We start from the raw sequence: 54780 nt of genomic DNA on the forward strand, positions 1-54780 counted from the left end.
CACCTACGAAGACATCGCGATCCTCAACTACGACCCGCATCCGGCGATCAAGGCCCCCGTGGCCGTATGAGGCCTGCTCGCAGGGCCGAATCATGACCAAGAGGCTGGTCGGGCTGATCTGGGCTCAGTCGACCTCGGGGGTCATCGGCCGCGACGGCACCATCCCGTGGCGCCTGCCGGAGGACCAGGCCAGGTTCAAACAGATCACCATGGGCCACACCGTGGTGATGGGGCGGCTGACGTGGGAGTCGCTGCCGGGCAAGGTGCGTCCGCTGCCAAAGCGGCGAAACATCGTCCTGACCCGCCGCGCCGACTACGTGGCCGACGGCGCCGAGGTGGTCAGCGGACTCGACGATGCGCTCACCGACGACACGACCTGGGTGATCGGCGGCGCGGAGGTGTACGCGGCGGCGCTGGCCGTCGCGACGCACTGTGAGGTCACCGAGGTCGACATCGAGCTGCCGCGCCGAGACGGGGATGCGGTGGCGCCGATGCTCGACGAATCCTGGGTCGGCGAAGCGGGGGAGTGGCAGACCAGCAGTTCGGGGCTGCGCTACCGGTTCTACAGCTACCGGCGCGCATAACAGGTCGCCGTCGCGAGCGCTCAGCTAGGTACGCTTTCGACCGCGATTTGCGTACGTAACTGAGCGCTCGGCGAAGGGGATGTCGGTGGCGTGCGGCAGGATGGCTTCCCGTGGCGACCAGACTTTCGGCGGCCCAGGCGCGCCGGATCGCCGTCGCGGCCCAAGGCCTCGCCGAACCCCGGCCGACGGGCCCGGTAACCCGCGCCCACCTGCGGCGGCTGATTTCGCGGATCCAGGTGCTGCAGCTGGACTCTGTGTCGGTGGCGGTGCGGGCGCATTACGCGCCGGTGTTCAGCCGGCTCGGGCCCTACGACCGCGATGTGCTCGACCGGGCGGCGTGGAGCCACACCGCGCGCTCACCGCGGCTGCTCGTCGAGTACTGGGCGCACGAAGCCGCGTTGATGGCCGTGGACGACTGGCCGCTGCTGCGCTGGCGCATGCGCGAATACACCCATGGGCGGTGGGGCACCCACATCGTCAAGAAGAACCCGCGGCTGGCCGAGAAGATCCTCGCGGCAGTGCACGAACTCGGGCCCTCGACGGCCGGGCAGATCGAGGCGCATCTGGGCGCCGAACAACGTGGCCGCAAGGGCCCAGCCAAAAAGGGGATGTGGGACCGCAGCGACACCAAATGGGTGACCGAGGCGCTGTTCGCGTCCGGGCAGTTGACGACGGCCACCCGCGTCGGCTTCGCGCGTCACTACGACCTGACCGAGCGGGTGCTGCCTGCGGAGGTCGTCGGGCGGGAGGTGGCCGACGACGACGCGATCCGGCAGCTGACGTTGCGTGCCGCAGGTGCGCTGGGGGTGGCCACCGAGGCCGATATCCGCGACTATTTCCGGTTGTCGCCGCGCCAGTCCAAACCCGCCGTGGCCGACCTGGTGGCCGACGGCGAGCTGGAAGCCGTCGAGGTGGACGGTTGGCAGGCGCCCGCCTATCTGCGGGCTGGTCAGAAGGTGCCGCGCCGCGAGCGCGGGACGGCGCTGTTGTGCCCGTTTGATCCGCTGATCTTCTTCCGGCCGCGCGTCGAGCGGCTGTTCGGCGGGTTTCACTACCGTATCGAGATCTACACGCCCGCGGCCAAGCGCCGCTACGGGTACTACGTATGGCCGTTTCTGCTCGACGGCATGCTGGTCGGGCGCGTCGACCTGAAAGCCGACCGGGCCAACGACGCGCTGCACGTCGTGGGCGCCCTCGCCGAGCCGGAGCAGACGCCGTCGCGGATCGCCGGACCGCTGGCCCGAGAGCTGCGCACGATGGCGTCGTGGCTGAACCTGTCGCAGGTGACCGTGGGGACCCGAGGCGAGCTGGCGGTGCCGCTCGTCGCGGCCCTGCGGTGAACCTCAGGCGCAGTCGGCGCAGAGCGTCTGGCCGCCCGACTGGCGCGCGATCCGGCTTCGGTGCTGCACCAAAAAGCAACTCGAGCAGGTGAACTCGTCGGCCTGCTTCGGCACCACCCGCACGGTCAGCTCTTCACCGGAGAGGTCGGCGCCGGGCAGGTCGAGCGAATCGACGGCGTCGCCGTCGTCGACATCCAGTACTGCGACATCGACCTGACGGCGCCGTGCGGCGATTTCCTGAACCGACTCATCGGCGATGTCGTCGGTGTCTTTGACGCGAGGTGCGTCGTAATCGGTGGACATTCGTCACACTCCCTATTGCTAAGGCGAACAGTGCTTGTTAACACCTGCCGGGATCCGCTTTGTTCCCCGTCCGGCACGGACGCAAACCCACCACGGCATAACGGCCGCCCGAGCAGGTCAGCGTGGCCGCGTTAGGGTGAGCGCGTGGCCGAGACCGCGCCGCTGCGCGTGCAGTTGATCGCCAGGACGGAGTTCCTGGCGCCCGCCGACGTGCCCTGGGGCACCGACGCCGAGGGCGGACCGGCCCTCGTGGAGTTCGCCGGACGGGCCTGCTATCAGAGTTGGTCCAAGCCCAACCCGCGCACCGCGACCAACGCCGCCTACGTGCGGCACATCATCGACGTCGGGCACTTCTCGGTGCTCGAGCATGCGTCGGTGTCGTTCTACATCACCGGCATCTCCCGGTCGTGCACCCACGAGTTGATCCGACACCGGCACTTCTCCTATTCGCAGCTGTCTCAGCGTTTCGTTCCCGAGCACGACGCTCAGGTGGTGGTGCCGCCGGGTATGGAGGACGACGCCGAGTTGCAGAAGATCTTCACCGAGGCCGCCGACGCCAGCCGGGCGGCCTATGTGGAGCTGCTGACCAAGCTGGAGGCCAAGCTCATGGGCGGTAAGCCCGCAGACAAACTGGGCGTGCTGCGGCGCAAGCAGGCCCGGCAGGCGGCCCGCTCGGTGTTGCCGAACGCCACCGAGACGCGCATCGTCGTCACCGGCAACTACCGCGCCTGGCGGCATTTCATCGCGGCCCGGGCCAGCGAGCAGGCCGATCTGGAGATCCGGCAGTTGGCCATCGAATGCCTGCGCCAACTGACCGCAGCCGCCCCTGCGGTGTTCGCCGACTTCGAGATCGCGACGCTCGCGGACGGCACCGAGGTGGCCACCAGCCCACTCGCTACGGAATCGTGAGGTCGAGCGGGTAATCTAGGCGCCGTGACGACCAGTGGATTCGACGCATCTGCCCGCTTTGGCACGGTGCTGACTGCGATGGCGACGCCGTACGGATCCGACGGCTCTGTCGACACCGACGCTGCGGTACAACTGGCCACCCACCTCATCGATGCCGGCTGTGACGGGTTGGTGCTGTCGGGCACCACTGGTGAGTCGCCGACCACGGCCGACTACGAGAAGGTCACCATGCTGCGTGCGGTGGTTGACGCGGTGGGCGACCGGGCGCGCATCATCGCCGGGGCGGGCAGCAACGACACCGAGCACAGCGTGCGGCTGGCCGAGACGTGCGCGGGTGTGGGCGCCCACGGGTTGCTGGTGGTTACGCCGTATTACTCGCGGCCTTCGCAGGCCGGTCTCATTGCGCATTTCACCGCTGTCGCCGACGCCACCACGCTGCCGGTGTTGCTCTACGACATTCCGCCCCGGTCGGTGGTCCCGATCCACTCCGACACTTTGCGCACGCTTGCCGAGCATCCCAACATCGTCGGGGTCAAGGACGCCAAGGGGGACCTGCACGCCGGCGCGCAGGTGATGGCCGAGACGGGCTTGGCCTACTACTCCGGCGACGACGCGCTCAACTTGCCCTGGCTGGCGATGGGGGCTACCGGGTTCATCAGCGTGATCGCGCACTTCGCCGCGAGCCAGCTGCGCGAGTTGATCACCGCTTTTCACGCCGGCGACATCGCCACCGCCCGCAAGGTCAACGCCTCGATCGCGCCGCTCTGCAACGCGATGTCGCGGCTGGGTGGTGTGCCGATGGTCAAGGCCGGTCTGCGGTTACAGGGCATCGAGACCGGTGATCCACGCCTGCCGCTGGTGGCGCCGAGCCCCGACGAGGTCGACGCACTGGCCGCCGATATGCGGGCTGCTTCGGTGTTGCAATAGTGGACGAACAACTCAAGCCCCCGGGACCGCTGGCCCCAGGTGCTCTGCGGGTCACCGCGCTGGGCGGGATCAGCGAAATCGGCCGCAACATGACCGTTTTCGAGCACCTTGGTCGGCTGCTGATCATCGACTGCGGGGTGTTGTTTCCGACCCATGACGAACCGGGCGTCGACCTGATTCTGCCCGATCTGCGCCTCATCGAGAACCGCCTCGACGAGGTGGAGGCGCTGATTTTGACCCACGCGCACGAGGACCACATCGGCGCGATCCCGTTTCTGCTCAAGATGCGCCCCGACATCCCGGTCGTCGGGTCGAGGTTCACCCTTGCGCTGGTCGCCGAGAAGTGCCGTGAACACCGCATCAAACCGGTGTTCATCGAGGTCGACGCCGATCAGAGCTCAACGCACGGGGTGTTCGAATGTGAATACTTCGCGGTCAACCACTCGATCCCCGGCTGCCTGGCCGTCGCGGTCCACACCGGCGCGGGCACGGTGCTGCACACCGGTGACATCAAGCTCGACCAGTCTCCGCCCGACGGCCAACCGACCGATCTGCCGGGTATGTCGCGGCTCGGCGACGCCGGGGTGGATCTGTTCCTGTGCGATTCGACGAACGCCGAGCTGCCCGGCGTCGGCCCGTCGGAAAGTGAGATCGGGCCGAACATGCACCGGCTGATACGCAGTGCGCAGGGCCGGGTCATCGTGGCGTGCTTCGCTTCCAACGTCGGTCGTGTGCAACAGATCATCGATGCCTCGGTCGCGCTCGGTCGCAAGGTGTCGTTCGTCGGCCGGTCGATGGTGCGCAACATGGGGATCGCCAAGGAACTTGGCTATCTCAGAGTCGCCAACGACGACGACATCATCGATATCGGCGTAGCGGAGACGTTGCCGCCCGAGCAGGTGGTCCTGCTCACCACGGGGACACAGGGTGAGCCGATGGCCGCCCTCTCGCGGATGTCGCGCGGTGAGCACCGCAGCATCACGCTGACTTCGGGCGACCTCATCATCATGTCGTCCTCGCAGATACCCGGCAACGAGGAAGCGATCTTCGGCGTGCTGGATGCGCTGGCCAAGATCGGTGCGCGCGTCGTGACCAACCAGCAGGTGCGCGTGCATGTATCCGGTCATGCGTACGCCGGTGAACTGCTGTTCCTCTACAACGGAGTACGGCCGCGCAACGTCATGCCGGTGCACGGCACGTGGCGGATGATGCGCGCGAACGCGGCGCTGGCCGCGCGCACCGGAGTACCGGAGGAACACATCGTGCTGGCGGAGAACGGCGTCAGCGTTGATCTGGCGGCCGGCCGGGCGTCGATCGCCGGCGCGGTGCCGACCGGCAAGATGTTCGTCGACGGGTTGATCACCGGCGACGTCGGTGAAACGGTGGTCGGCGAACGCCTCACGCTCTCTTCGGGTTTCATCGCGGTGACGGTGGTGGTGCGGCGTGGAACCGGACGTGCGGCCGCACCCGCGCATCTGCACTCGCGCGGATTCTCCGAGGATCCGAAGTCGCTGGAACCCGCCACGCGCAAGGTCGAGGAAGCGTTGGAAGGCCTTGCCGCCGAGAACGTCACCGACGTCACGCGCATCGCCCAGGCGGTGCGCCGCGCGGTCGGCAAGTGGGTGGGGGAGACCTACCGTCGTCAGCCGATGATCGTGCCGACGGTCATCGAGGTCTGAGGCCCTTGCCGCGAAACGTATTCCCGCAGGGCTCTACTCGACCTTTCTCTGCGGATTTACAGTTTCGACGAATCGTGAGCCATCTCAGCGCTTGTTGACCGATCCGGCGTCCACCGGCAGCGCCACCCCGGTGATGTAGCGCGCCCCGTCGGACACCAGCCAGGCCACCGCGTCGGCGATGTCGTCGACTGAGAGCACCTGGACCGGCAACGCGTTGCCCATCTCCTGGGGTGTCTTTTCCTCGATACTGCCCAGCCATTGTCGGGTGGCGTCATTGTTGATCATCGGGGTGTCCACGCCGGCCGGATGGATGGAGTTGACTCGGACGCTGTGCTGGGCAAGCAGGTTGGCGTAGAGCCGCATCAAACCGACGATGCCGTGTTTGGCGGCGACGTACCCGATGGCGCCGGCGTCGTCGCTGCCGACACCGATCAACCCGGCCACCGAACTGGTGAGCACGATCGAACCACCCTGGCCCTGCTGCACCAGCGTCGGGATCGCGACCTCGACGGTGTGGTGCACACCGGTGAGGTTGACGTCGATGACGTCGCGCCAGCCGTCGGCGCCGGCCTGCATGGGCGCGATGCCGGCGTTGGCGATGACGATGTCGAGCCGTCCGAGCTCGTCGATCCCGGCCTGCAGCGCGGAGGCCAGCGCGCCCTGGTTGCGAACGTCGGCCTGGCGGGCCACGATTCGCGCGCCGGTGTCTTCGACGAGCTTGACGGTCGCCGCGAGATCGTCAGGGGTGGCCAGGGGATAGGGCACCGACGCGATCTGGGCGCAGATGTCGACCGCGATGATGTCGGCGCCTTCGGAGGCCAGTCTGACCGCCTCCGCGCGGCCCTGGCCGCGAGCGGCGCCCGTGATGAACGCAACCTTGCCGTCGAGGCCGCCCATCAGCTGCGCAGCTGACCCTTGCTCGGATCACCGGCGACCACCGGCTGCAGCATCTTGATGTCCGGCGCGCCGTCCAAATGCTCACCGACCGTGCCGAACAGGGTCGCGACCGCCGGTGCGGCGCTGTGGGCCTGCAGGGCGTCGGCATCGGCCCACTGTTCGACGAACACGAACGTGCCGTCGGCTTCGTGCAGCGCATACAGCTCGCAGCCGGGTTCCTGGTGCACCGCCTCGACGGCCTGCTGGCAGGCCTCCCGCACGGTGTCCACGGACTCGGGCTTGGCGGTCATGGTTGCGACGACGACGATCGGCATGGGCGATGAGCTCCTCGATGAGTGCCTGCTGGACGAGTGCACAGCCTACTGCCCGCCGTTCAGACCACGTACACCTACGTCGCGACCGGCGCGACCACCGCAATAGCGGCATACGCAGCGAAAACATGTTTCGGCACGGGTATGCCTGCTTGGAGCCGAAGTGATACCTTTCTGTGACCAGTGTGGCAGATGTTGTTTCTGGGGCTGTTGCGACTAGGCTGACAGGTATGGCTAGCAAGACCGTCGCGCGCTCTGGAACCCGTTCGAACAGGTCAAAGGCCGGTTCACGGGGCGGGTCGCGCTCGGCGCCACGGCGCAAGCCGGCGCCGCGGCGACACCCGTCGCCGGTCGCCACCGCCGGCGCCACCGTGGGCCGCGGCATGCGGGCAGGCTGGCTGATGCTCGCCAAGGGCGCGGGGTCGACGGCTCGTTCGGTCGGTCGCGCCCGCGACCTCGAACCGGGACACCGCCGCGATGGCATCGCGCTGGCGCTGCTGGGCATCGCGGTGGTGATCGTCGCGAGTTCCTGGTTCGACGCGGCCCGACCCGTCGGGGAGTGGATCGACACGTTCCTGCGGGTGCTCATCGGTTCCGCGGTGGTGCTGCTGCCGATCGTGCTGGTCGCCGTGGCGCTGGTGCTGATGCGCACCGAACCCGATCCCGACGCCCGGCCACGCCTGGTCCTCGGCGCGGCGATGATCGCGCTGCCGGCGCTGGGCCTGTGGCATCTGTGGGCCGGCTCGCCCGTCGATCCGGCCGCCCGCCAGCACGCCGCCGGGTTCCTCGGGTTCGCGATCGGCGGTCCGCTCTCTGACGGCCTCACCGCGTGGATCGCGGCGCCGCTGCTGTTCATGGGGGTGCTCTTCGGTGTTCTGCTGGTCACCGGGACGACGATTCGTGAGGTGCCGTCGACGCTGCAGATGATGTTTTCCACGCGCGGCTTCGGTGGCGAGCACGACGACGAGGACTACGACGACGAGGACGACGCCGTCGCCGCGCAGGCCGACGATTTCTCCGACGGCTACTACGACGATCCCGCCGGATACGGCGACGACGGGGCGCAGGCGTGGCCGACCGGCTCGCCGATGGACAACTACCCGATCGACGACGAGGCTCCCACCGTTCCGGAGCCGACCGCTCGGCCCCGAAAGAAGAAACCCACCAAGAAGCAGGCGCTCTCACTGGACCGCGTGGTCGAGGGTCCCTACACGCTGCCGCCGCTGGACCTGTTGATCGTGGGCGATCCGCCCAAGCTGCGCAGCGCGGCCAACGACCGGATGGTCGACGCCATCAACGAGGTGCTCCAGCAGTTCAAGGTCAACGCATCGGTCACCGGTTGCACCCGCGGCCCGACCGTCACCCGCTACGAAGTCGAGTTGGGCCCGGGCGTAAAGGTCGAGAAAATCACAGCGCTGCACCGCAATATCGCCTACGCGGTGGCCACCGAGAGCGTGCGGATGCTGGCGCCGATCCCCGGCAAGTCGGCGGTGGGTATCGAGGTACCCAACACCGACCGGGAGATGGTGCGCCTCGCCGACGTGCTGACCGATCCGTCCACCCGCGGCGACCACCACCCGTTGGTCATCGGGCTCGGCAAAGACATTGAGGGCGAATATATCTCGGCCAACCTCGCGAAGATGCCGCACCTGCTGGTGGCCGGCTCTACCGGCTCGGGTAAGTCGAGCTTCGTCAACTCGATGCTGATCTCGCTGCTGGCGCGGGCCACCCCGGAAGAGGTCAGGATGATCCTGATCGACCCGAAGATGGTGGAACTCACCCCGTACGAAGGCATTCCGCACCTGATCACGCCGATCATCACGCAGCCCAAGAAAGCGGCCGCCGCGCTGGCGTGGCTGGTCGAGGAGATGGAGCAGCGATACCAGGACATGCAGGCCTCCAAGGTGCGCCACATCGACGACTTCAACAAGAAGGTGCGCTCCGGAGAGATCACCACGCCGCTGGGCAGCCAGCGCGAGTACAGGCCGTACCCGTACGTGGTGGCGATCGTTGACGAGTTGGCCGACCTGATGATGACCGCTCCGCGCGACGTCGAAGACGCGATCGTGCGTATCACGCAGAAGGCCCGCGCCGCGGGGATCCACCTCGTGCTGGCGACCCAGCGGCCCTCGGTCGACGTGGTCACCGGCCTGATCAAGACCAACGTGCCGTCCCGGTTGGCGTTCGCGACGTCGTCGCTGACCGACAGCCGCGTGATCCTCGACCAGCAGGGCGCCGAAAAGCTGATCGGCATGGGCGACGGGCTGTTTCTGCCGATGGGCGCCAACAAGCCGATCCGCCTACAGGGCGCGTTCATCACCGACGACGAGATCCACGCCGTCGTCGAGGCCACCAAGGCCCAGGCCGAGCCCGAATACACCGAGGGCGTCACCACTGCGAAGACCACCAGCGAACGCACCGACGTCGACCCCGACATCGGCGACGATATGGACGTCTTCCTGCAGGCCGTGGAGCTGGTGGTGTCCAGCCAATTCGGCTCGACGTCGATGCTGCAGCGCAAACTGCGGGTGGGCTTCGCCAAGGCCGGCCGGTTGATGGACCTGATGGAGACCCGCAACATCGTCGGCCCCAGCGAAGGCTCCAAGGCGCGCGAGGTGCTGGTCAAGCCCGACGAGCTGGCGGCCACGCTGGCGTCGATCCGCGGTACCGGCGACAACGGTGACGACGACGAGGGCGCCGACGACACGGAGTGAGCATGTCTGGCGCTGAGATCGACGTATTGGCGGGTTTCACTCGCACTTTGGCGCCCGTTTGTCCCTTTCGGCGAGGGTGAGGAGCATGCGGGTGTTGCCGAGGATGTTGGGCTTGACGAAGGACAGGTCGAGGAACTCCGCGACACCGGTGTCATAAGAGCGGCACATCTCTTCGTAGACCTCCGCGGTCACCGGTGTGCCGTCGATCTCGACGAACCCGTGTGCGGTGAAAAACTCCACCTCGAAGGTGAGCACGAAGATGCGCTCCAGGCGCAGTTCCTCGGCCACCGCCAGCAGCTGGTCGACGATCGCGTGCCCGATGCCGCGGCTGCGAACCTTCGGATGCACCGCCACGGTGCGCACCTCGCCGAGGTCGGACCACAACACGTGCAGCGCGCCGCAGCCGATCAGCTCGCCGTCCAACTCGGCCACCCAGAATTCCTGGACCGCCTCGTAGAGGTTCACCAGGTTCTTCTCCAGCAGAATCTTGCCGGCGTAGATGTCCACCAACGCTTTTATCGCAGGCACGTCCGAGGTCCGGGCTCGCCGCACGACGACCCGATCGGGATCTGTGCTCACACGTGGAGGGTATCGGTTTGAGCAACCGATATTCTGTGGCGGTGCCGGGCCAACCTCATACTGATCCGCTGGTTCCGCGCGCCCGGGTGGCGAATATCGCGAACATGCTCACCGGCGTGCGGATGGCGTTGGTTCCGGTGTTCGTGGCTTTTTTGTTCGTCGGCGACGGACATGAAACCTTCTGGCGGATAGCCGCATTCGTGGTGTTCGCAGTCGCGGTCATCACCGACCGGTTCGATGGGGCGTTGGCGCGCAGCTACGGCATGGTCACCGAGTTCGGCGCCCTCGCCGATCCGATTGCCGACAAGGCGCTGATCGGGGCCGCGCTGATCGGGCTATCGGTCCTCGGCGATCTGCCGTGGTGGATTACCGCGGTGATCCTGGTGCGGGAGGTCGGGATCACCGTGCTGCGGTTCGCGGTGCTGCGCCACGGCGTCATCCCGGCCAGCCGCGGCGGCAAACTCAAAACGTTGGTGCAGGCCGTGGCGATCGGCCTGTTCATCCTGCCCCTCTCGGGCACCTGGCTGGCCGGCGCGTGGGTGGTCATGTGGGCTGCGATCGCGTTGACCGTGCTCACCGGCATCGACTACGTCATCTCGGCGGCCAGGGATTCCCGAGCCCGGGCCTGAGCGCCTTTTTGCAGTTGATCTGCGCCATCCGGGAACCATCGCCGTGGTGCACAGCGTTGCCTAGTAGGAACCCCTCGACCCGAGTTCGTAAGGAGAGCACGATGACGGCATTGCTGCGCGAGGTGATCGGCGACGTGCTGCGTCGTGCCCGTATCGAGCAGGGTCGTACGTTGCGCGAAGTGTCCGACTCCGCGCGCGTCAGCCTCGGCTATCTGTCCGAGGTGGAGCGCGGCCGCAAGGAAGCCTCAAGTGAGCTGCTCAACGCCATCTGCGGCGCGCTGGACGTCCCGTTGTCGCGGGTGCTGTCGCACGCCGGCGAGGAGATGGAGCGCGAGGAGCACGTCGCGTTCACCGGCGCGGGGGCGGCCAACATCGACGCCAGCACCAAAGTCGTCATTCCGCAGGCCGTGTCGATGGCTGTGGCCTGAACCGGTTCTGGGTGTGGCGATCGGTGCCGAACCGATAGATTGGGCAGGACGGTGACCCGGGGCGCCGGCGAGCCCGAGAAAACCTCAGACACGAAGGCGGAATGATCCATGGCCAATCCGTTCGTCAAGGCGTGGCGCTACCTGATGGCGCTGTTCAGCTCCAAGGTCGACGAGTACGCCGACCCGAAGGTGCAGATTCAGCAGGCCATCGAGGAGGCGCAGCGCCAGCACCAGACGCTGACCCAGCAGGCCGCCCAGGTCATCGGTAATCAGCGGCAGCTGGAGATGCGGCTCAACCGCCAGCTTGCCGATATCGAGAAGCTGCAGGTCAACGTCCGTCAGGCGCTGACCCTGGCCGATCAGGCTACCGAGGCCGGCGACGCCGCCAAGGCCACCGAATACAACAACGCCGCCGAGGCGTTCGCCGCGCAGCTGGTGACCGCCGAGCAGAGCGTCGAAGACCTCAAGGGCCTGCACGACCAGGCACTTCAGGCAGCCGGTCAGGCCAAGAAGGCCGTCGAGCAAAACGCGATGATGCTGCAGCAGAAGATCGGCGAGCGCACCAAGCTGCTCTCGCAGCTCGAGCAGGCCAAGATGCAGGAGCAGGTCAGCGCGTCGCTGCAGTCGATGAGCGAGCTCGCCGCGCCGGGCGCCACGCCGAGCCTCGACGAGGTGCGGCAGAAGATCGAGCGCCGCTACGCCAACGCGATGGGTTCGGCCGAGTTGGCCCAGAACTCGGTGCAGGGCCGGATGCTCGAAGTACAGCAGGCCAGCGTGCAGATGGCCGGCCATTCCCGGCTGGAGCAGATCCGGGCCTCGATGCGCGGCGAGCAGCTGCCGGCCGGTGGCACCGCGATGCCCGCTCCGGCCAAGCCGGCCACCGACCAGCAGGCGGCACCGGAAAACCCGTTGTCCCAATAGTTTTTGTTTGGAAGCGCGATGAACCCACGCTCGAGTCGACCGGAGGCCTGGCGGTCGTTGCTGCAGCGTGGGTTGCAAAGTGGTATTGACACCGCCGCCGAGTGGTCCGACGTGCTGGCCGAGAAGCTCAACGCCGCATCCGATCCGCGCGCCAAGCTGTTGCGAAAGCGACGCTGGGCGCTGCGGCTGACGCTGTTCTTTGCCGTGTCGTCGGTGTTCTGGATCGCAGTCACCGCGGTGGTGGCGTCCTGGAGCACCCCGGCGTGGGTGCTGTTCATCCCGATTCCCATCGCTGCGGGTGCGGCGTTCCTGGCGACCCTGACGTTCCTGCGGTACCGATGGCTACGACGCGAGCCCTTGCCGCCGCAACGTTCCCGCGCCGCGCGCCGGCTGCCGCCGTGGGGTTCGGCGGCGCGGCAACCCATGGCCGCGCTGGCGTCCTCGGAGCGGGGACTGTTCTCGCTGCTGGGCGTCATGGAGCGAGGCCGGATGCTGCCGCGCGATGAACTGCGCGAACTGACCGTCGCGGCCAATCAGACGGCCGCCACGATGGCGGCGACCGCGACCGAGGTGGTGTCGATGGAGCGCGCGGTCCGATCGGCGCCGCAGTCGCGGGTGCACCTGGGGCCCACCATCAACGCCTACACCGCCCAACTTCACCAGGGCGCGCGACAGTACAACGAAATGGTCGACGCCGCAGCGCAACTGGTTTCCGCGGTCAATGCCGGGCCGATGTCGCGTTCGCCGATGTCGCAGCAGCGCTACCGCGAGCAACTGTCCAACGCCACCGACCGGCTGTCCGGATGGGCGCAGGCGTTCGACGAGTTGGGTCAACTGCGCGGCGCGTAGCTTTAGATGTCGTGTGAGCTCGGCGGGCCCGAGCGCGGACCGTAGCGTTCGGCGTATGCCTGGTGCACATGGGCCTTTTTGCGGCGTGAGATCTCGTCGACCAGGGCCGGGTCCAGGCCGTGTTTGGCCAGCATGTGCCGGCGCCACACCTTGTTGAGGGCGTGCGAGAAGTAGACGAACGGGATCAGGATCGGCAGTGTCATCGTCAGGTGCACGTCCAGGGTCGTCGGGATGAACCAGAACGGTGCCATCACCAAGAACGCGGGAATGAAGACGCGGATCATCATTCTGCGCGTCGCGCCCTCGCCGGCCAGGTCGTTTCGCACCCAGTCGCGCATCGAGTCGGGCAGGCGACGGCCGTAGCTGTATCCGATGTACTCCCAGACGTTGGGTCGGGTGGGTGGTTTCTCGGTAGTCATATCGACTGTCTATGTTACCGACGCGCGGTTACATTCCCGGCCGCAGCGACGGGAACACCGTGGCGATCAGGCCGCGCGCCGTGCCCTTGAGGAAGTCCAGCGTGTCGAAGTAGTCGCGCCACAAGGTGATGCGCCCGCCGTGGACTTCGAACGTGCCGCACACCCAGAACTGGATCCGGACCGGGCCGAACACCAGCGCGTCGGTGCGCTCGGTCAGCACTGCGCTGCCTTCGCCGGCGATGCGGTGGATCTTGACCTCGAATCCCATGCGGCCTTGACCGCGCCGCATCAGGTCTACGATCCGCTGGCGGCCGTGGATGGTGGGAAGCCCGACGTTCTGCCACTCGATCCCGTCGGCGAGTGATTTGTCGACGGTGTCGAAGTCCTCGTCCTGCAGCGCGTAGAGGAAGGTCTCCACCGTGCGCACGTTGTCGAGGTTAGATCTCAGTGCGGCAGCCTGGTCGGTCATGGCAGTCAGCCTAGTGCGCTGGCCCTGTGGCACGGTAGGCCAATGCGCGTCGCGATAGTTGCCGGACCCGATCCCGGGCACACCTTTCCGGCGCTCGCGCTGTGCCTTCGATTTGTGGACGCCGGGGATGCACCGACGCTGGTGACCGGCAAGGAATGGCTGGCCACCGCCCGCGCTGTCGGGGTGGACGCCGTCGAACTCCTTGGGCTTGACGCGACCGATCTCGACGACGACGCGGACGCCGGCGCCAAGATCAACCAGCGCGCGGCCCGCATGGCCGTGCAGAACGCGCCGCAGCTGCGGGCGCTGGCGCCGGATCTGGTGGTGTCGGATGCGATCACGGTCGCCGGCGCGTTCTGCGCCGAGTTGCTGGGTCTGCCGTGGATCGAGTTGAACCCGCACCCGCTGTACCGGCCGTCGAAGGGGCTGCCGCCGGTGGGTAGCGGGCTGGCGCCGGGCCTCGGGATGCGGGGGCGGCTGCGTGACGCGGTGATGCGCGCGCTGAGCGCCCGGTCGTGGCGCGAAGGACTGCGGCAGCGCGCAGCGGCCCGCGTCGAAATCGGTTTGCCACCAACCGATCCGGGACCCCTGCGGCGGCTGATCGCGACGCTGCCCGCGTTGGAGGTGCCACGCCCCGACTGGCCTGCCGAGGCCGTGGTGGTTGGGCCGTTGCACTTCGAGCCGACGTCCTCGGTGCTGACGGTGCCGCCCGGTGCGGGCCCCCTGGTGATGGTCGCCCCGTCGACGGCGACGACGGGGACCGGCGGGCTGGCGGAGGTGGCGCTGGAGGGGTTGAGGCCGGGGGAGACGCTGCCCGAGGGCTCGCGCCTGGTGGTGTCGCGGCTGTCCGGCCCCGACGGACCGGCGCCGCCGTGGGCGGTCGTCGGCCTGGGCCGCCAGGATGACCTGCTAGCCCACGCCGACGTGGTGGTCTGCGGCGGCGGACACGGCATGGTGTCCAAGGCGCTGCTGGCCGGGGTGCCGCTGGTGGTGGTGCCCGGCGGCGGTGATCAGTGGGAGATCGCCAACCGCGTTGTGCGCCAAGGCAGCGGACAGCTGGTGCGGCCGTTGACCGCGGACGGGTTGGCGTCGGCGGTGAGCGAGGTGTTGTCGGCACCGCGCTACCGCGATGCCGCGTGCCGGGCCGGCGCGTCGGTGTCCGACGTCGAGGATCCGGTACGCGCGTGCCATAACGCGCTCACGTAAGTTTGAGTGGTGCGCTTGACCGAATTCCGTGAACTCGTCGAGGGACAGTTCGGCCCCGTCCGCGGCGCGTCGATCATCGTCGACCATGTGCTGACCGGATTAGGCGGTCGCACGGCGACGCAGGCCATCGAGGACGGCGTCGACCCGCGCGACGTCTGGCGCGCGCTGTGCGCAGACTTCGACGTCCCGCGCGATCAGTGGTGAGTCAACGCTTGTCTTCGCCGCCGGCCGGCTTCGCAGAGGCTTGCCGCCCTTCGTAGGGTGGGGTGGCGGACTCGACGTCCTTCGGCGGCTCATTCGTGAAGCTGGTTTCGAAATCGGGCTTTTCGTCACTTCCGTATGTGGGGACGGACTCGTCGCCCTGGTATTCACCCGACGGGCGATCCGCGGGTCCTCCGGATGGCACGTCCGAACCGGTGTCTCGGGTCTCGTTGTCTTCCGGCTCTGTCATGGCAACTCCTCTCGATGGGTTTCTCGCTATTCGCGGCGGCCGAGCACCAGCGCGGTTTCCCGGTGCAGCCGGCCGAAGTTGTAGTACGCGGCGCAGGCGCCCTCGGCGGACACCATGCACGTCCCGATCGGGGTCTCAGGAGTGCAGGCGGTGCCGAACACCTTGCATTCCCACGGTTTGATCACGCCCTTGAGGACCTCGCCGCACTGGCACGCCTTGGGGTCGGCGACCCGCAGGCCGGGCATGTCGAAGGTGGCCTCGGCGTCGAACTCGGCGTAGTCGCGGTGAACCTTGAGCGCGCTCTGCGAGATGAACCCCAGACCGCGCCATTCGAAGTGTGGACGCAGCTCGAACGTCTCGGCCATCAGCTTCAACGCCTGGGTGTTGCCTTCGGCGCGAACCACCCGGGTGTACTGGTTTTCGACCTCACAACGTCCCTGCCGGATCTGCGCCAGCAGCATGTGCACCGAGGCCAGGATGTCCAGTGGCTCGAATCCGGCCACCACCATCGGCTTGCCGTACACGTCGGGTACGAAGCGGTATGGGCGCAGGCCCACCACCGTCGACACGTGGCCGGGCCCGAGAAACCCCGCCAGTCGCAGATCGGGCGATTCGAGAATGGCCTTGATCGGCGGAACGATCGTGACGTGGTTGCAGAACACGCTGAAGTTCTTCACGCCCCGCGCGCGTGCGCGTACCAGCGTCACAGCGGTCGACGGGGCGGTGGTTTCGAAGCCGACGGCGAAGAACACCACGTGCCGGTCGGGATTGTCGACGGCCACCTTGAGCGCGTCGAGCGGGGAGTAGACGAACCGCACGTCGGCACCGCGCGCCTTGGCAGCGATCAGGGTGCCGTTGGATCCCGGCACGCGCATCATGTCGCCGAAGGTCGTGAAGATGATGCCGGGCTGTTCGGCCAGCCACATCGCGTCGTCGATCCGGCCCATCGGGATGACACACACCGGACATCCCGGTCCGTGCACCAGCTCTACGGACTCGGGCAGCAGGTGCTCGATGCCGTGCCGGTAGATGGTGTGGGTATGGCCGCCGCACACCTCCATGAACTTGAAGTCGTCGCCACCGGCAAGCTCGGTGATCGAGCGGACCAGAGTGCGCGCCGCCGCCGGGTCCCGAAATTCGTCGACGAACCTCATATCAAGCCTCCCAAGCGATTTCGGATGACGTGAACGCTTCCATCTCGGTCACGTAGTCGGCGCCCATCTTCTGCACCTGGTCGAGGGTCATCGCGGCCTCGCGTTCGTCGATCTTGGCCATCGCGAACCCGACGTGCACCAGTACCCAGTCGCCGACGCGCAGGTTGTCGTCAGCCAGCAGCCGCACGCTGATGTTGCGGCGCACGCCGTTGACGTCGACCTTGGCCAGGGACTGTTCGGCGTCGACGATGTCGACCACCTGACCGGGAATGCCCAAACACATGAGCTTCTCCCTTTCGTTGTCAATTCAGCAGATTCGTGGCAGTGGGTCGCCGACGAGCATGTCGACGATCCGGCTGCCGCCGAAAGATGTTCGCAGCGCCACGATTCCGGGCGGCTCGGGGATGATCTCGCCGACGACCGCAGCCTCGGCGCCCTGCGGGTGGGCGCGTAGTGCCGAGACGGCCGCCTCGGCTTCGCGAGCGGCGACGACAGCGACGAACTTGCCCTCGTTGGCCACGTACAGCGGGTCGATGCCGAGCATGTCGCACGCGCCGAGCACCTGCGGCGCAATGGGAATCCTGTCCTCGTCGAGGATCAGCGCGAACGGGCGGTCCTTGACCAGTTCGTTGGCCACCGTGCCGACACCGCCGCGGGTGGCGTCCCGCATCCAGCGCGTCGACGGCGCTGCCGCCAACAGGATCTCCACCAGCTCGTGTACGGGTGCGGTGTCGGAGGTGATGTCGGCGTCGATGGCCAGATCACCGCGCGCCAGCATGACCGCCATGCCGTGCTCGCCGATGGTTCCGGACAGCAGCACCTTGTCGCCGGGTTGCACGAGCTCGCGGGAGAGCCTTCTGTCCGCGGGGATCGCGCCGACACCGGCCGTGCACACGTACACGCCGTCGGCGGCGCCCCTGCCGACCACCTTGGTGTCGCCGGTGACGATCTGCACACCGGCCGCCGCCGCCGCAACGCTCATGTCGGCGACGATCTCGCGCAGTTCGGCGATCGCAAAGCCTTCCTCGATGACGAAGGCCGCGGACAGCCATTGCGGCTGCGCGCCCGACACGGCGAGGTCGTTGATTGTGCCGTGCACCGCGACGTGGCCGATGGAGCCGCCCGGAAAGCGCCGCGGCGAAACGACATACGAATCGGTGGAGAACGCCAACCGCTCACCGGAGGCGGTACGCAGGGTGGCCGCGTCACCGAGCTGTTCGAGTTCGTCATTGCGGAACGCCTCGAGGAACACCGCATCCACCAGTGCCGCCGAGGACTTGCCGCCTGCGCCGTGCGCGAGCGTCACCACATCGTCGAGCAGGCGCGGTCGGCGCTGCCGTTGTCTGTCGATGCGTTCGAGCGCCCGGTCTTCGCGCTCGGCCGCGCTCATTGCCCTGTCGACGGTGCCGGTCATCGTGTCTGCGCTCCATTGCGGGGACGGGACAGGTTTTCCTGGGCGACGGACCAGAGCCGGTAACCGAGCATGGCGTGGCTCTCCTGGATGCGGTGGATGCTCTGTGAATGCACGGTGAAGCAGTAGTCCAGGTCCTCGGCGCCGGCCATCCGCCCGCCGTCGTGGCCGGAGAACCCGATCGTCAACAGATCGCGCCGCTTGGCCTCGCTGATGGCCGTCATCAGGTCCTCCGAATTACCCGACGTCGACAACGCGATCGCGATGTCCCGCTCGCGGGCATGGGCGATGATCTGGCGCTTGAAGATCAGCTCGAACCCGACATCGTTGCCCAGCGCGGTGACCACGGCGTTGTCGGCGGCCAGCGACCACGCCGCCACCGGGCGCCCACGGGCAGGCCGGCTGAACAGCGACGCCAGCGTCGCGGCATCGGTGGAGCTGCCACCGTTTCCGAAGGTGTAGAGCCGTCCGCCGCGGCCAAATCGATCGGCCATCTCGGTGCCTGCCGCGGTCAACGCTGCGTCGTATTCGGCCAGCGATTCGCCTTGCAGCCGCGCGCTTTCGGCGGCCTTACCGCGCGCCGAGGAACTCAGATCGTCCAGAAGGCTGGTGGCGTCGGACTCTTCGGATTCGATGAACGGATACAGGAAGCCGGTGCTTTCAGGCTCGGTCATCGGGTCATCTCCCTTCCGATGTCGTCGAGGCGTGAAATAGCCGCGCCGGCGTGGACGAGCACCAGGTCGTTGGTCGCGACGCCGCCGAGCAGCGTGACGTCCACCCATTCCTCGCCCTCGGCGGTGCGCACAAGCGCCAGGTCGGTTGCGGCGGTGGGTTCCAGCAGCACCTCGGCCACCCGGCCCTGGTCACTGCAGGTGATACAGATGTCATCGGTGCGGTCGGCGGACTTAAGCAGGCCGGGATGTTCGAAACAGACGTGGGTGAGTTCCCAGAGCAGGTGGTACATCAACACAAACGTTCCGGTGGCCGGCAGCATCGGATCGTCGGAGTCGACCCACAGGATGTGGTTGGCACCACCAGTTTTCGGGCGCGGACCAGAACCGATCCACAGGGTCAGGACACCCCATGCCTGCGCGCGGCGCATCGCGTCGACGACGGCCGGCTCGTCGGCGGACGCGACCGCGATCAGCAGGTCGCCGGGTTGGCTGGCCACCCGAGCCTGCGCCACCGGATCGGGTTCGACGAGGGCGACCGACGGCAGCGCCCGCTTGCCCATGATCACTGGGTGGACGAACTCGACGGCGACGTGGTGGGCATGCGGTTCCCATTGCGGCGAGATGACCCACAGCGTGGCGCCGTCGTGAAATCGTCGAGCCATGTCCAGTGCGGCCGCGGCAAGGTCGGCTGACAGCGCGGCGTCGACGTATGACCCGCCCGGTCGCGTGGTGACGGTCATCGATCAACCCCCTTCTCCACGAGTGAATTGACAAGCTTCAGCGTGGCGCCGGTGGCGGCTTCCAGTGCTGCGCATTCGGTTTCGGTCAGGGTTGCGCACACCCAGTCCCAGTGCGCCGAGACGACGGTGCCCGGCATCGGCGCGGGGGTCAGCGACACGGCGCCCTTGGCCCAGTGCACGGTTTCGGTCTCCAGAGCGCCGAGCGCCAGGCTGCCGTTTTTGAACTGCAGTGGGTGCGACGAGATCACCGCGCGCTGGCCGTCGATGGATTCGACGGTGCCCCACCGGATGCGGCAGTTCTGCATGACGCGCACGGCGGTGGCCGCGTCGCGGCCGAGGAAGCGCACCCAGGGATAGACCACAAAGACGTGGAAGCTGTGATGGGCCAACACGTCGGAGCTGGGGGAGACCTCGTCGAGCAGGCCGGTGAGCTGGCCCGTGAACGCCGAACGCAGCCGGGCGAGCAGGTCGGCGGGATCCACCTTGGACAGCGCCGGACCGCCGACCCAGTAGCTGTCGACCACCTCCTCGTCAAGCGCATCGGAGCCGAGCGCTTCGGCGACGGCCCGCAAATACGGCCAGGAGCCGTCGAACTCCGCGGCGTGCGACGCGAGACCGGAGCTACCGCCAGCCTCTGCCGGACCGCAATAGCCCAATTCATTCGGCGGGTAGGCATACCGACCGAACAGTGTCTGACCCGTCGTCAACCCAGTCATCCGGAATTCCCCACCAGCAATTGGCCCAGCGCGATGCCACCATCATTCGACGGCACCCGGTGCGGCGTGATGACATCGAATCCGTTGTCTTGCAATCGCGTCAGCGCAAGTGTCAGCAGCATTGCGTTCTGGAACACCCCACCCGACAGCGCCACTGTCGAACACGTCTCCCGTTCGGCACACGCGATCCGCACGATCACCTCCGCGACGGCACGATGGAACCGGGCGCCGATGGTTCCGGTCGCTACCCCGGCGCGTCGGTCGGCAATCACCGCCCGAAGTACCGGCGCCGGATCGATCACGCCGTCATACACGGTGAACGCGTAAGCGCCTGTGTCGCCGTCGTCGCCGCGGGACAGGCCCTCCAGCTCGATCGCCGCTTGCGCCTCGTAGGCGACCACCTGGCGCACCCCGGCCAGCGCAGACACCGCGTCGAACAGGCGGCCCATGCTCGACGTGGAGGTGCAGCCGAAGCCCGTTTCGAGTTGGCGGCCCAGTACTTTTCGTTCGTCGGGCGGGCAGCTGGCGACGGACGCCAGGTCGGCATCCCACGCGATACCAGCGGCCCACAGGTGCGAGAGCGCCATTCGGTACGGGCGCAGCACGCTGACGTCGCCGCCGGCCATCGGCACGTACTTCAGGTGCGCCAGGCGCTGAAAGCCCTTGTATCCGGCGAGCAGTACCTCGCCGCCCCATACCGCGCGGTCGGTGCCGTAACCCGTTCCGTCGAACGCGAAGCCGAGCACCTGCGCGGAGTCACCCAGACCGTGTTCGGCCATCACCGCGGCGATATGCGCGTGGTGGTGTTGGACTGTGCGGACCGGTCGGTGTGCGGCGTTGCGGTTGGCCCACTGCGTCGACCGGTACATCGGGTGGGCGTCGGCGACCAACACCTGTGGGGTGACCGCGGTGAGAGCCTGTAGGTGCTGCTGGGCCGAATCGAACGCGCACAACGTCGCCAAATCGTCCATGTCGCCGATGTGCTGGCTGAGCCACGCGTATTTGCCGTCGGCGACCGCCATCGTGTTCTTCAGGTCGGCGCCGACGGCCAGGGTCGGCGGTACCGGCACGGGCAATGCGATCGGTAGCGGCGCATATCCGCGCGAACGCCGGATCGGCACCTCGCGGCCGGCCACCGCGCGGATGACAGAATCGTCGCACGGCACCAGGATCGCGCGGTCGTGCATCAGCCAACCGTCGGCGAGGTGCGAAAGTCGCTCGAGGGCATCATCGTCGGCGAAACAGATCGGCTCGCCGGCCAGGTTCCCTGAGGTCATCACCAGTACCGCCGGCCCCGGCACGTCGCCGGGCAGACCGAACAACAACGGGTGCAACGGCGCATAGGCGAGCAGCACGCCCAGGTCCGGGTTGTGTGGTGCGACAGCCTCGGCCACGGGCGCTTCGGGCCGTCGCGGCATCAGCACGATCGGGCGCTGGGGACCCGACAGCATCCGCGCCGACGCGTCGTCCACCTCGGCGATGTCCCGGGCGGTGGCCAGGTCGGGCACCATGACGGCGAACGGCTTGTCGCCGCGATGTTTTCGCAACCGCAGCTCGGCCACGGCGCGGGCGTTTCCCGCGTCGCAGGCGAGGTGGTAGCCGCCGATGCCCTTGACCGCCAGCACGCCGCCGTCGCGCAGCACTTCCCGGGCCGCCCGCAGCCCGTTTTCGCCGGTCGACGACCGGCCGGAGCCGGCCCGGTAGGTCAGCGCGGGTCCGCAGTCCGGGCAGCAGATCGGTTGGGCGTGGAACCTGCGGTCGCCGGGATCGTGGTATTCGCGGGCACATTCCGGACACATTTCGAACGCCGCCATCGTGGTGGACGCGCGGTCGTACGGCAGCGAGCCGATGATCGTGAAACGGGGGCCGCAGTTGGTGCAGTTGATGAACGGGTGCCGGTAGCGCCGGTCGCAAGGGTCGGCCTGCTCGGCGGCGCACTGTGCGCACATGGCGACGTCGGGCGACGTCAAGGTGCGGGCCCCGTCGGTGCGCAACGTATCGGCGATGACGAACCCGGTGCCACCGACCAGCGGAACCGGCTGGATTTCAACGGATTCGATCACCGCCAGCGGCGGAGGTTGGTCGCACAGTCGGCTCAGGAATGCTTCGACGTCGCCGGCGTCGCCCTCGACTTCGATGACGGCACCGGAACTGTCGTTGCGCACACAGCCGGCCAGGCTCAGCGCTGCCGCGCACGAGTACACGAACGGCCGAAAGCCCACACCCTGCACCACGCCGTGCACGTCGACACGCAACCTGACCCTGCCGGTCATGGCGGATCCTCGACGTCCTGACCCCTGCCCATCAGCTCCAGGCCCGACATCGCCGCGTCGGCGCCGGCCTTGTCGGTCTTCTCGACGACAAAACCCATGTGAATGATCACCCAATCCCCAGGGCCGAAGGTTACTTCCGGCAGCATTCCGACGTTGACCTTGCGCTGCTCGCCTGCGACGTCGACGAGGGCCAGTTGATCGCCGTAGCCGTCCAGCATGTGCACCACCTGCCCCGGTATTCCCAGGCACATCGGTTCAGCCTCCCCTCACGACGCAGCGCGCGGAGAGCTCGGCGACGGCGTCGACGACGGCCTGTACCGCACCAGGAACGGCTGCCTCCACCATTGCGGACAGGCCGATGCCCTCGTCGACATTGGCGGCCTCGCAGCCGATCACCACGGTCTCGGGCGGGGTGCCGCCAAGCGCGGTCAGGCTGGCGAATACCGCTTGCGGATCCATCGCGTGCCCGTCCAGACCCGTAGCGGCGGTAACGGTTTCGTGGTCGGCCTTCAAGACGTGCAACGTCCCCGGCGCGCCCTGGTTCGGGATGGCGTCGACGAGCACCAGCGCCTGGCATCCGTCCAGTAGGTCATAGGCCAGGTGCACGCCGCGGATCCCGTAGTCCACGATCCGGACCCGCGGCGCGGCGAGGCTCTCGGGAAGGCGGCGGATCACCTCGGAGCCGAACCCGTCGTCGCCGAGGAAGATGTTGCCGATCCCGGCAACCAGAATCCCCAGGGGTGTCGGCACCTGGCTACATCCGGCGCATCTTGAGGTAACGCTTCGCATCCGGGACCGACCTCAGGCCGAGCACCGCCGCGGCGAGCACGACGGCGGCGGCAATACCGACGGCGACCCAACCCACTACTTCCATTTCGAACTCCCTTCCAGCGGTTCGACTTCATCGGGGGCGAAGTACAGGTACCTGCCGTACCAGTCGTGCATGTCGGCAGCCGGGTCGTCCTCGAGCACCACGCCGATGTGGTGATCGCCGTCGACGTCTTCATGCACCGAGGTGACGTGCGCGATCCGGTTGGCATAGAAGAGATCCTGGGCATCTGCCCGACGTGACGGGCGCAGCCGCACCCGGCTACCCCGCGCCACTGCTACGCCGTTCACCAGCACCGCATCAGTTTCCGGGCGCACCGCGGTGTCTGCGGTCGGGTCCCACCAGTCGACACCCGCGGGCACCTCGGGAACCAAGTCGGCATGCGGATTGCGCAGCACGCCATGCAGGTTGAGCATCGCCTCGGGGGACATCGAATCGCAGCGGTCGATGAGCTGGGCGGCCAGGGGATCGGTGGCGCGGGCCTGTGCCTTTTCCTCGTCGGTCATCGTCATGACCCGAAGCGTGAGGATCTCGTCGATCTCGGTGGAGTCGTAGAGCGCCCCCGTGCTCTGTTCGGCGATCTGCGGGTGGTCGTAGAGGATGATCGGCGACGCGAGCACGAGTTCGCCGCTGCCCGGGGGACCGGCAAGGACAGGGAAGCACCGGTGCTGGCGCAGCCGCGCCACCGCGTCGGCGGCCGCATCCGGTGGATCCAGCAGCGATACGAACTCGCCGTCGGTGACTTCGATGAGCAGGTGCGTGCCGATCAGCGAGGTAGCGATCGCCTGGTTCTTGTCGGCGGCGGGAGATGCGGTGTTGCGCACCTCGAAAGTGAGCCCCAGCAGGTCGCCGTAGGGTTCTGCGGATATCGAGAGCAGACCGTGCAGCTGCTGTCGGGTGCGGACCAGCCTGCCGCCGTCGACGGATTCCACCTCACGTCCTGCGGGTACCGCTATGTCGATCGTGCGGGGCAGGCTGGGGACCGGGAAGCGTTCGACGGTGATCTCGCGCTCGACGGCCTCGTCCCAGCGCAGCCACGTCTGCGTGCCAGCGACGAGTTCCTCGACCGGCGCGAAACGGCCGTCACCGAGAGCGCGTTCGGTGCCGCGGTGTTGCAGTTGCAGGAAGCGGACCGCCCCCGAGATCCACGGGACGCCGTGCGGATGCAACAGCACCTGGGCGGACAGCGAACTGTCCTCGCCGATGCCGGCGTCGGCGGCACCTGTTGGTCCGAGCACGCCGAACTGCCAGCGCGACTGGTTCTTTCGCGAATTGGCCCGATACGGGTAGAGCAGGTAGCCCTCGTAGAGCACCGCCTCGGCGACGGCGCGGGCGTGATCCCAGTCGACCGTCATGGGAGCTCCCCGGTGGCGGGCACTGTCAGCAGCGACATGATCGCGTCGTCGAACCCGAGCAGGCCCCGCGCGTTACGGTACGCGATCAGTGCGTCGATGGTGTCGCGGTCGAGGCGTAGCCAGTCGGTGTTCGGAAAGTGCTGCCGGATCAGGTTCCGCCACACGGTCGCCGGCATGTCGTAGCGTTCGTCGCGGTCCCAGGGCACCTGCTGGACGGTGAAACCGCGAGCGCCGGCGGCGAAAACAGTGCCACTGAACAGGAACTGCAGCGGGATGGCGCCCTCGCGCAGCGCGTGTAGGTACTTGGCGGCCGCCACCTCGAAGTCATACGTGCACTCGAGCGGCATCTGTATCTGGGTGGTGCCGGTGAATCCCGGCACCATCGCGACGGCGTGCTGCCACAGGAAGGAATGCTGGGTGGCGGCCCAACGCTCCCGCGGTCCGAACAGATCGGTCAGCCCGGCGGCCTCATCGTCGGTATACGCTCTACGCGACGGCTCGATGCGCACCTGGCATTTCAGTGCAATGGCATGTACCGGTTCCTCGGACCCCGAGGCGATGCCGATGCGCGCCATGAGGATCGGTGTTACTGCGTAGCGTTCCGGTGCGACGTCGAGGACGGCGAACGTGACGTCATTCATGCCGGGTCCACCATTTTGCTCCGGGCGTCGAGCAAATCGAAGTACTGCTCGATGTAGGCGCGGACGTCTTGACCGCCGTCGAAGCCTCGCCACATTATGCGCAGCCGGCCGACGAACTCATAGCAGGCGTCGATCGGTACCAGATATGCCAGTGGCGGGCTGCTTTCGTCGTCGGGCACCCGGACGAGAAGCGCCTCGGTGTCGGCGACGAGTGTGTCCACCCGAGGATCGGTGATCCGAATGTCATCCCACGCCTGCAGATCGAGCTCGGATTCGGTGGCGCCTGCCGGCCCGGGGTAGAACGCGACCGTGCGGTCGAGCGCCGAGTTGTGGAAGAAGAATGCCAGCCCGACGGGAACCTGCAAGGCATCCCACCCCCGGCGGTCGAGCGCGAAATCGCCGAATGCAAGGTAGCGGTCGGGAACAGCCCGGTAACGCAGGTCGGCATCGGAATCGGTGAACAGCAGATAGCAGCCGCGACAGACACACATGAGTTGGCGACCTTCCAGGTTCACCACATGCTGGTGTTCGTCGGCGATGGCCTCCGCGCACATCTCACACCGCTCGCCCGCCGGCTGTGGCGTAGCTCGGCTGGCGCGGATGCGAGCCAGTACATCTGTGACGTTGCCGATGCTGTCCATCTACGCCACCTCTTGCGGGATGGCCATCGCCAGCACGCCGTCGCGCACCAGCACGGGAATCGGCTCAAGGTGACCGTCTCCGCCGACACCGGCGCCGGCGCGGACGACGTCGAAGCCGGCGCCACATCCCGCGCACTTCAGCAGGGTGCCGAACAGTTGCGCACCCGCCAACGTGTCTGTGCAACTTGGACATCGGTCCAGGTACGCGTAAAAGGTGTCACCCAGCCGGCAGACCAGTGCGGTCGCACCCATTACCCGGAACCCACCGACTTCCCCGTCGGACAACTCGGCCAGTTCGGGAACCGGCTGCCATGCAGTCGGTTGGTGCAGACGGGCCAGCAACGTTTCGGCGGGAATGACATGCCGGTCGGAGTCGTCCTCGGCGGCAATGACTTCGATCGAGGCGATCTCCGGCGCCGCCGCCCGCACGGCATCCTCAACAGCCAACTCCAGCGTGACCGCGGAGGAGGGACAACTCTTGCAGCTGCCTTGAAACCGCAGCCGGACCACCCCGTCATCGACGCCGACCAAAGCCACGTCGCCGCCGTGCGATCCGAGGTAGGGCCGCACGCTGTCCAAGGCTTGGCCCACGCGGCGCTCGACGTCGTGCGGGTGTAGTCCGTGCACCAGCAAGAGGCTGGCGACGAGGTCGTCGGCTGCCAACCGGCCAGCGAGCTCGGGCTGTGCGGCCATCACCACGTCCATCATCCGTTCGAGCGCGGCCCCGTAGAGGTCGGTCACCTCACGGACCAACTGCTCGGCGCGTGCTCGCGCAGCCGCACCACCCGAAGACGATGCATCGAGCAAGTTCTGGATACGATCGCCCGCCGTGCGCCACTGCGTGTCGTCCTGGATTTCGTCTGGGCCTGGCAGTGTCGGCGGGGCCATATCCTATTCCCCGGTGACGGACTGGGTGGGGGAGTGCAGCAGGTCCAGGCTCTTCCCTCCGCCCAGATACATGTGCACGCCGCACGGCAGACACGGGTCGAAACTGCGGACCGTGCGCATGATGTCGATGCCCTTGAAGTGCTCCCTGTCGTTCTCCTCGAAGATGGGCTGGCCCTGCACCGCATCCTCATACGGTCCCGGCGTGCCGTAGGTGTCGCGTGGGCTGGCGTTCCACGGGGTGGGCGGATACGGGTGGTAGTTGGCGATCTTCCCGTCCCGAATAACCATGTGATGGCTCAGCACGCCGCGCACCGCTTCGGTGAATCCGCAGCCGATGCCTTCCTCGGGGACCTCGAACTTCTCCCATGTCTTGGTTCGCCCGGCGCGGATCTCCACCAACGCCTTTTCGGCGAAATGCAGTGCGCACGCGGCCGCATAGGCCTGGAAGTAGGTTCTGGCACGGTTGCGCTCAATGGTGTTGCTGCCGTATTGGGGCACTTTCCACTCGAGTTCGACCGGGCCCTTCAGTGCGGTCTTCGGCAGGTTGATCTGGACGCTGTTACCCGTCGATTTCACATAGCCGATGTCGACGAAGCCGGCCAGTGCCGTCGCCCACAGCCTGGCCAATGGACCTCCGCCAGTATCGAGTGCCAGGTGATCCGTGCCGTCAAACCAGCGGGGCGACATCACCCAGGTGTACTTGTCCTCGAAATCTCGCTTCTGTGGCTTGGGGTTGGTGTGCTGATTCCATGGGTGGCGTCGGTCCACCGGGTTTCCCAGCGGGTCGTTCTTGACGAACATCTCCTGATCGGTCCAGTCGTCGTAATACGAACTGCCCAACAGGATCCGGATGCCGAGGTTGATGTCGACCAGCGACGTCGTCACGAGCTTCCCATCGACCACGACGCCGGGGGTGACGAACATCTTGCGGCCCCAGGCCTCCATATCCCGGTAGGCGAAGTTGCAGACCTCGGGATCCTGGAACGAGCCCCAGCAGCCAAGTAAGGTGCGTCGCAGTCCCACCTGGTCGTAACCTGGCAATGCCTCGTAGAAGAAGTCGAAGAGGTCGTCGTGCATTGGCACGACCTTCTTCATGAATTCCACGTAACGCATCAGCCGGGTCATGTAGTCGGTCATCAGCTGAACCGTTGCGGTCGTGCCGATCCCGCCGGGATACAGGGTTGACGGATGGACATGCCGGCCCTCCATGAGGCAGAACATTTCCCGTGTCGTTCGGCTCACCTGCAACGCTTCGCGATAGAACTCGCCGGTGAACGGGTTGAGCGTCCGCATGATGTCGGCGATCGTGCGGTACCCGTGCATGTCGGCGTGCGGCGCTTGGGTGTTCTCGGCTTTGGCCAGCACGCTCGGGTTGGTCTCGGCGACCATCTTCTCGCAGTAGTCCACGCCGACCAGATTTTCTTGGAAGATGTTGTGGTCGAACATGTATTCCGCGGCTTCGCCCAAATTGATCAGCCATTCGCCGAGATGCGGTGGCTGGACACCGTAGGCCATGTTTTGCGCGTAGCACGAGCATGTGGCGTGGTTGTCGCCGCAGATCCCGCAGATGCGGCTCGTGATGAAATGCGCATCACGAGGGTCCTTGCCCTTCATGAAGATCGAATAGCCGCGAAAGATCGACGAAGTGCTGTGGCACTCGACGACTTCCCTGTTGTCAAAATCGATCTTGGTATAGATGCCGAGGCTGCCCACGATTCGGGTGATGGGATCCCACGCCATCTCCACGAGTTGGCCGGGATCGCGCTTCACGTGTGACGGTTCGGGGGTGATCGTTGTCATCGAACTCTTCTCTTTCGTCTAATGAGCTGACCCGCTGTGCTTTTCGACGCGAATAAGGGGCACGCCGGTTACCCGGCATGCCCCGCATCTACCAGGTGCGGGTTGCCCCGGTCGTGAGTTTCGTGCCCGGATGCCGCCACTTCGGTTCCTTGTCGACCGTGCGGCCGGTGATTTGGCGCAGGTTCTTGATCACGGAGCCGTACAGGCCCGATGCCGCTGTGGACACCTTGCCGCCCGGCGGTTCGTCCATGAAGGGCATGAACTTGTCCGGGAAGCCGGGCATTGTGCAGGCGATGCAAATGCCGCCGACGTTTGGACAGCCGCCGACACCGTTGATCCAGCCCCGCTTGGGCACGTTGCACTTGACGACCGGTCCCCAACAGCCGAGTTTGACAATGCATTTCGGCGAGCCGTACTCGGTCGCGAAATCACCCTGTTCGTAGTAGCCGCCGCGGTCGCACCCCTCGTGCACGGTGGCCCCGAACAGCCACTTGGGCCGAAGCGCATCATCCAGTGGGATCATCGGCGCCTGGTCGGTGGCCATGTAGAGGAGATACGTGAGTGTCTCGGCGAAATTGTCCGGATGAATCGGGCAACCCGGTACACAGACGATCGGGATGTCGGCCTTGCTCTTCCAGTCCCACCCGAGATAGTCGGGTACGCCCATGGCTCCGGTCGGGTTACCCGCCATCGCATGGATGCCTCCGTAGGTGGCGCAGGTTCCCGCCGCCACGATCGCCGTCGCTTTCGGGGCGAGCCGGTCCAGCCATTCGCTTGTCGTCATCGGCTGTCCGGTCGCCGGGTCGTTGCCGAACCCGCACCAATAACCTTCGTTCTTGATTTTCTCGTTCGGGATCGATCCTTCGACGACGAGGACGAACGGTTCCAACTCACCTCTGTCGGCCTTGAAGAACCACTCGAGAAAATCGTCGGCGCCCCCGTTCGGTCCGCACTCGAAATCGATCAGGGGCCAGTGAACGGCGACTCTGGGTAGACCGGGGAGGGCGCCGAGAGCGATCTCCTCGATGGTCGGTTGTGTGGCGGCAGTCAGCGCCACGGAATCGCCGTCACAACTCAAACCGGCATTGATCCACAGGATATGAATTAATGCCTCTTCGGCTTTGACTGCTGCCTCGATTGGCATGTGTCACAGCTTCCTGGGGGCCGGGCTGGGGCCCTCACGACCGGGAGCCAGGCTGTGGCTCCCTACGTCACCGGGACGTAGCGCCCGCTTCTTGACCGCTGATTCTGGGTCTACTCCCGGGGATATGTCTTGTCAACGGGTCGGCGGGACTTCGCGGAGTTTGCGCGATTATCGATCCATTCGTACCACCGTGCGCTACCATCACCGGTCGTAGCCGAAATCGGCAATATTTCCGCGCCCCGGTTCACGGATCGCACGTAGGCGCAACAATTTTCAAGATCAAAGTCGACGTACGGCATCAGATCGATCTTGTTGATCACCACGAGTCCGGCCGCGGCGAACATGTGCGGATACTTCAGCGGCTTGTCGGTGCCTTCGGTCACGGAGATGACGACGACTTTGCTGTGCTCACCCAGATCGAACAGTGCCGGGCAAACGAGGTTGCCGACGTTTTCGATGAAGAGGATCGACTCGGGCTCGGGGTCGAGGGTATGCAGAGCCCGGCGCACCATCGCGGCATCGAGGTGACAGCCGGCGCCGGTGTTCACCTGAACGGCGCGCGCCCCTGCCGCTCTGATGCGCTCGGCGTCGAGCAGTGTCTCTTGGTCACCTTCGATGACGGCCACCGGGCGATCGCGGCTGAGATCTCGGATGGTGCGCTCGAGTAGCGTCGTCTTGCCCGCGCCCGGCGAGCTGGTCAGGTTGAGCGCAAGGATGTTGCGTTCGGCCATCCAGTTGCGGTTGTCCTCGGCCAGCAGGTCGTTCTTCGCGAGCACCTTCTCCGCCAGGGAGACCGTCTCGGTGTGAACGTGACCGTCGTGGTCGTGGTCGTGCTGATGGGGGTGCTCGTGCGGGTGGGGGTGACCTGCCAAGGTGATGGTCGGACCGTCATCGCCGCAGCCACATGTTGCGCACATGCTCAGCTCACTTCCATCGACAGGATCTTCAGGTCACGGCCCGCGACCACCTCGACATCCGCACTGCCGCAAGGGCACAGCAGGATCAAGTCGGGCAGCACGAAGTTCTCACCGCACGCGCGACAGCGCGCCGAGCCAGGTGCGACGTCGAGGTCCAGTCGGGCGCCGTCGGCGACGGTGCCCTCGGTGGCCAGTTCGAAGCAGAACTGCATCGAGTCGGGTACCACCGCACACAGCGCGCCGACTTCCAACCGGACGCTGTGCACTCGGCGACCCGCGGCGTGTTCACACACCGCGTCGACGACACTCTGTGTTATCGCCATTTCGTGCATGCGGGCCCCGTCCGGCCGGGATGACCCCACGATAGGCCGCGGGTACCGCCCGGGGCGAGTCGTTGACCACGGGGGCCCCTCTTGCGGCACGGAGTCAACGCGCACGGCGTGTCACGCTTGAGTCGAACAGGTGTTCGTCTATCGTGGGCTGTGTTCGACGGCTAGATGCTGGTCAGGCCGACTTGTCGGTGGCCGCCTCTAACGTCATGGCCAACTGATCGAAACCGATCATCGAACACCGACCAGGATGGAGACCACCATGGCACCGCAGGCCCCTGACCGCGAAAAAGCCCTCGAACTCGCGCTGGCCCAGATCGAGAAGAACCACGGCAAAGGCTCGGTGATGCGCCTCGGCGACGAGGTGCGTCAGCCGATCTCCGTCATTCCCACCGGGTCGATCGCCCTGGACGTGGCGCTCGGCATCGGCGGACTACCGCGTGGCCGGGTCATTGAGATCTACGGTCCGGAATCCTCGGGTAAGACCACGGTCGCGCTGCACGCCGTGGCCAATGCCCAGGCGGCCGGCGGCATCGCGGCCTTCATCGACGCCGAGCATGCGCTGGACCCGGAGTACGCCAAGAAACTCGGCGTGGATACCGATTCGCTGCTGGTATCTCAGCCCGACACCGGTGAGCAGGCGCTGGAAATCGCCGACATGCTGATCCGATCGGGCGCGCTGGACATCCTGGTCATTGACTCGGTGGCCGCGTTGGTGCCGCGTGCCGAGATCGAGGGCGAGATGGGCGATAGCCACGTCGGTCTGCAGGCTCGTCTGATGAGCCAGGCGCTGCGGAAAATCACTGGCGCTATGAATAATTCGGGTACCACGGCGATCTTCATCAACCAGCTACGCGAAAAAATCGGCGTGATGTTTGGGTGCATGAATTACACCACTCGGGTGACGCTTGCTGACGGCACCACCGAGAAGATCGGCAAGATAGTCAACCAGAAGATGGACGTCGAGGTGCTGTCCTACGACCCGAATACTGACCAGATCGTTCCCCGCAAGGTGGTCAACTGGTTCAACAACGGCCCGGCCGAGCAATTTCTGCAATTCACGGTGGAGAAGTCGTGCGGTAGCGGCAAGTCACAGTTCGCCGCTACTCCCAACCATATGATTCGCACGCCCTCGGGGTGGACCGAGGCCGGTGATCTCATCGCCGGTGATCGAGTGATGGCCAGTGAGCCGCATCTACTCAGCGAGCAGCAGTTTCAAGTGGTGCTCGGCTCGCTGATGGGTGATGGGAACCTGTCGCCTAACCTCCGGGATCGCAACGGTGTCCGGTTCCGGCTCGGTCACGGCGCCAAACAGGTCGACTACCTGGAGTGGAAAACCGCACTGCTGGGCAACATCAAGCACTCGACGCGTACAAGCGAGGCGGGTGCGCGGTTCGTGGACTTCACGCCCCTCCCCGAATTGGCGGAGCTGCAGCGTGCGGTGTACCTCGGTGACGGCAAGAAGTTCCTGTCGGAGGAGTATCTCAAGGCGCTCACCCCGCTGGCGTTGGCCATTTGGTACATGGACGACGGCTCCTTCTCATTGCGCTCCAAGGGGCTGCAGCAGCGCACGGCCGGCGGCAGCGGCCGAATCGAGATCTGTGTGCAGGCGATGAGCGAAGGCGCTCGGATTCGAGTGCGAGACTATCTCCGCGATACTCACGGTCTGAACGTGCGGCTGCGCCAGGTTGGTACGACCGGCCAGTCGGTGCTGGTGTTCTCAACCGACGCAACGGCGAAGTTCCAGGAATTGGTGGCGCCGTACATGGCACCATCGATGGAGTACAAACTGCTGCCGCGATTCCGCGGACAGAGCACGGTGACACCGCAGTTCGTTGAGCCGACCCAGCGGCTAGTGCCCGCGCGGGTCCTCGACGTTCACGTCAAGCCGCACACGCGGTCGATGAACCGCTTCGATATTGAGGTTGAGGGCAACCACAACTACTTCGTTGACGGTGTGATGGTGCACAATTCTCCTGAAACGACAACGGGCGGAAAGGCTTTGAAGTTCTACGCCTCAGTTCGGTTGGATGTCAGGAGGATCGAGACCCTCAAGGACGGTACCGATGCGGTGGGCAACCGCACTCGTGTCAAGGTCGTCAAGAACAAAGTGGCTAGCCCCTTCAAACAAGCCGAGTTCGACATCCTTTACGGCAAGGGCATCAGCCGCGAAGGTTCGCTCATCGACATGGGTGTGGAACAGGGCTTCATCCGCAAGTCCGGCTCCTGGTTCACCTACGAGGGCGAGCAGCTGGGCCAGGGCAAGGAGAACGCCCGCAACTTCCTGCTGGAGAACGTCGACGTGGCCAACGAGATCGAGAAGAAGATCAAGGAAAAACTGGGCATTGGTGCCGTGATGACCGATGACTTGAACGATGACGTCCTGCCCGCCCCCGTCGACTTCTGAGGCCTCCCGCGAGGAGCAGGCGCACAACGTATGTCTGCGCCTGCTCACCGTGCGGGCCCGCACCCGCGCCGAGCTGGCGGAACAGCTGACCAAGCGGGGTTATCCCGAGGATGTCAGTGACCGGGTGCTGGACCGGCTCGCCGACGTCGGTCTTGTCGACGACGCCGACTTCGCCGACCAGTGGGTCCGGTCGCGGCAGCGCAACGCCGGAAAAGGCAAGCGCGCGTTGGCCGCCGAACTGCGCAACAAGGGTGTGGACAACGAGGTGATTACCGCCGCGTTGGCCGACATCGACGCCGGAGCGGAACGGACGCGGGCCGAGGAATTGGTGCGGGCCAAGCTGCGCCGGGAAAGGCTCGCCGACGGCGATGACATCAAGGTGGCGCGCAGGCTCGTCGGCATGCTGGCGCGGCGCGGCTATCACCAGACCATGGCCCTTGACGTCGTCAACGCGGAGCTGGCCGCCGAACACGAACGACGCCGGGTCTAGCCAGCTCTATTCGTCTCGCTGTACATCCTTGCGCCCCATCGATCGGTAGATAGTCAATCTCGACTGCCGCCGACGGGTCTCCGGGCTGTAGGTATGGTGCCAAACAGCCACGAAACGAAATGGGGTCGGTGAGGAATGGGTTTGCGGTGGTGCGCGCTGACGGCGGTCTTCATTTGCGTCTCCCTGTTGGGCATCGCGCCCAACGTCGTCCCACACGCTTCAGCACAACCTGAACCGCAACCTGAGGAACAGTCGGTCACCGTCGCGATTCACCCGCTCGAGCCGTTCGTCATGCCAACCAGTAGCGGCGAGCTGACAGGTTTCAGCGTCGACCTGTGGAACGAGATCACCAAAGACTTGGGCTGGTCTACCGAGTACCTCGATACTGGCGACGTGCGGGGACAGCTGGCCGCCGTCGCCGAAGGACGTGCCGACCTGGCGATCGGCGGCATCTCGTTGACGGCCGAGCGCGAGCAGGCATTCGACTTCACCCAACCGACGCTCGGTTCCGGGTTGCAGATCATCGTGCCCGTGCACAACACCCGCCCCTCCGTACCCGGCTTGGGTGGCTATCTTGATTTGTTGTTCTCGCGAACCATGCTGATCTGGTTGGCCGCCGCCGTGGTAGTCAGCGTCATTCCGGCTCATATCTTTTGGCTCATAGAGCGGCGCAGCGCCAAGCCGGTTGTAGCGCGATCCTATTTCCCCGGCATCATTCAATCTTTCGGATGGGGCATCGGATCACTGGTCGGTAGAAACAGCACCTCCGCAACCAAAGCGCTGACGAAATCCTTGGCCATTCTGTGGGGATTTGCCGGTATCGTGTTCATCGCGTTTTACTCAGCGAACCTGAGCGCCACTTTGACCGTGGCCAAACTCGACGCCAAGATCAACGGACCGGCGGATCTCTACGGCAAGTCGGTGGCCACCGTCGAGGGCACCACCGCAGCCAACTTCCTTCGCGGCATGGGAATTGATGCCACTGAGACGAAAACGATCGACGATTCATACCATCTGTTGCGCGAAGAGGGATACGAGGCGGTGGTCTTCGATGCGCCCGTCCTGCGCTACTACGTCGCCCACCGGGGCGAGGGAGTAGCGGTCACGGCGGGACCGGTGTTCCAAGAAGAAGACCAGGGTTTTGTGCTCGATATCCACAGTCCGCTTCGCAAGCCAGTGAACCAAGCGCTCTATCGCCTGCGCGAAAACGGCACCTACAACCTCATCAGGGAAAAGTGGTTCGGCGACGACGCAGCCACCAGCGCCGAAGATCTCAACTGAACACATGGGCTCGCTCCTCGCTATGCGACCGTCGTGCCAGGTCCGCCTGCGGCAACAGCATTAAGGTTGCGGCCATGCACGTATCGGTAAAGCTCGCGCCGACGTTCGACTACGCCACGCTCGAGCAGTTCTGGCGTGCCGCAGATGACCTCGGATTCCCGGCAGTGTGGAACTACGACCACTTCTACGGTCTGGTCGACCATGCCGACCCCACGCTGGAAGGCTGGACCACGCTGGCGGCGATGGCGGTGGTGGTCCGGCGCGCCCGGGTGGGCTGTCTGGTCAGCGGCGTCACGTACCGCCACCCCGCGGTGCTGGCCAAGATGGCGGCGACGGTCGACCACATCGCTGGCGGGCGAATGGATTTCGGTCTCGGTGCAGGTTGGCATGAGGGCGAACACCGCGGCTACGGAATTGACTTTCCGTCCCCGGGCGCGCGGGTGGCGATGCTCGACGAAGCGCTCACCGTCATCCGGCGGCTCTGGACCGAGGAGTCGGTCACCTTCGCGGGGCGGTTCTACACGCTCACCGACGCATTGTGCGAACCGAAGCCGGTGCAGCGCCCCGGTCCGCCCATCATCGTGGGCGCCGCGCAGCCGAAGATGCTGCGCGTGGCCGCACGCCACGCCGACGAATGGAACATGCCGTCGACCTCATTGCAGGAGTGGCGTACGGCCAGCGGCCATCTCGACGCCGCCTGCGCCGAGCTGGACCGTGACCCGTCGTCGATCCGTCGAGGCGTGCAGTTGTTCTTGCACCCGGCCCGTCCCGATCAGGTCGACGCTCAACTGGACAGCATCGCCGAGTACGTCGACGCCGGCTGCGAGCATGTGGTGCTGTCGTTCTATCAGCCGCCGGGCGATGCGTTGTTGCGCCGCTGCGCCGAGTTGCTGTAGCCGCGCTTCGGCGCCGCGCGCTGGAAACCGTTCGGGCTAACCGATCTTCGCGCCGGGCGCGCCTTCCTCCTCGACGGCCTCGGCCTCCATGGGCACCGGCCCGCGCCGCGAGCGCCGCATCCGGGCCTCCACCCACGTCGCGAACCACGACAGCGTGAAGTTGACGGTGATCATGATCACCGCGACGACCATCAACGCGGGGATGTAGTTGCCGTACGCCGCGCCGACCTGGGTGCCCTGGCGCACCAACTCGACGAAGGTGATCACGAACCCGATCGAGGAGTCCTTGAGCACCACCACCAACTGCGAGATCAACACCGGCAGCATCGACGTGATCGCCTGGGGCAACAACACCGAGCGCATCGTCTGACCCCAGCTCAGCCCCAGCGCCCACGCGGCTTCCGTCTGCCCGCGCGGCAACGCCGCGACACCGGCCCGCACGATTTCGGCGATCACCGCGGCGTTGTACAGCGTCAGACCGGTGATCACACCGGCCAGTGCCAGGTATTCGCCAGGGAACACGCCGTAGAGCGCATACAGGAAGTACGCGAAGATCATCATGATCAGCACCGGCACTGCACGGAAGAACTCCACGACCACCGAGCACAGCCACCGCACCGGGAGTACCCGTGACAACCGGCCCACACCGAGCACTAGGCCAAGGGCCAGCGCAAGCACGATCGAGACGCCGGCAGCGGTCAGCGTGCCTTCGACGCCGGGCATGATGTAGGTGGTCCACAGATTCGCCGTCAGGAACGGCTCCCACTTCTCCGCGGTCAGCTGACCCTTGGCCTGCAACTGCGAATACACCACCCACAGCGCCAACAGCGCGATCACGACGGTGATCACCGTGATGATGTGGTTGCGTATCCGCGCCCGCGGGCCGGGGGCGTCGAACAGCACCGATCCGCTCATAGTGCCCCGTTCTTCGCGCAAGCGCTCATCGGGGCCTTCTGTTCTTCGCGCAAGCGCTCATCGGGGCCTTCTGTTCTTCGCGCAAGCGCTCATCGGGGCCTTCTGTTCTTCGCGCAAGCGCTCATCACCGCGCCACCGCCATTCGCTTACCAAGCCACCCGAACAACAGCCCCAGCGGCAACGTCAAGATGACGAACCCTGCGGCGAAAATGCTGCCGATCACCAGCAGCGCGGCCTCGTTCTCGATCATCTCCTTCATCAACAGCGCCGCTTCGGCCACACCGATCGCCGAAGCGATGGTGGTGTTCTTGGTCAACGCGATCAGCACCGAACCCAACGGGATGATCACGGCCCGAAACGCCTGTGGCAGCAGGATGATCCGCAGGTTCTGGCCGAATGACAGCCCAAGCGACCGGGCCGCCTCGGCCTGGCCGAGCGGCACGGTGTTGACGCCCGAACGCAACGTCTCGCAGACGAAAGAGGCGGTGTAGACGGTCAATCCGAGCACCGCCAGCCGAAAGTTACTGTCTTCGATCGACGTGAGCGATTGGGGATCCACCAGGGTGATGCCCAACGTCTGGGCTATCCCGAACGAACAGAACAGGATGATCAGCGTCAGCGGGGTGTTGCGCACCACGTTGACATAGGCCGCACCCAACCATTTGAGCACCGGCACCGGCGCCAGCCGCATCGCGGCCAACACCGTGCCGAGCACCAGCGCCCCGACGGCGGAGTAGATCGTCAGCTGGATCGTGGTCCAGAACGCCTCGAAGATCTGGGCCTGGTATCTGGTGAAGATCTCCACGTGCGGCGGTCGGCCCTAGGTCTGGTCGATCGTCGGCGGGTTGGGAGCCGGCAGTCCCGATGCGCCAAGGTTGTTGTCCCAGGCCGCCTTCCAGGCGCCGTCCTGCTCCATCTTCACCAGCGCGTCGTTGATCTGCGTCTGCAGTTCAGTGTCGTCCTTCTTCAGGCCGATGCCGTAACGCTCCTCAGAGAAGGTGTCTCCGACGATCTTGAACACCCCGGGGCTCTGGGCGGCGTAGCCCGCCAGAATGACCTCGTCGGTGGTCACGGCGTCGACCGCGCCGTTCTTGAGTGCCTCGATACACGCCGAATACGTGTCATACTGCTGCAACTGCACACCGGGGTACTGGTCCTTGATGCGTTGCGCCGGTGTCGAACCCGTCACCGAGCACAGCTTTTTGTTGTTCTCCAGCGACTCCGCGCCGACGATGTCGGTGTTGTCGCTGCGCACCAGCAGGCTCTGACCCGTGATGAGGTACGGCCCCGCGAACGACACCCGCTCCTTGCGCGAGTCGGTGATCGAATACGTCGCGACGATGAAATCGACCTGACCGTTGGCGATCAGCGTCTCGCGTTGCGCCGACGGCGCTTCCTTCCACTCGATCTGGTCCTCGGTGTAGCCGAGTTGCTGGGCCACATACCTGGCCACGTCCACGTCGAATCCGGTCATCGTGCCGTCGGGGTTCTTCAGACCGAGACCGGGCTGGTCGAACTTCGTCCCGATGACGACCTTCTCCCCGTCGCCACCACCGCCGCCACAAGCCGCCAGCGGTAACGCCACGGCGAGCGCGAGAGCGGCGACTACACGCCTCGGAATGGATCGCATTGGGGGTTCCTTTCCACTAGTGGTGCAGGATCTTGCCTAGGAAGTCTTTGGCCCGGTCGGTGGTGGGGTTGGTGAAGAACTCCGACGGCGGGGCCGACTCGACGATGGCCCCGTCGCACATGAATACCACTTTGTCGGCCGCGCCCCTGGCGAACCCCATCTCGTGGGTGACCACCAACATCGTCATGCCGTCGGCAGCCAGCGACGTCATCACGTTGAGCACCTCGGTGATCATCTCGGGGTCCAACGCGCTGGTCGGCTCGTCGAACAGCATCACCTTCGGGTTCATCGCCAACGAACGGGCGATCGCCACCCGCTGTTGCTGGCCGCCGGAGAGCTGAGCCGGAAACTTGTCGGCCTGGTTGGCCACGCCGACGCGCTCGAGCAGCGCCATCGCCTTCTCGCGCGCCGCATCCTTGGATGCCTTGCGCACTTTGCGGGGCGCCAGAGTCACGTTCTCCAGGATCGTCTTGTGCGCGAACAGGTTGAACGACTGGAAGACCATGCCGACATCGGAGCGCAGCTGGGCCAGCTTGCGGCCCTCCTCCGGGAGCACCTCACCGTCGATCGCGATGGTCCCCGAATCGATCGACTCCAGCCGGTTGATGGTGCGGCACAACGTCGACTTGCCCGAGCCCGACGGGCCGAGCACGATGATCACCTGGCCGCGCGCGACCTCGAGGTCGATATCCCTGAGCACGTGCAGGCTGCCGAAGTACTTGTTGACCGCCTGCATCGAGATCATCGGCACGTCGGATCGGGCCGGATCGACGTCTTTGACCTCCGACCCGGTGGTTTCCATGGGTGCAGACCTTACCGAGGGAAGGTCCAGCGTGCCCGGAAGTCGTTAATCCGCCCATGTCGCCAGAACGGCCGGTCCGTACCATGGGGCCGTGACTTCGGTGGTAACGCAACAGGCGCAGGCAGCCGCGTCGACGCGCACGCGCACGTCGACCACCGGCCGCGACGTGCGCACCTACCAGGTCCGCACCTACGGCTGTCAGATGAACGTGCACGACTCAGAGCGGTTGGCCGGGCTGTTGGAAGCTGCGGGTTACCGCAGGGTCGACGACGGTCAGGACGCCGATGTTGTGGTGTTCAACACCTGTGCGGTGCGCGAAAACGCCGACAACAAGCTGTATGGAAACCTCAGCCACCTGGCCCCGCGTAAACGGTCCGACCCGAACATGCAGATCGCCGTCGGGGGATGTCTGGCGCAGAAGGACCGTGACACGGTGCTGCAGCGGGCGCCGTGGGTCGACGTGGTGTTCGGCACCCACAACATCGGGTCGCTGCCTGTGCTGCTCGAGAGTGCCCGCCACAACAAGGCCGCGCAGATCGAAATCGTCGATGCGTTAGAGGAGTTCCCCTCCGCGCTGCCTGCTGCACGTGAATCCGCCTACGCCGCGTGGGTTTCGGTGAGCGTCGGCTGCAACAACACCTGCACGTTCTGCATCGTGCCCGCGTTGCGCGGTAAGGAGGTCGACCGCCGACCCGGCGACGTGCTCGCCGAGGTGCAGTCGCTGGTGGACCAGGGCGTGCTGGAGGTGACGCTGCTCGGGCAGAACGTCAACGCCTACGGTGTGTCGTTTGTTGACCCGGAACAACCGCGTGACCGCGGCGCATTCGCCAAGTTGCTGCGGGCGTGCGGACGCATCGACGGCCTGGAACGGGTGCGGTTCACCTCGCCGCACCCCGCCGAGTTCACCGACGACGTCATCGAGGCGATGGCGGAGACGCCCAACGTGTGCCCCACCTTGCACATGCCGTTGCAGTCCGGTTCGGACCGCGTGCTGCGCGCGATGCGCCGGTCCTACCGCGCCGAGCGGTATCTGGGCATCATCGACCGGGTCCGCGCGGCCATCCCGCACGCCGCGATCACCACCGACCTCATCGTCGGCTTCCCCGGCGAGACCGAGGACGACTTCCAGGCCACCCTCGACGTGGTGACGCAGGCCAGGTTCGCCAGCGCGTTCACCTTCCAGTACTCCAAACGACCCGGTACGCCCGCGGCGCAGTTCGACGATCAGATCCCGAAAGCCGTTGTCGGCGAACGCTATCAGCGGCTGATCGACCTTCAGGAGAAGATCTCACTCGAGGCGAACCGGGCGCAGGTGGGCCGTACCGTCGAGTTGCTGGTCGCCACCGGAGAGGGGCGCAAGGACGCCAGCACAGCGCGCATGTCCGGGCGGGCCCGCGACGGCCGGTTGGTGCACTTCAACCCGTCCGGCCGCGAGATTCGCCCCGGCGACGTCATCACCACGACGGTCACCGGCGCCGCGCCGCATCATCTGATCGCCGATGCGCCCGTCGGCACCCATCGGCGTACCAGGGCCGGCGACGCCCACGCCGCCGGGCAACGGCCCCGCACCGGCGTCGGCCTCGGGATGCCGGGGATCGGCGCGCCAACACAGCACGAAACGTCGACCGGGTGCGATCGATGAACGCCCCCGGCAACGGCAACTTCGACCAGTTCAAGGAAGAACTCGAAGCCGCCGAACGCCGCGTCGCCGGTGAAATCGATCCCGGCGCACGAGCTTTGATCATCGCCATCGGCGTTTTCGTGTTGTTGTTGTCCTTCTTGTTGCCGCACACCGGCGCCGCCAACGGCTGGGATGTGCTCGTCCACAGCCAGGACGCCACCGGCGCCGCCGTGTCGCTGCCGTCGCGGTTGTTCATCTGGCTCGCGCTCGTGTTCACCGTCGGGGTCTCGATGTTGGCGCTGTTGACGCGGCGCTGGGCGCTGGCCTGGATCGCGCTGGCAGGTTCCTCGGTAACGTGCGTGCTGGGGCTGCTGGCGGTGTGGTCCCGGCAGACGGCGGCCGAGCCGTACCCGGGACCCGGGATCGGGCTCATCCTCGCGTGGCTGACGGTGATCGTGGTGACCTACCACTGGGCGCGCGCGGTGTGGGCGCGCACCGCTGTGCAGCTCGCCGCCGAGGAGGCGCGTCGCCAGGAGGCCGCCAAGCGCCAGCGGCGGGGTTTGTTGGAGCGGTTCGACGACGACGATCCCGACAAGCCGACGGACTAGCCGCTCAGGACTGGGTCGGACACGCTTCAACCGGGACTTTCATCGTCAGATCGCCCTGCTTTTCGAAGCGGAAAGTGACATCCACCGATGTGCCCGGGCGTGCGGATTCGCGGAGCCCCTCGACACGCACCGATGTCGGTTCGTCGGGGCCGGCGTATCGGCCGACGTCCTCGATCGGTTGGCCCGCGGCGATCGACGTGCGGGGCGGAATCTCCAGCGTTGCGTTCGGAGCGATGCGGATGGCCTCGGCCGCGTCGGATTCGATGGCGAGCAGTGTCTCCGACTCGCCGGACCGGTTGTTGGTCGCGGTGAACGTGAGCGCTGCGTCCTCGCCGACCTGTATGGCACAGGATCCAGGTAGGAAACGCGGCACGATGTAGGCGTTCTCGACCGACGTCTGCGCTGTCTGCGTGTTGGCGCCGCGGTTGGACGAACCGATCTCCGAGCCGCCCCCGCAGCCCGCCGCCAGCAGCGCCAACACCGCTCCGGCCGTCACGCCGCGGTGGCGTATGGAAGCGAGTCGTTGCATATTGCGGGAGTTCCCAGTCGCCGTCGCGTTACACGCCGTAGTCCTGCTGACATCACTGCGAGTGTTCACGGCGCTTTATCAGGAGCAGCTCAGGTAATCGTCCGCGCGCGTCGATAACGTGAATGACAGACCGGTCTGCAGCCCTTGGACATGGGGGATTGCCGACCGGTCTTTGTCATAAGCGATACAGGGAGGTGGCTGTTTTGTCCGCCCTGCTGCAAACAGGCGAACGGATCGACCCCGCACAGCGCGACGACGACTACGCCGACGTGAGCCCCATGTGCAACGAACTGCGCAACACCTCAGACCACGCGAAGCGACGGCGGTTGCGCGCCCGCATCATTTCCCGATGTCTGCCCTTGGCCGACCATATTGCGCTGCGCTTTGCAGGACGCGGTGAATCGGCCGAGGACCTGGCACAAGTGGCCCGGCTGGGTCTGATCAAAGCTGTCGACCGCTACGAACCCGACCGCGGGCCGTTCCTGCCCTATGCCGTGCCGACCATCATGGGCGAGGTTCGACGCCACTTTCGCGACCACACCTGGGGCGTGCACGTTCCCCGCTCGATCAAGGATTTGCACCAGCGCGTGTCTGCCTCCATCGGCTTGCTCTCACAGCGGCTGGGTCGCGCGCCGACGGCCAGCGAGGTCGCTGCCGACCTCGACGTGGACCGCGAAGACGTCGTGCGGGCCGTGGACATGTCCGACGCGTATCGGCCACAGTCGCTGGATGCCGCACCGTCGGGCAGCCGCAAAGACCGACCGGCCGGGGCGGCTCACGGCGCCACCGACCCCCGCTACGACAGCGTGGAAGACGCGCTCACCGTCGCCGACCTAGTGGGCCGGCTGACTGAGCGGCAACGGTTGATTCTGAGGTTGCGGTTCTGTGATGATCTGCCGCAGAGCAAAATCGGAGAACGTCTCGGCGTCTCCCAGGTACAGGTCTCTCGACTGCTTGCCGCGACGTTGGAGCGGCTGCGCGAGTACATCCACGAGGACGACGCGGTGCCCCCTGCGCGCTGATCGCCGTTCGGGCCTGCACAACATGTATGAGTGCCCGCCGAGCCGGGTAGATTGCCGGATGTGAAACGCATCGGTGTCGCTGCGGCATTCGCAACTGTGCTCATCGCCGCATCCGGATGTTCCAATCAGGCCGATCAACCGTCGGAGGCGTCACCGCCGCCTGCGAGCCCCACCACCACAGCCGCACCGGCCAACGCTCCCAACGCGACACCTGACGTCGGCGCCGGCTTCGCCGATCTGGTCGAACGCGTCAGCCCCAGCGTGGTGACCGTTCAGCGCGACGGCGGCGCGGGCAGCGGGGTGGTGCTGCGGCCCGACGTCGTGGTGACGAACGCACATGTGGTCGGTGAATCCCGCGATGTGACAATACTTTTCGCTGACGGTGAGAGTTCTCCCGGCCAGGTGGTCGGCACCGACACGGTGACCGATCTGGCGGTGGTGCGCACCGAACGCCAAGACCTTCCGGTGCCCGAGTTCCGCACGGATCTGCCGCGCGCGGGGGAGATCGCGATGGCCATCGGCAGCCCGCTGGGGTTCCAGAACTCCGTCACCGCCGGCATCATCTCCGGGCTGCACCGCGACATCCCCGGCTCGGCGGCGCAGACCCAGTCGTTGGTCGATCTGATCCAGACCGACGCGCCGATCTCACCGGGCAACTCCGGCGGGGCCCTGCTCGACGCCAGCGGCCGCGTCGTCGGCATCAACGAGGCCTACATCCCACCCGCGGTGGGGGCGGTGTCGCTGGGCTTTGCGATCCCGGCGGCCACCGTGCTCGATGTCACCGAGCAGCTGCTCGCCGACGGCCAGGCCACCCACCCGTACCTGGGCATCTCCACCGGTCAGGTCACCGCCGCCATTCAGCGCATGCTCGGCGTCGATGCCGAACAGGGAGCGTTGGTCGTCGGCGTCGACCCCGGCGCGCCCGCGGCCACCGCCGGGTTACGGCCCGGCGACGTGATCGTCGAACTCGGCGGCGAGCCGGTCGAGACCGTGGAGGACCTGCTGAGCGTGCTGCGTCAGACCCAACCGGGCGCCGAGGAGAAGGTGGTATTTGTGCGCGGCAGCGACCGCCAGGAGACGACCGTGACGATCGGATCCCGCACCGGCTGAGCGACGTTCAGCAGGCCGTCAGCAGGCTATGGCGATCCGGAACCCCGTGGTCGTTGGTTCGTTCGGGGACTCGGCGAAATACCCGTAGGCCGTGCCGGTGAAGTTGAGCACCGAACCGTCGCGGCTGACATCCAGTTTCCCGCTGCCGCCTTGCCAGGCGCTGCCGGTGAACCCGCCCAAGTTGGCGATCTTGACGAACTTGGCCTCGGGGGTACCGCCCTTGCCGACCATCGCGGTGAAACCGCTCGCCTCGTCACCGCCGTCGATGGTCAGCAGCCACTGAATCTGGTTGCACCGCACGTACAGGCGCCCGCCGGTGTCTTTTCCGTCGATGGCGGCCGTCGCGGTGTTGGGCGGCATTGCCGGTGGCTCCGACGGCGGCGACCCTGTTGAGCAGCCCGAGACCACGCCCCCCAGTAATGCGGCGATTACGACGAGTCGAATCATGATCTGTCCTGCGCGGTCGGTGGGCCACGAGATACCCCTGACGTCTCGAGGTCATACCTGCAGCCGCGTATAGCGCCCGGCGTTCAGGGGAAACCCGCTACCAGGATCCATCGAGGTGGCAAAAATGCACAACCGAACCGCTATCACCGCAGCAGCCGTCCTGATGATCTGCACCGGCTGCTCATCGGGCGCCAATGCGCTCGGCGAGCATCTGCTGCATCTGCGCGTCAACGGAAACGACGTAGGCGCTTACCCCGTTCACTGCTCCCAGGTGCAGTGGCTGTGGCGCCTCGAGACCATGGAGCAGTCGCCCGGCGTGGTCGCGCAGGTGAACACGGAAGACTCCATCGAGGCGCGTTCGGTGCAGATCAACAACTTAGGTGGATTCACAGGTACCTACTGGGAAGGCACCACCGGCGAGGCCGACGCCAGCCTGGTGGACGGCAAGTTCACGATCACCGGCACGGCGGTCGGGTTCTTTCACGACGATCCCGGCGAGCGCACCAGCGCGCCGTTCGAGATCAACACCGAATGCTGAACCGCCGGTAGGTCCTAACGTCCCTTGCCCAGGGCCTCGACGGCCGCGTCAGCCCACTGGCGCCACTGCTCGGCGTTCGCGCGCGCCTCGGCGGCGTCCTTGTCCCGGCCCGCTGCCGCCGCCTTCTCCGCTTGACGCTCGAATTGCTCTGCGCGGACACGGAACTGGTCGGCGCGCGCCTGCGCCTCGGGGTCCACACCGCGCGTCGGCGCATCGCGGACCTTCTTCTCCACCGCGCGCAGTCGACGTTCCAGTTCAGCCGCGCGCTCACGCGGCACCTTGCCGATCGCCTCCCACTTGTCGCCGATCACACGCAACGCGGCCCTGGCCGCGTCGAGGTCGGAGGTGTCGAGCTTCTCCGCCTCGGCCAAAAGCGCCTCCTTGGCTTGCGCGTTGGCGCGGAACTCCGCGTCCCGCTCGGCGCTGGCGGCGTTGCGCGCCGCGAAGAAGACGTCCTGGGCAGCCTTGAACCGCTGCCACAGCGCGTCGTCGACGTCCTTGGCCGCCCGGCCCGCGGCCTTCCACTCGGCGAGCAGCTCACGGAACGCGGCGCTCGTCGGACCCCAGTCGGTGGAGCCCGACAGCGCCTCGGCGCGTTCGCACAGCGCTTCCTTGGCTTGGCGCGCGCCGGCCCGTTCGCGGTCGAGTTCGGCGAAATGCGATCCGCGCCTGCGGTTGAACGTCTCGCGGGCCGCCGAGTAGCGCTTCCACAGCATGTCGTCGGTCTTGCGGTCCAGCCCGGTGATCGTGCGCCATTCGTCGAGGATTTCGCGCAACCTGTCGCCGGCGACCTTCCACTGCGTCGAGTTGGCGGCCAGTTCCTCGGCCTCGGCGGCCAGCGCCTCCTTGCGGGCGGTCTGCGCGGCGCGGTACTCCTCACGCCTGGCCTTCTCGGCCTGGGCGGCCTGGTCTGCGTGGTCGATGATCGCGGTCAACCGGGCGGCCAGCGCGTCCACGTCGCCGAGCACATGAGCGGTCGGCAGTGACTCGGCCAAGGTGGCCGCGGCGGCCTTGATCTTGCGGGCGTCGCCGCTGCCGGACTCCAGCCGCGTCTCCATCAACGCGACCTCGGTGTGCAGGTCATCGAAGCGACGACCGAAATGTTCGAAGGCCGCCTCGGGGTCGCCCGCCTGCCATGAGCCGATCACCCGTTCGCCTGACCCGGTGATCAGCCACACCGTGCCGTCGGGGTCGACGCGGCCGAACCGGTGCGGATCACTGGCCGGTGGTGCGATGACCGCCGGGGCGGGTCGGCCGGGACGCGGAACGGGACGCGGTGCGCCGGGGCGTGGGGTGGGTTTGGGCGGGAGAGCACCCTGGGTGGGTTTGGGCGGGAGAGCACCCTGTGTGGGTTTGGGCGGGAGAGCACCCTGTGCGGGCTTGGGCGAGGGGCTCGGGCCCCCGGGCTGGCTGGTCGTCATGTCCGTTTCCTCGTACCTCCGCGCGTAACCGCGCACCTGCCGCGCAACGCGGCGCCTGTTCGCTGTTCAACGCTATTCAAACAGGTTGCCGCGCCGCATGCGCACGGCTTCGGGATGCACGCTCTAGCCTCTTCTGGACACATACGACAAGGAGGCCGATGGGCGGCGTCAACGAGGCGACAGATCTCGCCGCCCTGCTGGCCATCGGCGCTGCCGTGTTCGTCGCGATCGGCGACGTCATCCACCAGCGGCAAGCACATCAGGTCACCGACGAACCGGTCGGCCACGCCGCGTTGTTCATGCGGTTGCTGCGTGATCGCCGGTGGTGGCTGGGCAGCCTCGTGGCCGCCGCCGGGTTCGGGTTGCAGGCCGCCGCGCTCGGCCTGGGGTCAGTGCTTCTGGTGCAGGCGCTGCTGGTCACGTCGTTGTTGTTCGCGCTGCCGCTCTCCGCGCGGCTGGCGCGCCGCCGGGTGACGCGGTGGGAGTGGACCTGGGCGGTGCTGCTCGCGGTCTCGGTGGCCGTCATCATCACGGTCGGCAATCCGACCGCAGGACAGGCCCGCGGATCGTCGGAGACGTGGATCGCGGTGCTGGCGGTGCTGGTTCCCGCGTTGGCGCTGTGCGTGATCGGGGCCAGGATCCTGACCGGAGCCGCCAGCGCGGTGCTGCTGGCGTTGGCCTCCGGTGCGCTGTGGGGACTGTTCGCGGTGCTGACCAAAGGGGTCGTCGCCCAGCTGGACTTCAGCAGTTGGGCCGGCGTCGCGGCGCTGCTGCGCAGCCCGGAGCTGTACGCGTTGGTGGCGGTGGCGATCGGGGGCACCGTATGGCAGCAGGCGTCGTTTCGCGCCGGGGCGCTGACCGCGTCGCTGCCGACGATGACCGTCGCCGAGCCGGTGGTGGCCTCGGTGCTCAGCGTGGTCGTGCTGGGGGAGGCGTTGCGCCCCGACGACGCCGGTTGGCTGGCGCTGGTGGGCGCCGTGGTCGTCATGGTGGCTGCGACGGGCGCGCTGGCCCGGGGCGAGGCGGCCAGCGCCGGTCAACCCGCAGCATCGCATTAGCGTGGTGGCGTGCTGAGCGCCATTGCCATCGTCCCGTCGGCACCGGTTCTGGTTCCCGAACTCGCCGCCGGCGCCGCCGCGGAGCTGGCGGACCTGCATCAGGCGGTGCGCTCCGCGGCCGCCGCGCTGCCCGCACGCTGGATCGCGGTCGGGGTGGAGCGCGCCGACGCCGTCGTCGCACCGGATCGGCTCGGCACCTTCGCCGGCTACGGCGCGGACGTCCGCGTCGCGCTGGCCCCGGGCGTCGACGGCGAACCCACGTGGCTGCCGTTGTGCGCGTTGGTCACCGGCTGGCTGCGCGGTCAGGTCAACCCCGAAGCGCGCGCCGAGGTGCGGGTGTACGCCGACGCCCACGGCGCCGATACCGCGCTGGCCCGCGGCCGGGCGCTGCGCGCCGAGGTCGACGAGGCGGTCGAACCGGTCGGCGTGCTCGTCGTCGCCGACGGTGCGCACACGCTGACCCCGAGCGCGCCCGGCGGCTACGAGCCGGATTCGATCCCCGCTCAGCACGCGCTCGACGACGCGCTGGCCGCCGGTGACGTCGCGGCCCTGGCCCGGCTGCCCGCCGGGGCCGTCGGTCGGGTGGGCTATCAGGTACTGGCTGGGCTCACCGAACCCGGGCCCGCAACGGCCACCGAGCTGTACCGCGGAGCGCCCTACGGGGTCGGCTATTTCGTCGGCGTCTGGAAGCCATGACGCGTCCGATCGCGGTCATCGGACCGACGGGCACCGGCAAGTCGGAGCTGGCACTCGGTCTGGCCGAACGCGTCGGCGGTGAGATTGTGAACGCCGACGCCATGCAGCTGTACCGGGGGATGGACATCGGCACCGCTAAGTTGACGGTCCCCGAGCGCCGTGGCATACCGCACCACCAGCTCGACGTGCTCGAGGTGACCGACACCGCCAGCGTGGCGCGCTACCAGCAGGCCGCCGCCGCCGACGTGGAGGCCATCGCGACCCGCGGTGCGGTGCCGATCGTGGTCGGCGGGTCGATGATGTACGTGCAGTCGCTGCTGGACGAGTGGACGTTCCCGGCCACCGACCCGGCGGTACGGGCCAAATGGGAACAGCGGCTCGCCGAGGTCGGTGTGGCCGCGCTGCACGCCGAACTGGCGCGGGCGGACGCCGACGCCGCGTCGTCGATTTTGTCGACCGACGGCCGGCGCATCGTGCGGGCACTGGAGGTGGTCGAGCTGACCGGACAGCCATTCGCCGCGTCGTTCCCCGAGATCGGCGCGCCGCGCTGGGACACCGCCATCATCGGATTAGACTGGGACACAACCGTTCTCGATGTGCGCCTGCGGCAACGCACAGACAAGATGTTCGTCGATGGGTTGGTCGACGAGGTGCTGGTGCTGCTGGGCCGGGGCCTGCGCGAGGGCGTCACCGCGTCGCGCGCGCTGGGATACGCCCAGGTGATCGCCGACCTGGACAGCGGCGGCGACGGTGCCGGGGCCCGCGAGCCGACGTTCGTCGGCACCCGCCGCTACGTGCGCAGGCAGCGGTCGTGGTTTCGCCGCGACCACCGCATCACCTGGCTCGACGGCGCCGGCGCAGACAACGTCGAGTCGGCTCTGCGGGTGTGGCGCGACGTATCCTGAGCAGGTGAGGTTCGCCAAGGGGCACGGCACGCAGAACGACTTCGTGCTGCTGCCCGATCCCGATGCGGGGTTGGTGCTGACACCGGCCGCCGTGGAGGTGCTGTGCGACCGCCGCGGCGGGCTGGGCGCCGACGGCGTGCTGCGGGTGACCCGGGCGGGCGCCGCGCAGCGCGCAGGTGTGCTCGACCGCCTGCCCGAGGGCGTCGACGCCGACGACTGGTACATGGACTACCGCAACGCCGACGGCTCGATCGCGCAGATGTGCGGCAACGGCGTGCGGGTGTTCGCGCACTTCCTGCGCGCCAGCGGGTTGGAAACCCGCGACGAGTTCGTCGTCGGATCGCTGGCCGGCCCCCGCCCGGTGGTGTTGCACGACTGCGACGCCACCACTGCCAACGTCACCGTGGATATGGGCAAGGCCAACCACTTCGGTACGGGGGAGGCGATCGTGGGCGGGCGGCCGTTCGCCGGGCTGGCGATCGACGTGGGCAACCCGCATCTGGCGTGCGTGGATCCCGACCTGACCCTTGATGAGTTGGCCGCGCTGGACGTCGCGGCGCCGGTGTCCTTCGACCGGGTGCAGTTCCCCGACGGGGTCAACGTCGAGGTGCTGACCGCGCCGGCTGACGGTGCGGTGTCGATGCGGGTACACGAACGCGGTGTCGGCGAAACACGTTCGTGCGGAACCGGAACCGTCGCCGCGGCCGTCGCCGCCCTGGCGTTCGCCGGCGCCACCACGGGCACGCTGGACGTGCGCGTACCCGGCGGCGAGGTCACCGTCACCGTCACCGACGCCAGCAGCTACCTGCGTGGTCCGTCGGTGCTGGTGGCCCACGGCGAGGTATCGGAGGAATGGTGGCGCGCTGCCCAGCGTTAATTGAGGTGCATGAAAAGTGATCTCCGTGCGAACCTTGATTCGCCTATGACGTATCCCGAGTTTCCCATCGACGGCACACCCAGCACGGGTGAGCTCGCTCTCGAAGACCGTACCGCGCTACGCCGTGTCGCCGGCCTGTCCACCGAGCTGGCCGACGTCTCCGAGGTCGAGTACCGCCAGCTGCGGCTGGAGCGCGTCGTGCTGGTGGGTGTGTGGACCGAAGGCAGCGCGGCCGACGCCGAGGCCAGCCTGGCCGAACTGGCCGCGCTGGCCGAGACAGCGGGCTCGGAGGTGCTCGAAGGGCTGATCCAGCGCCGCGACAAGCCCGATCCCGCGACCTATATCGGCTCCGGCAAGGCCCAGGAACTGCGCGAGGTGGTGCTGGCCACCGGCGCCGACACCGTCATCGCCGATGGTGAGCTCAGCCCCGCGCAGCTCACCGCGCTGGAAAAGGCGGTCAGGGTCAAGGTGATCGACCGCACCGCGCTGATCCTTGACATCTTCGCCCAGCACGCCACCAGCCGGGAAGGCAAGGCACAGGTATCGCTGGCGCAGATGGAGTACATGCTGCCGCGGCTGCGTGGCTGGGGCGAATCGATGTCGCGGCAGGCTGGTGGCCGTGCGGGCGGTGCCGGCGGCGGCGTGGGTCTGCGCGGACCCGGCGAGACCAAGATCGAAACCGACCGCCGCCGCATCCGCGAGCGGATGGCCAAGCTGCGCCGCGACATCAAGGACATGAAGAAGGTCCGCGACACCCAGCGCAGCGGGCGTCGGCGCAGCGAGATTTCCTCGATCGCAATCGTGGGCTACACCAACGCGGGCAAGTCCAGCCTGCTCAACGCGCTGACCGGCGCCGGGGTGCTGGTGGAGAACGCGTTGTTCGCCACGCTCGAGCCCACAACGCGGCGAGGACAATTCGACGACGGCCGGCCGTTCGTGCTGACCGACACCGTCGGGTTCGTGCGACACCTGCCCACCCAGCTGGTGGAGGCGTTCCGCTCCACCCTGGAGGAGGTCGTCGACGCCGACCTGCTGGTGCACGTCGTCGACGGATCTGACGGCAACCCGTTGGCCCAAATCAACGCCGTACGGGAAGTGATCAACGAGGTGATCGCCGAGCGCAACCTCCAGGCGGTCCCAGAGTTGTTGGTGGTCAACAAAATCGACGTCGCCAGCGATCTCGCGCTGGCACAGCTGCGCCGGGCGCTTCCGGATGCGGTGTTCGTCTCCGCACACACCGGTGACGGGCTGGATCGGCTGCAGTCGCGGATGGCTGAGATGATCACCCCGACCGACACGGCGGTGGACGTGACAATTCCGTATGACCGAGGCGATCTCGTCAACAAGCTGCACGCCGACGGGCGAATCGACGCCACTGAGCACACCGCCGATGGCACGAGAATCAAGGCGCGCGTGCCGATGCCGTTGGCGGCCAGCCTGCGCGCATACGCGACGTTCTAGCGTTACCTCTGCTCGGTTTCCTGTCGTTTCTCAGCGGTTTCGGCCGCGGCGCGGGCACTTTCGGCTTCGGCTTCCTTCTGCGCGGCGTTGCGCTGCGCATCGGCCTTGTCCTGCTGGGCCTTACCCTCGCGGTACAGGTCGTCGCGGCCCGCTACCGCGCCAGCGACCTCTTTGGCCTTGCCCTTGACGCCTTCCACGACGCCCTTGATCCCTTCCTCGGGACCGCTTTTGTTGTCGTCCGACATCGCTGTTTCCTCCCTGGCGGGTTGGTGTGCTCCGCAGATTCCCCGAACGACTCCGTCGCTAAACCAGTCGTGGCCGACGTCACGGCGCTGCCCCACGCGCGCAGGCCGCCGACCATCCGGTTGGCTGGGGTAAATTTGCGGATTCATCGAATTTCCGACCGGAGGTTTCCCATGGCCGGCGTCGTCCAATACGAGCGCACCCTTTTCGAGCCCGAGCACGACCTGTTCCGCGAGTCGTACCGGGCGTTTCTGGACCGCCACGTCGCGTCGCACCACGAACAGTGGGAACAGGACAAGATCGTCGACCGCAACGTCTGGCTGGAAGCAGGCAAGCAGGGCTTCCTCGGGATGGCCGTGCCCGAGGAGTACGGCGGGGGCGGCAACCCCGACTACCGCTACAACGCAGTGGTGGTCGAGGAGACCACCGCGGGCGGCTACAGCGGACTGGGTTTCGGCCTGCACAACGATGTGGTGGCCCCGTACCTGATCAAGCTGGCTAACGAGGAGCAGAAGCAGCGGTGGCTGCCGAAGTTCTGCTCCGGCGAAACCATTACCGCGATCGCGATGACTGAACCGGGCACCGGCAGCGACCTACAGGGAATCAAGACCCGCGCCGTCAAAGACGGTGACCACTACATCCTCAACGGGGCCAAGACGTTCATCACCAACGGCATCCACGCCGACCTGGTGATCGTCGTCGCCTGTACCGACCCGGACAAGGGAGCGATGGGATTTTCGCTGTTGGTGGTCGAACGCGGCATGGCCGGATTCGAACGCGGCCGCAAACTCGACAAGATCGGGCTGGATGCCCAGGACACCGCCGAACTGTCGTTCACCGACGTGCGAGTGCCGGCCGAAAACCTACTCGGCGAGGAGGGTCAGGGCTTCGTCTACCTGATGCAGAACCTGCCGCAGGAGCGCATCGGCATTGCGGTGATCGCCGCGGCGGCAATGGAGTCGACGCTGGAGCTCACCCTGCAATATGCCAAGGAGCGCAAGGCTTTCGGCCGTCCGATCGGCAGCCAGCAGAACAGTCGGTTCCTGCTTGCCGAGCTCGCCACCGAAGCCACGGCGGTACGGATCATGGTCGATGAGTTCATCGGCCTGCACCTCGACGGGAAGCTGACCGCCGAGCAGGCCGCGATGGCGAAATGGTATTCGACGGAGAAGCAGGTGTATTTGATCGACCGGTGCCTGCAATTGCACGGCGGCTACGGCTATATGCGGGAATATCCGGTTGCCCGCGCCTATCTGGACGCTCGCGTACAGACCATTTACGGCGGCACGACCGAGATCATGAAGGAGATCGTCGGCCGTTCATTGGGTGTCTGACTGCGAAGAATCCAGCTGTGGCCTGGCCGAATAGCTCGGGCAGCATTTTCCGAAGACGTGAAATTCGACCGTTGTCGGCGGGCACGACTTGCCAGGTGTTCGAAACTTTCCCGCACCGGCCAGGTATTTTCTCTCCAAGGTCGGCGTGTTCCTCTCGTTGTTGACGCCATTTGACGGCACAGTTGACGGCGCGGTACCGAATCAGGAATCAGGCGCCGACCGCGGGAGGATCTGATGAGCGGGCATCTGACCCGGCGTAGGTGGCGGATCGGCCAGTTGGCCGTCGGCCTGTTGTCGGTGGCGGCGTTGGTCTTGACGGCGCCGGCCGCGTCGGCCCAGCCGGAGGTCGAAGCCAACACTGCGATCACGGCCGCCTGGGAGGCCAGCGGCGGCGACGGCGGCGTGCTCGGGCCCAGGCAGGGCGAGGTCTATGCCCTCGGCGAGGGCTTCGCCCAGGATTTCGCCGGCGGCAAGATGTTCTTCACCCCGGCCACCGGCGCGCACTTCATGACGGGCGCGATCCTGGATAAGTACGAATCGTTGGGCGGGGCCGCCGACGGCGACCTGGGATTCCCCAAAATTGACGAAAGCCCCGGACGCGCCCCCAACAGCCGCAACTCCACGTTCAGCGCCAGCGACAACCCGGTGATCTTCTGGACACCCGACACCGGCGCGCATGTCGTCCGCGGACCGATCAACGCGGCGTGGGACGAACTCGGCGGATCGTCGGGACCGCTGGGCGTGCCCACCGAGGATGAGCGCTACCAGGGCGACATCGTCAGCCAGAAGTTCTCCGGCGGCGAGATCACCTACAACACCAAGACCAAAACCTTCACCACCGTGCCACCGGAGCTGGCCGCCCAATTGGAGGACTTGCAGATCCCGGAGGACCCGGTAGCCGCGATCAACGCCGCACGACGGGCTGCGGGCGGGCCGATGGGGCCGCTCGGCGCCGCCGAAGGCCCGCCGTATCCCATCGGCGCCGACGGCCTCGCCCAGAACTTCGCAGGCGGCAAGATCTTCTACTCACCGGACACCGGTGCGAACGTCCTGACCGGTCAGGTACTCGACAAGTACGAAAGCGTCGGAGGGCCCGAGGGCGATCTCGGATTCCCGGTCACCGGCGAGGTCGACGGCGGCATCACCAACAGCCGGATGAGCACGTTCGGCGCCGAGGACAAGCCGGTCATCTTCTGGACCCCCGACTACGGTGCGGTCATCGTGCGCGGCCCGATCAACGCGGCATGGGCCGAATTGGGCGGCGGCGAGGGCCCGCTCGGGGCTCCCACTGCCGATCAGTCCGAGGACGGCGACGTCATCACGCAGCGGTTCAGCGAGGGCGCCATCTCGTGGGACCGGTCG

General features: G+C 66.7%; 62 protein-coding genes (2 of these 62 cut by a window edge). 29 read left to right on the forward strand and 33 right to left on the reverse strand.

Annotation, left to right across the window (positions count from 1 at the left end; genetic code table 11):
• From ABQE44_RS08305 to ABQE44_RS08315, 3 genes are all read left to right on the forward strand, one after another.
• A protein-coding gene (locus tag ABQE44_RS08305) for a thymidylate synthase (RefSeq protein ID WP_448391012.1) crosses the window boundary here: on the forward strand, nt 1-70 show its end. The gene continues 731 nt to the left of window position 1, outside the view; only the last 70 of its 801 coding nucleotides appear in the window; the start codon falls outside the window, past its left edge; the stop codon is at nt 68-70.
• A 22-nt stretch (nt 71-92) separates the two neighbouring features.
• Complete coding sequence (locus ABQE44_RS08310) at nt 93-584, forward strand: dihydrofolate reductase (protein WP_448391013.1); 492 nt, start codon at nt 93-95, stop codon at nt 582-584.
• Nucleotides 585-694: 110 nt separating this feature from the next.
• Nucleotides 695-1924, forward strand: coding sequence for a winged helix-turn-helix domain-containing protein (locus ABQE44_RS08315; RefSeq protein ID WP_448429096.1), 1230 nt, complete (start codon nt 695-697; stop codon nt 1922-1924).
• Between the two features lie 3 nt (nt 1925-1927).
• Here ABQE44_RS08315 and ABQE44_RS08320 read toward each other — a convergent pair whose 3' ends face one another.
• Nucleotides 1928-2227: a DUF4193 domain-containing protein gene (locus ABQE44_RS08320; RefSeq protein ID WP_448429098.1), complete on the reverse strand. Its 300-nt coding sequence runs from the start codon at nt 2225-2227 to the stop codon at nt 1928-1930.
• A gap of 144 nt (nt 2228-2371) precedes the next feature.
• On the opposite strand from ABQE44_RS08320, the gene thyX reads away from it, so the two are divergent.
• From thyX to ABQE44_RS08335, 3 genes are read left to right on the forward strand one after another with little or no spacing between them, the layout of a single operon-like run.
• Nucleotides 2372-3136 carry an FAD-dependent thymidylate synthase gene (gene thyX / locus ABQE44_RS08325; RefSeq protein ID WP_448429100.1) on the forward strand — a complete coding sequence of 255 codons (765 nt, stop codon included), beginning with the start codon at nt 2372-2374 and terminating at the stop codon, nt 3134-3136.
• A 24-nt stretch (nt 3137-3160) separates the two neighbouring features.
• Entirely contained in the window at nt 3161-4063 is a 903-nt protein-coding gene (gene dapA, locus ABQE44_RS08330; RefSeq protein WP_448429102.1) for a 4-hydroxy-tetrahydrodipicolinate synthase, read from the forward strand.
• On the forward strand, nt 4063-5742 hold the full coding sequence (locus ABQE44_RS08335) for a ribonuclease J (RefSeq protein WP_448429104.1): 1680 nt from the start codon (nt 4063-4065) through the stop codon (nt 5740-5742). The genes dapA and ABQE44_RS08335 overlap by 1 nt, the downstream gene beginning before the upstream one ends.
• 84 nt (nt 5743-5826) lie before the next feature.
• On the opposite strand, the gene ABQE44_RS08340 is transcribed toward ABQE44_RS08335, so the two are convergent.
• Together ABQE44_RS08340 and ABQE44_RS08345 are read right to left on the reverse strand one after the other, a co-directional pair.
• Nucleotides 5827-6639 carry a mycofactocin-coupled SDR family oxidoreductase gene (locus ABQE44_RS08340; RefSeq protein WP_448429106.1) on the reverse strand — a complete coding sequence of 271 codons (813 nt, stop codon included), beginning with the start codon at nt 6637-6639 and terminating at the stop codon, nt 5827-5829.
• Entirely contained in the window at nt 6639-6953 is a 315-nt protein-coding gene (locus ABQE44_RS08345; RefSeq protein WP_448429108.1) for a putative quinol monooxygenase, read from the reverse strand. The genes ABQE44_RS08340 and ABQE44_RS08345 overlap by 1 nt, the downstream gene beginning before the upstream one ends.
• Before the next feature lie 227 nt (nt 6954-7180).
• Here ABQE44_RS08345 and ABQE44_RS08350 point away from each other — a divergent pair, with 227 nt between their 5' ends.
• A complete protein-coding gene (locus ABQE44_RS08350; RefSeq protein WP_448429110.1) occupies nt 7181-9664 on the forward strand; it encodes an FtsK/SpoIIIE family DNA translocase in 2484 nt (827 codons plus the stop codon).
• A 36-nt stretch (nt 9665-9700) separates the two neighbouring features.
• Here the strand turns inward: ABQE44_RS08350 and ABQE44_RS08355 are convergent, their stop codons facing one another.
• A complete protein-coding gene (locus tag ABQE44_RS08355; protein WP_448391377.1) occupies nt 9701-10216 on the reverse strand; it encodes an amino-acid N-acetyltransferase in 516 nt (171 codons plus the stop codon).
• Between the two features lie 68 nt (nt 10217-10284).
• Here ABQE44_RS08355 and pgsA point away from each other — a divergent pair, with 68 nt between their 5' ends.
• The 4 genes from pgsA to pspM all read left to right on the forward strand — a co-directional run bounded on the left by pgsA (nt 10285) and on the right by pspM (nt 13070).
• Nucleotides 10285-10872, forward strand: coding sequence for a CDP-diacylglycerol--glycerol-3-phosphate 3-phosphatidyltransferase (gene pgsA / locus ABQE44_RS08360; protein ID WP_448391024.1), 588 nt, complete (start codon nt 10285-10287; stop codon nt 10870-10872).
• Nucleotides 10873-10973: 101 nt separating this feature from the next.
• The gene (gene clgR, locus ABQE44_RS08365) at nt 10974-11300 is read left to right on the forward strand and encodes a transcriptional regulator ClgR (RefSeq protein ID WP_448391025.1); all 327 of its coding nucleotides are present in this window, start codon (nt 10974-10976) and stop codon (nt 11298-11300) included.
• Nucleotides 11301-11408: 108 nt separating this feature from the next.
• Entirely contained in the window at nt 11409-12221 is an 813-nt protein-coding gene (pspA, locus tag ABQE44_RS08370) for a phage shock protein PspA (protein ID WP_448429112.1), read from the forward strand.
• 18 nt (nt 12222-12239) lie between these two features.
• Nucleotides 12240-13070, forward strand: coding sequence for a phage shock envelope stress response protein PspM (gene pspM / locus ABQE44_RS08375; RefSeq protein WP_448429114.1), 831 nt, complete (start codon nt 12240-12242; stop codon nt 13068-13070).
• A gap of 2 nt (nt 13071-13072) precedes the next feature.
• Here the strand turns inward: pspM and ABQE44_RS08380 are convergent, their stop codons facing one another.
• Nucleotides 13073-13489 (reverse strand): DUF5313 domain-containing protein, encoded by a 417-nt coding sequence (locus tag ABQE44_RS08380; RefSeq protein WP_448391028.1) that lies wholly within the window; start codon nt 13487-13489, stop codon nt 13073-13075.
• 28 nt (nt 13490-13517) lie between these two features.
• A complete protein-coding gene (locus ABQE44_RS08385; RefSeq protein WP_448391029.1) occupies nt 13518-13958 on the reverse strand; it encodes a limonene-1,2-epoxide hydrolase family protein in 441 nt (146 codons plus the stop codon).
• A 42-nt stretch (nt 13959-14000) separates the two neighbouring features.
• On the opposite strand from ABQE44_RS08385, the gene ABQE44_RS08390 reads away from it, so the two are divergent.
• The gene (locus tag ABQE44_RS08390; protein ID WP_448429116.1) at nt 14001-15164 is read left to right on the forward strand and encodes a glycosyltransferase; all 1164 of its coding nucleotides are present in this window, start codon (nt 14001-14003) and stop codon (nt 15162-15164) included.
• A 9-nt stretch (nt 15165-15173) separates the two neighbouring features.
• Nucleotides 15174-15368 carry a DUF3046 domain-containing protein gene (locus tag ABQE44_RS08395; RefSeq protein WP_448391031.1) on the forward strand — a complete coding sequence of 65 codons (195 nt, stop codon included), beginning with the start codon at nt 15174-15176 and terminating at the stop codon, nt 15366-15368.
• A gap of 1 nt (nt 15369) precedes the next feature.
• Here the strand turns inward: ABQE44_RS08395 and ABQE44_RS08400 are convergent, their stop codons facing one another.
• The 19 genes from ABQE44_RS08400 to ABQE44_RS08490 form a co-directional block, all read right to left on the reverse strand.
• A complete protein-coding gene (locus tag ABQE44_RS08400; RefSeq protein ID WP_448429118.1) occupies nt 15370-15615 on the reverse strand; it encodes a hypothetical protein in 246 nt (81 codons plus the stop codon).
• A gap of 26 nt (nt 15616-15641) precedes the next feature.
• Complete coding sequence (hypD, locus tag ABQE44_RS08405) at nt 15642-16769, reverse strand: hydrogenase formation protein HypD (RefSeq protein ID WP_448429120.1); 1128 nt, start codon at nt 16767-16769, stop codon at nt 15642-15644.
• Between the two features lies 1 nt (nt 16770).
• A complete protein-coding gene (locus ABQE44_RS08410; RefSeq protein WP_448391036.1) occupies nt 16771-17052 on the reverse strand; it encodes a HypC/HybG/HupF family hydrogenase formation chaperone in 282 nt (93 codons plus the stop codon).
• A gap of 24 nt (nt 17053-17076) precedes the next feature.
• Entirely contained in the window at nt 17077-18183 is a 1107-nt protein-coding gene (hypE, locus tag ABQE44_RS08415) for a hydrogenase expression/formation protein HypE (RefSeq protein ID WP_448429122.1), read from the reverse strand.
• Nucleotides 18180-18854: a D-sedoheptulose-7-phosphate isomerase gene (locus ABQE44_RS08420; RefSeq protein WP_448429126.1), complete on the reverse strand. Its 675-nt coding sequence runs from the start codon at nt 18852-18854 to the stop codon at nt 18180-18182. Before ABQE44_RS08420 ends, hypE begins: the two co-directional genes overlap by 4 nt.
• Nucleotides 18851-19594, reverse strand: a complete 744-nt coding sequence (locus ABQE44_RS08425) for a hydrogenase assembly protein HupF (RefSeq protein ID WP_448391041.1) — start codon at nt 19592-19594, stop codon at nt 18851-18853. Before ABQE44_RS08425 ends, ABQE44_RS08420 begins: the two co-directional genes overlap by 4 nt.
• Nucleotides 19591-20310 (reverse strand): DUF6390 family protein, encoded by a 720-nt coding sequence (locus ABQE44_RS08430; protein WP_448429128.1) that lies wholly within the window; start codon nt 20308-20310, stop codon nt 19591-19593. Before ABQE44_RS08430 ends, ABQE44_RS08425 begins: the two co-directional genes overlap by 4 nt.
• Complete coding sequence (gene hypF, locus ABQE44_RS08435; protein ID WP_448429130.1) at nt 20307-22583, reverse strand: carbamoyltransferase HypF; 2277 nt, start codon at nt 22581-22583, stop codon at nt 20307-20309. Before hypF ends, ABQE44_RS08430 begins: the two co-directional genes overlap by 4 nt.
• Nucleotides 22580-22834, reverse strand: a complete 255-nt coding sequence (locus tag ABQE44_RS08440; RefSeq protein ID WP_448391045.1) for a HypC/HybG/HupF family hydrogenase formation chaperone — start codon at nt 22832-22834, stop codon at nt 22580-22582. The genes hypF and ABQE44_RS08440 overlap by 4 nt, the downstream gene beginning before the upstream one ends.
• 4 nt (nt 22835-22838) lie before the next feature.
• Nucleotides 22839-23333, reverse strand: coding sequence for a hydrogenase maturation protease (locus tag ABQE44_RS08445; RefSeq protein ID WP_448391046.1), 495 nt, complete (start codon nt 23331-23333; stop codon nt 22839-22841).
• Between the two features lie 4 nt (nt 23334-23337).
• Complete coding sequence (locus tag ABQE44_RS08450) at nt 23338-23457, reverse strand: DUF6893 family small protein (RefSeq protein WP_448429132.1); 120 nt, start codon at nt 23455-23457, stop codon at nt 23338-23340.
• Nucleotides 23448-24767, reverse strand: a complete 1320-nt coding sequence (locus ABQE44_RS08455; protein ID WP_448391048.1) for a hypothetical protein — start codon at nt 24765-24767, stop codon at nt 23448-23450. The genes ABQE44_RS08450 and ABQE44_RS08455 overlap by 10 nt, the downstream gene beginning before the upstream one ends.
• Nucleotides 24764-25408, reverse strand: coding sequence for a DUF6084 family protein (locus ABQE44_RS08460; protein ID WP_448391049.1), 645 nt, complete (start codon nt 25406-25408; stop codon nt 24764-24766). Before ABQE44_RS08460 ends, ABQE44_RS08455 begins: the two co-directional genes overlap by 4 nt.
• The gene (locus ABQE44_RS08465; RefSeq protein WP_448429134.1) at nt 25405-26049 is read right to left on the reverse strand and encodes a DUF5947 family protein; all 645 of its coding nucleotides are present in this window, start codon (nt 26047-26049) and stop codon (nt 25405-25407) included. Before ABQE44_RS08465 ends, ABQE44_RS08460 begins: the two co-directional genes overlap by 4 nt.
• Complete coding sequence (locus ABQE44_RS08470; RefSeq protein WP_448429136.1) at nt 26050-26937, reverse strand: NifU family protein; 888 nt, start codon at nt 26935-26937, stop codon at nt 26050-26052.
• Nucleotides 26938-26940: 3 nt separating this feature from the next.
• On the reverse strand, nt 26941-28737 hold the full coding sequence (locus ABQE44_RS08475) for a nickel-dependent hydrogenase large subunit (protein WP_448429138.1): 1797 nt from the start codon (nt 28735-28737) through the stop codon (nt 26941-26943).
• An 88-nt stretch (nt 28738-28825) separates the two neighbouring features.
• Nucleotides 28826-29881 carry an NADH-quinone oxidoreductase subunit B family protein gene (locus ABQE44_RS08480; RefSeq protein WP_448429140.1) on the reverse strand — a complete coding sequence of 352 codons (1056 nt, stop codon included), beginning with the start codon at nt 29879-29881 and terminating at the stop codon, nt 28826-28828.
• Between the two features lie 110 nt (nt 29882-29991).
• Nucleotides 29992-30798, reverse strand: a complete 807-nt coding sequence (hypB, locus tag ABQE44_RS08485) for a hydrogenase nickel incorporation protein HypB (protein ID WP_448429142.1) — start codon at nt 30796-30798, stop codon at nt 29992-29994.
• Nucleotides 30799-30800: 2 nt separating this feature from the next.
• Nucleotides 30801-31130 carry a hydrogenase maturation nickel metallochaperone HypA/HybF gene (locus ABQE44_RS08490; protein ID WP_448391056.1) on the reverse strand — a complete coding sequence of 110 codons (330 nt, stop codon included), beginning with the start codon at nt 31128-31130 and terminating at the stop codon, nt 30801-30803.
• A gap of 259 nt (nt 31131-31389) precedes the next feature.
• Here ABQE44_RS08490 and recA point away from each other — a divergent pair, with 259 nt between their 5' ends.
• From recA to ABQE44_RS08510, 4 genes are all read left to right on the forward strand, one after another.
• Complete coding sequence (gene recA, locus ABQE44_RS08495) at nt 31390-33534, forward strand: intein-containing recombinase RecA (RefSeq protein WP_448429144.1); 2145 nt, start codon at nt 31390-31392, stop codon at nt 33532-33534.
• Nucleotides 33503-34024, forward strand: a complete 522-nt coding sequence (gene recX, locus ABQE44_RS08500) for a recombination regulator RecX (protein WP_448391058.1) — start codon at nt 33503-33505, stop codon at nt 34022-34024. Before recA ends, recX begins: the two co-directional genes overlap by 32 nt.
• Before the next feature lie 186 nt (nt 34025-34210).
• Complete coding sequence (locus tag ABQE44_RS08505) at nt 34211-35305, forward strand: transporter substrate-binding domain-containing protein (RefSeq protein ID WP_448391059.1); 1095 nt, start codon at nt 34211-34213, stop codon at nt 35303-35305.
• Nucleotides 35306-35379: 74 nt separating this feature from the next.
• Entirely contained in the window at nt 35380-36201 is an 822-nt protein-coding gene (locus ABQE44_RS08510) for a TIGR03560 family F420-dependent LLM class oxidoreductase (RefSeq protein WP_448429145.1), read from the forward strand.
• Nucleotides 36202-36237: 36 nt separating this feature from the next.
• Here the strand turns inward: ABQE44_RS08510 and ABQE44_RS08515 are convergent, their stop codons facing one another.
• The 4 genes from ABQE44_RS08515 to ABQE44_RS08530 all read right to left on the reverse strand — a co-directional run bounded on the left by ABQE44_RS08515 (nt 36238) and on the right by ABQE44_RS08530 (nt 39491).
• Nucleotides 36238-37116: an amino acid ABC transporter permease gene (locus tag ABQE44_RS08515; protein WP_448391061.1), complete on the reverse strand. Its 879-nt coding sequence runs from the start codon at nt 37114-37116 to the stop codon at nt 36238-36240.
• Nucleotides 37117-37240: 124 nt separating this feature from the next.
• Nucleotides 37241-37921, reverse strand: coding sequence for an amino acid ABC transporter permease (locus tag ABQE44_RS08520; RefSeq protein ID WP_448391062.1), 681 nt, complete (start codon nt 37919-37921; stop codon nt 37241-37243).
• Between the two features lie 15 nt (nt 37922-37936).
• Nucleotides 37937-38746, reverse strand: a complete 810-nt coding sequence (locus ABQE44_RS08525; protein ID WP_448429147.1) for a glutamate ABC transporter substrate-binding protein — start codon at nt 38744-38746, stop codon at nt 37937-37939.
• Between the two features lie 16 nt (nt 38747-38762).
• On the reverse strand, nt 38763-39491 hold the full coding sequence (locus tag ABQE44_RS08530) for an amino acid ABC transporter ATP-binding protein (RefSeq protein ID WP_448395927.1): 729 nt from the start codon (nt 39489-39491) through the stop codon (nt 38763-38765).
• A 223-nt stretch (nt 39492-39714) separates the two neighbouring features.
• On the opposite strand from ABQE44_RS08530, the gene miaB reads away from it, so the two are divergent.
• Together miaB and ABQE44_RS08540 are read left to right on the forward strand one after the other, a co-directional pair.
• Complete coding sequence (miaB, locus tag ABQE44_RS08535; RefSeq protein ID WP_448429244.1) at nt 39715-41190, forward strand: tRNA (N6-isopentenyl adenosine(37)-C2)-methylthiotransferase MiaB; 1476 nt, start codon at nt 39715-39717, stop codon at nt 41188-41190.
• Nucleotides 41187-41777 carry an Rv2732c family membrane protein gene (locus tag ABQE44_RS08540; protein ID WP_448391064.1) on the forward strand — a complete coding sequence of 197 codons (591 nt, stop codon included), beginning with the start codon at nt 41187-41189 and terminating at the stop codon, nt 41775-41777. Before miaB ends, ABQE44_RS08540 begins: the two co-directional genes overlap by 4 nt.
• A 4-nt stretch (nt 41778-41781) precedes the next feature.
• Here ABQE44_RS08540 and ABQE44_RS08545 read toward each other — a convergent pair whose 3' ends face one another.
• A complete protein-coding gene (locus tag ABQE44_RS08545; protein WP_448391065.1) occupies nt 41782-42273 on the reverse strand; it encodes a copper chaperone PCu(A)C domain-containing protein in 492 nt (163 codons plus the stop codon).
• A gap of 236 nt (nt 42274-42509) precedes the next feature.
• On the opposite strand from ABQE44_RS08545, the gene ABQE44_RS08550 reads away from it, so the two are divergent.
• Together ABQE44_RS08550 and ABQE44_RS08555 are read left to right on the forward strand one after the other, a co-directional pair.
• Nucleotides 42510-43328 (forward strand): SigB/SigF/SigG family RNA polymerase sigma factor, encoded by an 819-nt coding sequence (locus ABQE44_RS08550; RefSeq protein ID WP_448391066.1) that lies wholly within the window; start codon nt 42510-42512, stop codon nt 43326-43328.
• A 60-nt stretch (nt 43329-43388) separates the two neighbouring features.
• Nucleotides 43389-44438 carry a S1C family serine protease gene (locus ABQE44_RS08555; protein ID WP_448391067.1) on the forward strand — a complete coding sequence of 350 codons (1050 nt, stop codon included), beginning with the start codon at nt 43389-43391 and terminating at the stop codon, nt 44436-44438.
• Nucleotides 44439-44456: 18 nt separating this feature from the next.
• Here ABQE44_RS08555 and ABQE44_RS08560 read toward each other — a convergent pair whose 3' ends face one another.
• Nucleotides 44457-44798: a lipoprotein LpqH gene (locus ABQE44_RS08560; protein ID WP_448391068.1), complete on the reverse strand. Its 342-nt coding sequence runs from the start codon at nt 44796-44798 to the stop codon at nt 44457-44459.
• A 211-nt stretch (nt 44799-45009) separates the two neighbouring features.
• Here ABQE44_RS08560 and ABQE44_RS08565 point away from each other — a divergent pair, with 211 nt between their 5' ends.
• Entirely contained in the window at nt 45010-45423 is a 414-nt protein-coding gene (locus tag ABQE44_RS08565; protein WP_448429149.1) for a lipoprotein LpqH, read from the forward strand.
• Nucleotides 45424-45437: 14 nt separating this feature from the next.
• Here ABQE44_RS08565 and ABQE44_RS08570 read toward each other — a convergent pair whose 3' ends face one another.
• Nucleotides 45438-46844 (reverse strand): DUF349 domain-containing protein, encoded by a 1407-nt coding sequence (locus ABQE44_RS08570; RefSeq protein WP_448391071.1) that lies wholly within the window; start codon nt 46842-46844, stop codon nt 45438-45440.
• A gap of 158 nt (nt 46845-47002) precedes the next feature.
• Here ABQE44_RS08570 and ABQE44_RS08575 point away from each other — a divergent pair, with 158 nt between their 5' ends.
• Genes ABQE44_RS08575 through hflX form a run of 5 tightly spaced genes read left to right on the forward strand, consistent with a single transcriptional unit; the run spans nt 47003 to nt 51841 of the window.
• Nucleotides 47003-47902 (forward strand): DMT family transporter, encoded by a 900-nt coding sequence (locus ABQE44_RS08575; RefSeq protein WP_448429151.1) that lies wholly within the window; start codon nt 47003-47005, stop codon nt 47900-47902.
• A 9-nt stretch (nt 47903-47911) separates the two neighbouring features.
• Nucleotides 47912-48598 carry a class III extradiol ring-cleavage dioxygenase family protein gene (locus ABQE44_RS08580; RefSeq protein WP_448429153.1) on the forward strand — a complete coding sequence of 229 codons (687 nt, stop codon included), beginning with the start codon at nt 47912-47914 and terminating at the stop codon, nt 48596-48598.
• Nucleotides 48595-49503, forward strand: a complete 909-nt coding sequence (miaA, locus tag ABQE44_RS08585) for a tRNA (adenosine(37)-N6)-dimethylallyltransferase MiaA (protein ID WP_448391074.1) — start codon at nt 48595-48597, stop codon at nt 49501-49503. Before ABQE44_RS08580 ends, miaA begins: the two co-directional genes overlap by 4 nt.
• 4 nt (nt 49504-49507) lie before the next feature.
• Nucleotides 49508-50380 (forward strand): diaminopimelate epimerase, encoded by an 873-nt coding sequence (dapF, locus tag ABQE44_RS08590; RefSeq protein ID WP_448391075.1) that lies wholly within the window; start codon nt 49508-49510, stop codon nt 50378-50380.
• 45 nt (nt 50381-50425) lie between these two features.
• The gene (hflX, locus tag ABQE44_RS08595; RefSeq protein ID WP_448429155.1) at nt 50426-51841 is read left to right on the forward strand and encodes a GTPase HflX; all 1416 of its coding nucleotides are present in this window, start codon (nt 50426-50428) and stop codon (nt 51839-51841) included.
• 2 nt (nt 51842-51843) lie between these two features.
• Here the strand turns inward: hflX and mbp1 are convergent, their stop codons facing one another.
• Nucleotides 51844-52086 carry a microaggregate-binding protein 1 gene (mbp1, locus tag ABQE44_RS08600; protein WP_448391078.1) on the reverse strand — a complete coding sequence of 81 codons (243 nt, stop codon included), beginning with the start codon at nt 52084-52086 and terminating at the stop codon, nt 51844-51846.
• Nucleotides 52087-52257: 171 nt separating this feature from the next.
• On the opposite strand from mbp1, the gene ABQE44_RS08605 reads away from it, so the two are divergent.
• Nucleotides 52258-53418 (forward strand): acyl-CoA dehydrogenase family protein, encoded by a 1161-nt coding sequence (locus tag ABQE44_RS08605; protein WP_448429157.1) that lies wholly within the window; start codon nt 52258-52260, stop codon nt 53416-53418.
• A 234-nt stretch (nt 53419-53652) separates the two neighbouring features.
• Nucleotides 53653-54780: the 5' portion of a sunset domain-containing protein gene (locus ABQE44_RS08610; protein WP_448429159.1), read on the forward strand. It continues 909 nt past the right edge of the window; only the first 1128 of its 2037 coding nucleotides appear in the window; it begins with the start codon at nt 53653-53655; its stop codon lies beyond the right edge, outside the window.

The organism is Mycolicibacterium sp. XJ2546 (genome assembly GCF_053483195.1).

What these genes read in the sequence shown, in the direction of transcription:
- ABQE44_RS08310 (WP_448391013.1), top strand. Translation starts at nt 93, where the DNA reads ATGACCAAGAGGCTGGTCGGGCTGATCTGGGCTCAGTCGACCTCGGGG.
- ABQE44_RS08320 (WP_448429098.1), bottom strand. Translation starts at nt 2,227, where the DNA reads ATGTCCACCGATTACGACGCACCTCGCGTCAAAGACACCGACGACATC.
- ABQE44_RS08340 (WP_448429106.1), bottom strand. Translation starts at nt 6,639, where the DNA reads ATGGGCGGCCTCGACGGCAAGGTTGCGTTCATCACGGGCGCCGCTCGC.
- ABQE44_RS08345 (WP_448429108.1), bottom strand. Translation starts at nt 6,953, where the DNA reads ATGCCGATCGTCGTCGTCGCAACCATGACCGCCAAGCCCGAGTCCGTG.
- ABQE44_RS08350 (WP_448429110.1), top strand. Translation starts at nt 7,181, where the DNA reads ATGGCTAGCAAGACCGTCGCGCGCTCTGGAACCCGTTCGAACAGGTCA.
- clgR (WP_448391025.1), top strand. Translation starts at nt 10,974, where the DNA reads ATGACGGCATTGCTGCGCGAGGTGATCGGCGACGTGCTGCGTCGTGCC.
- pspA (WP_448429112.1), top strand. Translation starts at nt 11,409, where the DNA reads ATGGCCAATCCGTTCGTCAAGGCGTGGCGCTACCTGATGGCGCTGTTC.
- pspM (WP_448429114.1), top strand. Translation starts at nt 12,240, where the DNA reads ATGAACCCACGCTCGAGTCGACCGGAGGCCTGGCGGTCGTTGCTGCAG.
- ABQE44_RS08380 (WP_448391028.1), bottom strand. Translation starts at nt 13,489, where the DNA reads ATGACTACCGAGAAACCACCCACCCGACCCAACGTCTGGGAGTACATC.
- ABQE44_RS08385 (WP_448391029.1), bottom strand. Translation starts at nt 13,958, where the DNA reads ATGACCGACCAGGCTGCCGCACTGAGATCTAACCTCGACAACGTGCGC.
- ABQE44_RS08390 (WP_448429116.1), top strand. Translation starts at nt 14,001, where the DNA reads ATGCGCGTCGCGATAGTTGCCGGACCCGATCCCGGGCACACCTTTCCG.
- ABQE44_RS08400 (WP_448429118.1), bottom strand. Translation starts at nt 15,615, where the DNA reads ATGACAGAGCCGGAAGACAACGAGACCCGAGACACCGGTTCGGACGTG.
- hypD (WP_448429120.1), bottom strand. Translation starts at nt 16,769, where the DNA reads ATGAGGTTCGTCGACGAATTTCGGGACCCGGCGGCGGCGCGCACTCTG.
- ABQE44_RS08410 (WP_448391036.1), bottom strand. Translation starts at nt 17,052, where the DNA reads ATGTGTTTGGGCATTCCCGGTCAGGTGGTCGACATCGTCGACGCCGAA.
- hypE (WP_448429122.1), bottom strand. Translation starts at nt 18,183, where the DNA reads ATGACCGGCACCGTCGACAGGGCAATGAGCGCGGCCGAGCGCGAAGAC.
- ABQE44_RS08420 (WP_448429126.1), bottom strand. Translation starts at nt 18,854, where the DNA reads ATGACCGAGCCTGAAAGCACCGGCTTCCTGTATCCGTTCATCGAATCC.
- ABQE44_RS08425 (WP_448391041.1), bottom strand. Translation starts at nt 19,594, where the DNA reads ATGACCGTCACCACGCGACCGGGCGGGTCATACGTCGACGCCGCGCTG.
- ABQE44_RS08430 (WP_448429128.1), bottom strand. Translation starts at nt 20,310, where the DNA reads ATGACTGGGTTGACGACGGGTCAGACACTGTTCGGTCGGTATGCCTAC.
- hypF (WP_448429130.1), bottom strand. Translation starts at nt 22,583, where the DNA reads ATGACCGGCAGGGTCAGGTTGCGTGTCGACGTGCACGGCGTGGTGCAG.
- ABQE44_RS08440 (WP_448391045.1), bottom strand. Translation starts at nt 22,834, where the DNA reads ATGTGCCTGGGAATACCGGGGCAGGTGGTGCACATGCTGGACGGCTAC.
- ABQE44_RS08450 (WP_448429132.1), bottom strand. Translation starts at nt 23,457, where the DNA reads ATGGAAGTAGTGGGTTGGGTCGCCGTCGGTATTGCCGCCGCCGTCGTG.
- ABQE44_RS08455 (WP_448391048.1), bottom strand. Translation starts at nt 24,767, where the DNA reads ATGACGGTCGACTGGGATCACGCCCGCGCCGTCGCCGAGGCGGTGCTC.
- ABQE44_RS08460 (WP_448391049.1), bottom strand. Translation starts at nt 25,408, where the DNA reads ATGAATGACGTCACGTTCGCCGTCCTCGACGTCGCACCGGAACGCTAC.
- ABQE44_RS08465 (WP_448429134.1), bottom strand. Translation starts at nt 26,049, where the DNA reads ATGGACAGCATCGGCAACGTCACAGATGTACTGGCTCGCATCCGCGCC.
- ABQE44_RS08470 (WP_448429136.1), bottom strand. Translation starts at nt 26,937, where the DNA reads ATGGCCCCGCCGACACTGCCAGGCCCAGACGAAATCCAGGACGACACG.
- ABQE44_RS08475 (WP_448429138.1), bottom strand. Translation starts at nt 28,737, where the DNA reads ATGACAACGATCACCCCCGAACCGTCACACGTGAAGCGCGATCCCGGC.
- ABQE44_RS08480 (WP_448429140.1), bottom strand. Translation starts at nt 29,881, where the DNA reads ATGCCAATCGAGGCAGCAGTCAAAGCCGAAGAGGCATTAATTCATATC.
- hypB (WP_448429142.1), bottom strand. Translation starts at nt 30,798, where the DNA reads ATGTGCGCAACATGTGGCTGCGGCGATGACGGTCCGACCATCACCTTG.
- ABQE44_RS08490 (WP_448391056.1), bottom strand. Translation starts at nt 31,130, where the DNA reads ATGCACGAAATGGCGATAACACAGAGTGTCGTCGACGCGGTGTGTGAA.
- recA (WP_448429144.1), top strand. Translation starts at nt 31,390, where the DNA reads ATGGCACCGCAGGCCCCTGACCGCGAAAAAGCCCTCGAACTCGCGCTG.
- recX (WP_448391058.1), top strand. Translation starts at nt 33,503, where the DNA reads ATGACGTCCTGCCCGCCCCCGTCGACTTCTGAGGCCTCCCGCGAGGAG.
- ABQE44_RS08510 (WP_448429145.1), top strand. Translation starts at nt 35,380, where the DNA reads ATGCACGTATCGGTAAAGCTCGCGCCGACGTTCGACTACGCCACGCTC.
- ABQE44_RS08515 (WP_448391061.1), bottom strand. Translation starts at nt 37,116, where the DNA reads ATGAGCGGATCGGTGCTGTTCGACGCCCCCGGCCCGCGGGCGCGGATA.
- ABQE44_RS08525 (WP_448429147.1), bottom strand. Translation starts at nt 38,746, where the DNA reads ATGCGATCCATTCCGAGGCGTGTAGTCGCCGCTCTCGCGCTCGCCGTG.
- ABQE44_RS08530 (WP_448395927.1), bottom strand. Translation starts at nt 39,491, where the DNA reads ATGATCTCGATGCAGGCGGTCAACAAGTACTTCGGCAGCCTGCACGTG.
- ABQE44_RS08540 (WP_448391064.1), top strand. Translation starts at nt 41,187, where the DNA reads ATGAACGCCCCCGGCAACGGCAACTTCGACCAGTTCAAGGAAGAACTC.
- ABQE44_RS08560 (WP_448391068.1), bottom strand. Translation starts at nt 44,798, where the DNA reads ATGCCGCCCAACACCGCGACGGCCGCCATCGACGGAAAAGACACCGGC.
- ABQE44_RS08565 (WP_448429149.1), top strand. Translation starts at nt 45,010, where the DNA reads ATGCACAACCGAACCGCTATCACCGCAGCAGCCGTCCTGATGATCTGC.
- ABQE44_RS08570 (WP_448391071.1), bottom strand. Translation starts at nt 46,844, where the DNA reads ATGACGACCAGCCAGCCCGGGGGCCCGAGCCCCTCGCCCAAGCCCGCA.
- ABQE44_RS08575 (WP_448429151.1), top strand. Translation starts at nt 47,003, where the DNA reads ATGGGCGGCGTCAACGAGGCGACAGATCTCGCCGCCCTGCTGGCCATC.
- miaA (WP_448391074.1), top strand. Translation starts at nt 48,595, where the DNA reads ATGACGCGTCCGATCGCGGTCATCGGACCGACGGGCACCGGCAAGTCG.
- hflX (WP_448429155.1), top strand. Translation starts at nt 50,426, where the DNA reads ATGACGTATCCCGAGTTTCCCATCGACGGCACACCCAGCACGGGTGAG.
- mbp1 (WP_448391078.1), bottom strand. Translation starts at nt 52,086, where the DNA reads ATGTCGGACGACAACAAAAGCGGTCCCGAGGAAGGGATCAAGGGCGTC.
- ABQE44_RS08605 (WP_448429157.1), top strand. Translation starts at nt 52,258, where the DNA reads ATGGCCGGCGTCGTCCAATACGAGCGCACCCTTTTCGAGCCCGAGCAC.